The organism is Sphingobacterium paramultivorum (assembly GCF_014109745.1).
In the GTDB taxonomy this organism is placed as follows: Bacteria; Bacteroidota; Bacteroidia; order Sphingobacteriales; family Sphingobacteriaceae; genus Sphingobacterium; species Sphingobacterium paramultivorum.
Genome location: NZ_CP058555.1, coordinates 5,189,293 through 5,246,963 on the forward strand (window position 1 = coordinate 5,189,293; position 57,671 = coordinate 5,246,963).

General features: G+C 39.8%; 49 protein-coding genes (2 of these 49 only partly in view). 26 read left to right on the forward strand and 23 right to left on the reverse strand.

Features of this window, described 5'->3' with window-relative positions; translation table 11 throughout:
- Window positions 1–371: the 3' portion of a LutC/YkgG family protein gene (locus HS960_RS21670; RefSeq protein ID WP_120335174.1), read on the forward strand. Its footprint begins 277 nt before the window's first position; 371 of the gene's 648 nt are visible here — the last part of the coding sequence; its start codon lies beyond the left edge, outside the window; its stop codon occupies window positions 369–371.
- A gap of 8 nt (window positions 372–379) precedes the next feature.
- Window positions 380–1,003 carry a rhomboid family intramembrane serine protease gene (locus tag HS960_RS21675; RefSeq protein ID WP_145328760.1) on the forward strand — a complete coding sequence of 208 codons (624 nt, stop codon included), beginning with the start codon at window positions 380–382 and terminating at the stop codon, window positions 1,001–1,003.
- Here HS960_RS21675 and HS960_RS21680 read toward each other — a convergent pair.
- The gene (locus HS960_RS21680; RefSeq protein ID WP_182330618.1) at window positions 1,000–2,544 is read right to left on the reverse strand and encodes a YifB family Mg chelatase-like AAA ATPase; all 1,545 of its coding nucleotides are present in this window, start codon (window positions 2,542–2,544) and stop codon (window positions 1,000–1,002) included. The genes HS960_RS21675 and HS960_RS21680 overlap by 4 nt on opposite strands.
- A 235-nt stretch (window positions 2,545–2,779) precedes the next feature.
- Here HS960_RS21680 and HS960_RS21685 point away from each other — a divergent pair, with 235 nt between their 5' ends.
- The 3 genes from HS960_RS21685 to HS960_RS21695 all read left to right on the forward strand — a co-directional run bounded on the left by HS960_RS21685 (window position 2,780) and on the right by HS960_RS21695 (window position 4,140).
- The gene (locus HS960_RS21685) at window positions 2,780–3,049 is read left to right on the forward strand and encodes a YtxH domain-containing protein (RefSeq protein ID WP_075990249.1); all 270 of its coding nucleotides are present in this window, start codon (window positions 2,780–2,782) and stop codon (window positions 3,047–3,049) included.
- A 181-nt stretch (window positions 3,050–3,230) separates the two neighbouring features.
- Window positions 3,231–3,650, forward strand: coding sequence for a hypothetical protein (locus HS960_RS21690; RefSeq protein WP_153844447.1), 420 nt, complete (start codon window positions 3,231–3,233; stop codon window positions 3,648–3,650).
- Window positions 3,640–4,140, forward strand: a complete 501-nt coding sequence (locus HS960_RS21695; RefSeq protein WP_075990247.1) for a hypothetical protein — start codon at window positions 3,640–3,642, stop codon at window positions 4,138–4,140. The genes HS960_RS21690 and HS960_RS21695 overlap by 11 nt, the downstream gene beginning before the upstream one ends.
- Before the next feature lie 16 nt (window positions 4,141–4,156).
- On the opposite strand, the gene fcl is transcribed toward HS960_RS21695, so the two are convergent.
- The gene (gene fcl / locus HS960_RS21700; RefSeq protein WP_153844446.1) at window positions 4,157–5,098 is read right to left on the reverse strand and encodes a GDP-L-fucose synthase; all 942 of its coding nucleotides are present in this window, start codon (window positions 5,096–5,098) and stop codon (window positions 4,157–4,159) included.
- 201 nt (window positions 5,099–5,299) lie between these two features.
- Here fcl and trmB point away from each other — a divergent pair, with 201 nt between their 5' ends.
- From trmB to HS960_RS21725, 5 genes are all read left to right on the forward strand, one after another.
- Window positions 5,300–5,956, forward strand: coding sequence for a tRNA (guanosine(46)-N7)-methyltransferase TrmB (gene trmB, locus HS960_RS21705; protein WP_153844445.1), 657 nt, complete (start codon window positions 5,300–5,302; stop codon window positions 5,954–5,956).
- Between the two features lie 634 nt (window positions 5,957–6,590).
- Entirely contained in the window at window positions 6,591–9,842 is a 3,252-nt protein-coding gene (locus HS960_RS21710) for a SusC/RagA family TonB-linked outer membrane protein (RefSeq protein WP_182330619.1), read from the forward strand.
- Window positions 9,843–9,854: 12 nt separating this feature from the next.
- Window positions 9,855–11,324 carry a SusD/RagB family nutrient-binding outer membrane lipoprotein gene (locus tag HS960_RS21715; RefSeq protein WP_153844443.1) on the forward strand — a complete coding sequence of 490 codons (1,470 nt, stop codon included), beginning with the start codon at window positions 9,855–9,857 and terminating at the stop codon, window positions 11,322–11,324.
- Window positions 11,325–11,327: 3 nt separating this feature from the next.
- A complete protein-coding gene (locus HS960_RS21720) occupies window positions 11,328–12,590 on the forward strand; it encodes a DUF5689 domain-containing protein (RefSeq protein ID WP_153844442.1) in 1,263 nt (420 codons plus the stop codon).
- Between the two features lie 128 nt (window positions 12,591–12,718).
- On the forward strand, window positions 12,719–13,414 hold the full coding sequence (locus HS960_RS21725; RefSeq protein WP_153844441.1) for a DUF937 domain-containing protein: 696 nt from the start codon (window positions 12,719–12,721) through the stop codon (window positions 13,412–13,414).
- Window positions 13,415–13,542: 128 nt separating this feature from the next.
- Here the strand turns inward: HS960_RS21725 and trhO are convergent, their stop codons facing one another.
- The 10 genes from trhO to HS960_RS21775 all read right to left on the reverse strand — a co-directional run bounded on the left by trhO (window position 13,543) and on the right by HS960_RS21775 (window position 22,794).
- Window positions 13,543–14,529, reverse strand: a complete 987-nt coding sequence (gene trhO / locus HS960_RS21730) for an oxygen-dependent tRNA uridine(34) hydroxylase TrhO (RefSeq protein ID WP_182330620.1) — start codon at window positions 14,527–14,529, stop codon at window positions 13,543–13,545.
- A gap of 95 nt (window positions 14,530–14,624) precedes the next feature.
- Entirely contained in the window at window positions 14,625–14,840 is a 216-nt protein-coding gene (locus HS960_RS21735; protein WP_046673143.1) for a DUF3820 family protein, read from the reverse strand.
- A complete protein-coding gene (locus tag HS960_RS21740) occupies window positions 14,840–15,595 on the reverse strand; it encodes a glycosyltransferase family 2 protein (protein ID WP_153844439.1) in 756 nt (251 codons plus the stop codon). The genes HS960_RS21735 and HS960_RS21740 overlap by 1 nt, the downstream gene beginning before the upstream one ends.
- 5 nt (window positions 15,596–15,600) lie before the next feature.
- The gene (locus tag HS960_RS21745; protein ID WP_153844438.1) at window positions 15,601–16,515 is read right to left on the reverse strand and encodes a glycosyltransferase family protein; all 915 of its coding nucleotides are present in this window, start codon (window positions 16,513–16,515) and stop codon (window positions 15,601–15,603) included.
- 3 nt (window positions 16,516–16,518) lie between these two features.
- On the reverse strand, window positions 16,519–17,391 hold the full coding sequence (locus HS960_RS21750) for a glycosyltransferase family 2 protein (protein WP_159727502.1): 873 nt from the start codon (window positions 17,389–17,391) through the stop codon (window positions 16,519–16,521).
- The gene (locus HS960_RS21755) at window positions 17,392–18,852 is read right to left on the reverse strand and encodes a lipopolysaccharide biosynthesis protein (RefSeq protein ID WP_153844436.1); all 1,461 of its coding nucleotides are present in this window, start codon (window positions 18,850–18,852) and stop codon (window positions 17,392–17,394) included. It lies immediately after the preceding gene.
- Between the two features lie 23 nt (window positions 18,853–18,875).
- On the reverse strand, window positions 18,876–19,619 hold the full coding sequence (locus tag HS960_RS21760) for a DeoR/GlpR family DNA-binding transcription regulator (RefSeq protein ID WP_046673148.1): 744 nt from the start codon (window positions 19,617–19,619) through the stop codon (window positions 18,876–18,878).
- Window positions 19,620–19,683: 64 nt separating this feature from the next.
- The gene (locus HS960_RS21765; protein ID WP_182330621.1) at window positions 19,684–20,997 is read right to left on the reverse strand and encodes a hypothetical protein; all 1,314 of its coding nucleotides are present in this window, start codon (window positions 20,995–20,997) and stop codon (window positions 19,684–19,686) included.
- Between the two features lie 121 nt (window positions 20,998–21,118).
- Entirely contained in the window at window positions 21,119–21,844 is a 726-nt protein-coding gene (locus tag HS960_RS21770; protein WP_046671585.1) for a YebC/PmpR family DNA-binding transcriptional regulator, read from the reverse strand.
- A 2-nt stretch (window positions 21,845–21,846) separates the two neighbouring features.
- Window positions 21,847–22,794 (reverse strand): NAD-dependent epimerase/dehydratase family protein, encoded by a 948-nt coding sequence (locus tag HS960_RS21775; RefSeq protein ID WP_046671586.1) that lies wholly within the window; start codon window positions 22,792–22,794, stop codon window positions 21,847–21,849.
- A 576-nt stretch (window positions 22,795–23,370) separates the two neighbouring features.
- Here HS960_RS21775 and HS960_RS21780 point away from each other — a divergent pair.
- Window positions 23,371–24,360 carry an aspartate-semialdehyde dehydrogenase gene (locus tag HS960_RS21780; protein WP_088163260.1) on the forward strand — a complete coding sequence of 330 codons (990 nt, stop codon included), beginning with the start codon at window positions 23,371–23,373 and terminating at the stop codon, window positions 24,358–24,360.
- Window positions 24,361–24,482: 122 nt separating this feature from the next.
- Here the strand turns inward: HS960_RS21780 and def are convergent, their stop codons facing one another.
- Complete coding sequence (gene def, locus HS960_RS21785) at window positions 24,483–25,709, reverse strand: peptide deformylase (protein ID WP_182330622.1); 1,227 nt, start codon at window positions 25,707–25,709, stop codon at window positions 24,483–24,485.
- A gap of 322 nt (window positions 25,710–26,031) precedes the next feature.
- Between def and ruvX the strand changes: the two genes are divergently transcribed.
- Together ruvX and ybeY are read left to right on the forward strand one after the other, a co-directional pair.
- On the forward strand, window positions 26,032–26,445 hold the full coding sequence (gene ruvX / locus HS960_RS21790) for a Holliday junction resolvase RuvX (protein WP_070561409.1): 414 nt from the start codon (window positions 26,032–26,034) through the stop codon (window positions 26,443–26,445).
- Between the two features lie 48 nt (window positions 26,446–26,493).
- Complete coding sequence (gene ybeY / locus HS960_RS21795; RefSeq protein ID WP_046671590.1) at window positions 26,494–26,922, forward strand: rRNA maturation RNase YbeY; 429 nt, start codon at window positions 26,494–26,496, stop codon at window positions 26,920–26,922.
- Between the two features lie 139 nt (window positions 26,923–27,061).
- On the opposite strand, the gene HS960_RS21800 is transcribed toward ybeY, so the two are convergent.
- Window positions 27,062–27,481, reverse strand: a complete 420-nt coding sequence (locus tag HS960_RS21800; RefSeq protein ID WP_046672716.1) for a nucleoside-diphosphate kinase — start codon at window positions 27,479–27,481, stop codon at window positions 27,062–27,064.
- A 284-nt stretch (window positions 27,482–27,765) separates the two neighbouring features.
- Here HS960_RS21800 and HS960_RS21805 point away from each other — a divergent pair, with 284 nt between their 5' ends.
- From HS960_RS21805 to galK, 5 genes are all read left to right on the forward strand, one after another.
- A complete protein-coding gene (locus HS960_RS21805; RefSeq protein WP_182330623.1) occupies window positions 27,766–28,614 on the forward strand; it encodes a 4-hydroxy-3-methylbut-2-enyl diphosphate reductase in 849 nt (282 codons plus the stop codon).
- Window positions 28,615–28,695: 81 nt separating this feature from the next.
- Complete coding sequence (gene hemH / locus HS960_RS21810; protein WP_088163255.1) at window positions 28,696–29,730, forward strand: ferrochelatase; 1,035 nt, start codon at window positions 28,696–28,698, stop codon at window positions 29,728–29,730.
- 12 nt (window positions 29,731–29,742) lie between these two features.
- Window positions 29,743–31,017: a metallophosphoesterase gene (locus tag HS960_RS21815; RefSeq protein ID WP_159727492.1), complete on the forward strand. Its 1,275-nt coding sequence runs from the start codon at window positions 29,743–29,745 to the stop codon at window positions 31,015–31,017.
- Between the two features lie 68 nt (window positions 31,018–31,085).
- Window positions 31,086–32,135 carry a UDP-glucose--hexose-1-phosphate uridylyltransferase gene (locus HS960_RS21820; protein WP_153844430.1) on the forward strand — a complete coding sequence of 350 codons (1,050 nt, stop codon included), beginning with the start codon at window positions 31,086–31,088 and terminating at the stop codon, window positions 32,133–32,135.
- Between the two features lies 1 nt (window position 32,136).
- Complete coding sequence (gene galK / locus HS960_RS21825; RefSeq protein WP_182330624.1) at window positions 32,137–33,291, forward strand: galactokinase; 1,155 nt, start codon at window positions 32,137–32,139, stop codon at window positions 33,289–33,291.
- Window positions 33,292–33,376: 85 nt separating this feature from the next.
- Here the strand turns inward: galK and HS960_RS21830 are convergent, their stop codons facing one another.
- From HS960_RS21830 to HS960_RS21850, 5 genes are all read right to left on the reverse strand, one after another.
- The gene (locus tag HS960_RS21830) at window positions 33,377–34,567 is read right to left on the reverse strand and encodes a trans-sulfuration enzyme family protein (RefSeq protein WP_153844428.1); all 1,191 of its coding nucleotides are present in this window, start codon (window positions 34,565–34,567) and stop codon (window positions 33,377–33,379) included.
- Between the two features lie 201 nt (window positions 34,568–34,768).
- The gene (mfd, locus tag HS960_RS21835; RefSeq protein ID WP_182330625.1) at window positions 34,769–38,104 is read right to left on the reverse strand and encodes a transcription-repair coupling factor; all 3,336 of its coding nucleotides are present in this window, start codon (window positions 38,102–38,104) and stop codon (window positions 34,769–34,771) included.
- A gap of 293 nt (window positions 38,105–38,397) precedes the next feature.
- Window positions 38,398–39,066, reverse strand: coding sequence for a hypothetical protein (locus tag HS960_RS21840; protein ID WP_227550069.1), 669 nt, complete (start codon window positions 39,064–39,066; stop codon window positions 38,398–38,400).
- Between the two features lie 53 nt (window positions 39,067–39,119).
- Window positions 39,120–40,412: an HAD-IB family phosphatase gene (locus HS960_RS21845; protein ID WP_182330626.1), complete on the reverse strand. Its 1,293-nt coding sequence runs from the start codon at window positions 40,410–40,412 to the stop codon at window positions 39,120–39,122.
- A 109-nt stretch (window positions 40,413–40,521) separates the two neighbouring features.
- Window positions 40,522–41,493 carry an NAD-dependent epimerase/dehydratase family protein gene (locus tag HS960_RS21850; RefSeq protein ID WP_182330627.1) on the reverse strand — a complete coding sequence of 324 codons (972 nt, stop codon included), beginning with the start codon at window positions 41,491–41,493 and terminating at the stop codon, window positions 40,522–40,524.
- 191 nt (window positions 41,494–41,684) lie between these two features.
- On the opposite strand from HS960_RS21850, the gene HS960_RS21855 reads away from it, so the two are divergent.
- Together HS960_RS21855 and rmuC are read left to right on the forward strand one after the other, a co-directional pair.
- Complete coding sequence (locus HS960_RS21855; protein WP_159727490.1) at window positions 41,685–42,872, forward strand: formimidoylglutamase; 1,188 nt, start codon at window positions 41,685–41,687, stop codon at window positions 42,870–42,872.
- 204 nt (window positions 42,873–43,076) lie between these two features.
- Window positions 43,077–44,399 (forward strand): DNA recombination protein RmuC, encoded by a 1,323-nt coding sequence (gene rmuC / locus HS960_RS21860; protein WP_182330628.1) that lies wholly within the window; start codon window positions 43,077–43,079, stop codon window positions 44,397–44,399.
- A gap of 90 nt (window positions 44,400–44,489) precedes the next feature.
- Here the strand turns inward: rmuC and HS960_RS21865 are convergent, their stop codons facing one another.
- On the reverse strand, window positions 44,490–45,566 hold the full coding sequence (locus HS960_RS21865) for a DUF4407 domain-containing protein (protein WP_120335147.1): 1,077 nt from the start codon (window positions 45,564–45,566) through the stop codon (window positions 44,490–44,492).
- A gap of 171 nt (window positions 45,567–45,737) precedes the next feature.
- Here HS960_RS21865 and HS960_RS21870 point away from each other — a divergent pair, with 171 nt between their 5' ends.
- Together HS960_RS21870 and HS960_RS26950 are read left to right on the forward strand one after the other, a co-directional pair.
- Window positions 45,738–47,849, forward strand: coding sequence for a M3 family metallopeptidase (locus tag HS960_RS21870; RefSeq protein WP_153844423.1), 2,112 nt, complete (start codon window positions 45,738–45,740; stop codon window positions 47,847–47,849).
- A 256-nt stretch (window positions 47,850–48,105) separates the two neighbouring features.
- Entirely contained in the window at window positions 48,106–48,297 is a 192-nt protein-coding gene (locus HS960_RS26950) for a hypothetical protein (RefSeq protein ID WP_228280105.1), read from the forward strand.
- Window positions 48,298–48,436: 139 nt separating this feature from the next.
- On the opposite strand, the gene HS960_RS21880 is transcribed toward HS960_RS26950, so the two are convergent.
- Entirely contained in the window at window positions 48,437–49,822 is a 1,386-nt protein-coding gene (locus tag HS960_RS21880) for a nucleotide sugar dehydrogenase (protein ID WP_153844422.1), read from the reverse strand.
- 226 nt (window positions 49,823–50,048) lie between these two features.
- On the opposite strand from HS960_RS21880, the gene dnaG reads away from it, so the two are divergent.
- The 3 genes from dnaG to HS960_RS21895 are packed head-to-tail and all read left to right on the forward strand — an operon-like array spanning window position 50,049 to window position 53,476.
- A complete protein-coding gene (gene dnaG, locus HS960_RS21885; RefSeq protein ID WP_153844421.1) occupies window positions 50,049–52,052 on the forward strand; it encodes a DNA primase in 2,004 nt (667 codons plus the stop codon).
- 8 nt (window positions 52,053–52,060) lie between these two features.
- Complete coding sequence (locus HS960_RS21890) at window positions 52,061–52,417, forward strand: YraN family protein (RefSeq protein WP_145330336.1); 357 nt, start codon at window positions 52,061–52,063, stop codon at window positions 52,415–52,417.
- A 30-nt stretch (window positions 52,418–52,447) separates the two neighbouring features.
- Window positions 52,448–53,476, forward strand: a complete 1,029-nt coding sequence (locus HS960_RS21895) for a glutaminyl-peptide cyclotransferase (RefSeq protein ID WP_182330629.1) — start codon at window positions 52,448–52,450, stop codon at window positions 53,474–53,476.
- 478 nt (window positions 53,477–53,954) lie between these two features.
- Here HS960_RS21895 and HS960_RS21900 read toward each other — a convergent pair whose 3' ends face one another.
- Window positions 53,955–54,977: a Kelch repeat-containing protein gene (locus tag HS960_RS21900; RefSeq protein ID WP_153844419.1), complete on the reverse strand. Its 1,023-nt coding sequence runs from the start codon at window positions 54,975–54,977 to the stop codon at window positions 53,955–53,957.
- 3 nt (window positions 54,978–54,980) lie between these two features.
- Window positions 54,981–56,348: a DUF4270 family protein gene (locus HS960_RS21905; RefSeq protein WP_153844418.1), complete on the reverse strand. Its 1,368-nt coding sequence runs from the start codon at window positions 56,346–56,348 to the stop codon at window positions 54,981–54,983.
- A 119-nt stretch (window positions 56,349–56,467) separates the two neighbouring features.
- Here HS960_RS21905 and HS960_RS21910 point away from each other — a divergent pair, with 119 nt between their 5' ends.
- Window positions 56,468–57,671, forward strand: partial view of a sensor histidine kinase gene (locus HS960_RS21910; protein WP_182330630.1) — the 5' portion only. Its footprint extends 233 nt past the window's final position; only the first 1,204 of its 1,437 coding nucleotides appear in the window; it begins with the start codon at window positions 56,468–56,470; its stop codon lies beyond the right edge, outside the window.

Below are 57,671 nucleotides of genomic sequence, written 5' to 3' on the forward strand. Positions count from 1 at the left end.
ATTTACTCAGTCCATATGGTTTTCCTTTTTTAAAAACAGCGGAAGATTTTGAATTAGCAAATGCAAGTATTACATCATGTGAAGCATTAGTTGCACGCAATGGCAGTGTCATGGTGAGTAATGCAAATGCTTCAGGACGCAGGTTGAGTATATATCCCCCAATTCACATTGTTATTGCCAAAGCTTCGCAATTGGTTTGGGATCTAAAGGATGCTTTAGCCTATATGCAGAAGCGTTACGGTCAGGAAATCCCGACAATGATTTCGACAATTACCGGCCCCTCCAGAACCGCTGATATAGAGAAAAGATTGGTTTTGGGAGCACATGGACCAAAAGAGCTTTACGTTTTACTTTTAGAGGATCGATTCTAAGAATTACTATGCTATTATTTTATCTAACAGAAATGCCTGTTGCGAGTATTATTTTCATTTTTACACTCGCTACCAGTATCTATACATTTTCACATGAACAACTTTACGGTAAACTGATGTTACACCCGTATAGTATCGCACGTAATCGAAAAGTATATACGATTCTTACCAGTGGTTTTGTACATAAAGATTGGGGGCATTTGCTGTTTAATATGCTTACCTTCTACTATTTTGCTTTTGGTTTAGAGCGTATACTTGCAGAAGCAAGTCCATACGGACATATTTTATTTGCGGTGATCTATATAGGTAGTTTAATCCTGAGTGATATTCCAACGATCATTCAGCAGAAAAATAATCCGGGTTATTATAGTTTAGGTGCTTCAGGCGCAATTTGTGCGGTCCTGTTCAGCTACATTCTTTTCGATCCGAAGAGTACCATTGGTGTGATGATGATTATACCGATGCCGGCTTACCTGTTTGCGTTTTTGTTTTTAGGTTACTGCGTGTGGGCGTCAAAAAAAGCACAAGATGGTATAAATCATGATGCTCATTTCTTTGGTGCATTGTCAGGTGTGATCTTGACGATTATCTGTTTCCCTTGGGTTATTAAGCATTGTTTGGCTCAGTTCTAAAATTTTCCGCCCCAGGTTTCCCGGTCTAAATTTCTGTACTGGATTGCTTCGGCGAGATGATGGTTTTCGATCATTTTGCTCCGCTCCATATCAGCGATTGTGCGAGCAACTTTGAGTATTCTATCGTATGCTCTCGCTGATAAGCTGAGGCGTTCAATAGCTGTTTTAAGTAACTTCCTTCCGGCCTCATCAACCTGACATATTTCTCGGGTCAATTGTGTACTCATTTGCGCATTACAATGAACGTTTGGAAAAGAATCAAACCGTTCTTTCTGAATTTCTCGTGTCTGAATGACCCGATTTCGCACAGTACGGCTGTCTTCGGCTTTACGTGTCGTACTCAGCTGGTCAAATAATACAGGCGTCACCTCAATATGCAGATCGATGCGGTCTAAAAGAGGTCCCGATATTTTACTTAAATACCGTTGTACGGTGTTGCTGCCACATATACATTCCTTTTCGGGATGATTGAAATAGCCACAGGGACAAGGGTTCATGGCCGCTACCAGCATGAAACTCGCCGGATAATCCACCGTAAGTTTTGCCCTTGATATGGTAATCTGTCGCGATTCGAGAGGCTGCCGCATGACCTCGAGTACACTGCGTTTGAATTCCGGTAATTCATCCAAAAACAGTACGCCATGATGTGCTAGTGAGATTTCACCAGGCAGCGGATTGGAGCCCCCACCTACCATGGCGACGTCGGATATGGTATGATGCGGAGAGCGAAATGGCCGTGTAGTCAAGAGAGACTCCTTGGTCTTCAGGTTTCCAGATACAGAGTGTATTTTGGTGCTTTCTAATGATTCAGTCATATTGAGGGGTGGGAGGATCGTCGGCAATCTTTTTGCCAACATAGTTTTTCCTGAGCCAGGGGGACCTATTAAAATAAGATTATGACCACCTGCTGCGGCAATTTCCAGGGCCCTTTTAATATTCTCCTGTCCTTGAACATCCGAGAAATCGACATCGTAATTCGCTGTATTGGTATGAAAGAAATTTTGAATATCAACTTTTGTTGGTTCAATTTTTATCCTGTGATTTAGGAAATCAACAACTTGGCTAAGATTCTCTACTCCGATAACATCGACACCTCTGACAATAGCGGCCTCTTTTGCGTTCTCTTGTGGTAAAATAAGCCCTTTAAAGCCTTCTTTCAGGGCTTGTAAGGTGATGGGTAAAATACCGCGGATGGGCTTAATGCTTCCGTCTAATGATAGTTCTCCTAAAATGAGATAATCTGCCAGAAGCTCATTTGTCATTTGCCCGGAGGATGCCAATATGCCGATTGCGATTGATAAGTCGTAACTGGAGCCTTCTTTACGGAGGTCTGCAGGTGCCAAGTTGACAACAATCTTCTGGCGTGGCATGTGAAGTTGACAGGAAGTAATGGCACTTTCGACACGTCTTAAGCTTTCTTTTACAGCATTGTCAGGCAACCCTACAATATAATAATGCAGGCCTGTAGATACGATTACCTCAACGGTAATTGTGCAGGCATTGATTCCATAGACGGCACTGCAATAGGTTTTATTTAGCATAATTTTTATAATGGGTTGATTTAAAGATACTAAAAAACTGAACGGGTTAATAATTGTTTGGTGAATTATTGAAAGTCAATCGAAGTTTATCAAAAAATGATTATATTGGAAGATATAGTTTCTTGTAAATAATGGATTAAATGCCGCGTTTGGCAAACGATTTGCTCTGTTAATTGTATTATTAGCGAGGACTAGATTCATCGTAATAGAATTAGAACTTTAAAACGAAAAAGAAATGAATGACACAAGTAAAGTAGCTTTGGCGTTGTTAGCGGGTCTTGCTGCAGGTGCAGCTTTGGGAGTTTTATTTGCTCCAGATAAGGGGTCGGATACGAGAGATAAAATCAATGATTCATTAAGCGATTTGAGTGATGCTATTCGTGAGAGAGCGGAAGAACAATTCGATCAATTGAATGATTTTAAAGAGAAAATTGTTTCTACATTGAAAGGAAAATTAAATCAAACCGAAGAAGTGCTAGATGATGATATCATCGAACATGCATAGTTCGCAGATTATTCGTATGAATAATTGGTGTAGAATACATATCATCAGGCTATTTCTAGGATAGATTTTTACGATAACACTTTTCTTTTTAGGATAGAGGATTGAAGTTGCTAGCGTTGAGCCGAAACAGGATTCGTTTTATAAACTAGACACTGAAATAGCCTGAATAATTTTAAGATGCATGGAAGAAGAAAAATTTTCACTTAGTGGTACTTTTCAAAAAACCAAAGAGTACATTGACTCCCAGTTTAAGCTTGTCAAATTAAAGACAATTGAGCGTTCTTCTCGATTGATCGCTAGCCTTGTGGTTGATGCGACAAAGCTGATATTCACGTTATTTGTCCTGTTTTTTTTATGCTTGGCACTGGGTTTTTGGCTCGGAGAATTACTGGGGAGTTATTCCTTGGGCTTTTTGGCGACAGCGGGTATTTTTTTAGTGATTATTGTCTTAATACGGGTTTTTGAGCCGATGTTAGAGTCCAAATTTATGGATCTTTCTATCCGCCGTTTTTTGGCTAAATGGAACGATGAGATTGAGGAGGAGGAAGAAGATCTACATAAGGAAAAACTTGATAGAGAAAGGGCTACAAATGAACAATAAACATACTAAAATACGTAACCTACAAGAGCTTAAGGCTGAGATTTCCCGTTTGAAAGCCCTTAAGAATGAGCAAGAAGTCTATCTTAAGACTCAATTTACCTTGCTCAACAATAAAATAGAGGCCCCAATTCGCTTTTTCAATACATTAAAAGATAATATACCGGGGGTAAATATTGTCCAGCAGCTGTTCTCTAAAAGTAGCAATCCAGATTCCGATTGGCTAACGAAGACCTTACGTATCGGCGTGCCTTTTGTTATGAATAGGTTGTTCCTAAAAAATACCGGTGTTTTTAAGAAAGCGTTGATGTTGCTATTGTCAGAGCGTGCTGTCGGCCAGATCAATCAAGATAAAATCAGTGGTCTCCTCAGCAAGTTAACACAGTTTATTCGTCCCAAAAAGAAGAAAAATAAAGCTGCCCAAGCTGAAAATGCGGTTATCAAGGATGAGGTTAACGAGTACGGAATTCCTTCCTATAGCGAAACCTACTAATGCGATCGCGTTGGATTTATTCGGAAGCGTTTGCTTCTTTTTCCAAAAAATCCGCATAAGCTAGTTGAATGCCTTCCCGGAGGTTAACTTGATGTTTCCAACCCAGTGCGTGCAGTTTTGAGACATCCATGAGTTTTCGTGGTGTTCCGTCTGGTTTGGAACTGTCGAAGGAAATAGTTCCCGTGTAACCAATAACGTCTTTAATCAATTCGGCAAGGTCTTTAATGCTTAGATCTTCGCCAATGCCAATGTTGACAAATTGTTTCTCGTCATAATTATTCATTAAAAAGACGCAGGCATCTGCCAGGTCATCGGAAAAGAGAAATTCCCGTAAGGGGGTTCCTGTTCCCCAGATAATAACTTCAGGGAGCTGATTGATCTTAGCTTCATGAAATCTTCTGATCAAGGCCGGTAAGACATGTGAGTTTTGCGGATGGTAATTGTCGTTAATGCCGTAAAGATTCGTTGGCATAACGGAGATATAATTGCATCCATACTGATCCCGAAAAGCTTCTGTCATTTTTATTCCCGCGATTTTAGCAATTGCGTAGGGTTCGTTTGTAGGTTCCAGTGTGCCCGTAAGTAGCATATCTTCGTTCAAAGGCTGTGGTGCCATTTTTGGATAGATACAGCTTGAACCTAAGAACATTAATTTTTTAACCTTATTATCGTAGGAAGATTTGATGACGTTATTCTGTATAGCCATATTCTCGTAGATAAAATCTGCGCGATAGGTGTTGTTCGCCATGATCCCTCCAACTTTGGCTGCTGCTAAGAAAACATAGTCAGGTTTTTCCTGATCGAAAAAATCAGCGACCGCTTGCTGGTTGCGCAAATCTAATTCGGAAGATGTGCGTGTGACTATATTGTTGTACCCAAGTTCCGATAATTTGCGATGAATTGCCGATCCGACCATTCCACGATGGCCTGCTATATAAATTTTAGCGTCTTTCTCCACGATAAGTTATTGATTCCTGCAAACTTAGATAAATTGCTTTTTATATGCAATATAATTCGCCGCTATGAGGGCGATTTATTCATTCATGTGTGTGCTATCGGACTTCAGATTGTTCCGCAATTGGCGGTATTGGTGCTGTCCCTCAGATTTATTTTTTTTAGCGGGAATATAAGGTTATTTTTGCTGGATATTTATTAAAAAATGGGAAAGGACAAACTACGTAAATTTGCTGAAGTTGCTACTTTTGAAAATGTAATCCAACTCGACGCAGGCAAAGAATATAAAGGAAAATGGGCTGAGAAGCAATTTGGTAACAATAATCCAGTTGTTTTGGAGCTTGCTTGTGGTAAAGGTGAGTATACTGTTAATCTAGCGAGATTGTTTCCGGAGAAAAATTTCATCGGTATCGATTTTAAAGGCAATCGTATTTGGCGTGGAGCCAAGACAGCTTTGGAAGATGGAATTCGGAATGTTGCTTTTCTTCGGATACAAATTGAGACTATCCTTGAACATTTTGCTGAAAATGAAATTGATGAAATCTGGATTACCTTTCCGGATCCGCAACCGCAAGATAGTCGTGAAAAGAAACGATTGACGGGGCCAAAGTTTTTAGATCGTTATAAAATCATTATGAAACCTGAGGGGATGATGAATTTGAAAACAGATAACGATGGTTTCTATGCTTACACACTGGAGCAGATCGATTTACAGCATTTGAAAAAATATAAAGAAACGACGGATCTTTACCATTCAGACTTGGTGGATAACGTATTATCCATTAAAACATACTACGAGCGGAAGTATTTAGCTGATGACAAGAACATTAATTATGTGAAATGGAGTTTCGAGAAGGCCTAAGTGTCTACGTTTCTATTGTAATAAAGAGCCCAAACGAAAGTTTGGGCTCTTTTGTTTTCTTCTGGGGGCGTTGGTGCTAAATATTTGATCGCTAGATTTTTAGCCCAGTTGGCAGCTGTAGCTATTGGAATCTATTCTTGTCGTAGTTATAAAGGAAAGGTGCCGTATGCTTTCCGTATTGTTGCGGTATTGTTATCGTAGTTATGTGAAGTACTAAATAGCTGCTTAATGGAGCTGGGAAATTTGCTTAAAACTTCTTGGAATCGTCAGTGTACTGCCTTTCTAGCTATTTTATGTGTCCTTTAAGATCAATTGAGTCTTATTTTTTTATTTTATTATAGTGTTTTAAATAATTTCGATTTATTTCGTTTTTTAAATATTATTAATTATTTTCGATTTGAAAATAATTTATAACCAAAGAGCGATCGCTTTAGATCGAGCCTAATGTGTGATATTCCTGCCGATGCAGACTTCAATACATTTTTTAAATATTTGAAACAATGGTAATGTCATTAAAAAAGAAATGATATTCGAAACAATTGTTAACAAAAAGAAAACATTAAGTTAAAGTATACTTTTTGTTAAGAATATATTTTTGTGCCAAATTGAAAATTAACAATTTACACCAATAACTATGTTTAGTATTAACCCTATCCAAATTAATCTGCGGCACTCCTCCTCGAAAGTGCTATTTGTGGCACTAGTAATTGCCTGCACTAAAGATTTTACGGCGATAGCAGCTCCACTGGGAGCTGATCACGCTGTGCATGCAATTAAGCAGACCAAGATTAAAGTAAAAGGTCAAGTTGTCGATAATCAGACGAAAGAACCTTTGGCATCCGTATCAATCCTTGCAGCAGGTGTAGTTAAAGGAGCGACTGACCGGAATGGTAATTTCGATATTGAAGTTGAATCAGGAACAGCGATCCGTTTTCAGTTGATAGGTTACGAAGCGGAGACGAGGACGTTTTCATCCAGCCAATTGGATACCAAAATTTCTTTAAGTGCGAGATCGGAGGCGCTTAATGAAGTCGTTGTAACAGCACTGGGTATACAGCGGGAAGAAAAGGCGCTAGGTTATTCCATTAGCACAGTAAAAGGCGAGGAATTGACGAATGCAATTTCAAACAACTGGACGGATGCCCTAACAGGAAAAGTTGCTGGTTTGAATTTGGTAAAGTCAGGGGCAGGACCATTGGGATCCAATCAGATTATTTTAAGAGGGGAAACATCTTTTACGGGTGACAATTCCGCATTGATTGTTGTTGATGGTGTTGTGATGGGAGGGGGGACGCGAATGACCGGTAATGGTAGTTCAAATTACTTGGACAGTGATTCTCCAACAGACTTTGGAACATCGCTCTCGGATATTAATCCAGATGATATCGAATCTGTATCTGTTTTAAAAGGACCAGGCGCCTCTGCGCTTTATGGTTCCCGTGGCGCACATGGCGCGGTGATTATTACCACAAAAAAGGGAAATGGAGCTAAAAATAAAATTGGTGTATCCGTTAATTCAAATACGGCAATTGGGACAGTTAATAGATGGCCTGACTATCAATATGAATATGGGCAAGGTGCTGTCGATCAGGATCTTTATTATTCCTATGGGCAGTCAGAGGATGGTGCAAGTACTTTAAGTACGTCTTCTGCATGGGGACCTAAATTTGATGGACAGTATTATTACCAGTACGATCCTAATTTCTACCGTTTGACACCTCCGGAGCGGACATTGTGGAGACCTTATGAAAATAATCGAAAGGATCTTTTCCAAACGGAACTCACATCCACTAATTCGATCAGTATTTCTGGTGCCACGGAGAAGACCAGTTCTAGGTTTTCGTATACGAATGTGACGAACAAATGGATTATTCCTAACATGGGTTATAATAGGAATACCGTTGCCATGCAGTTCAGTAACAAGGTGACGGATAAGCTGAGTCTTTCAACAAAGATTAATTTTAATAATAGAGGATCAGATAATTTGCCAAACAGTGGGTATAACAACCAAAGTTACATGTATTTTGTACGGGGTATTGTGCCGAATGTGAATGCAGCTTGGCTGGACCAGAATTGGATCCCAGGAAAAGAAGGAATTGAACAGATGACTCCGTTTTCAAACCTGTTGGATAATCCAAGAACCATATCTTACGATATGATCAATGCGCAGGATAAAAACAACATTATTGGAAATTTGCAGGCAGATTATAAATTCAACAAGGAATTGAATTTGATGGTGCGGACGGGAATCGATTGGAGCTATGATAAGCGCAAACAATCGCGACCATTTGATACCTATAAATATGCTTATGGCTATTACCGTGAGCAGTCAATCAATAACCAAGAAATTACCTCTGACTTTTTATTGCAATATAACAATCAGCGCAACACCAAACATAAATTTGGCGCATCTGTTGGTGGTTCATTGATGCACAATAAGTATATTAAAGATGATGCTTACGCTAACAGTCTAATTTATCCGAACCAGTATAATTTTGCAAATGCTAGGGAAAAAGTCGTTTACTTACCTTATCGCGAGGAATATGCGACCAATAGTTTATATGCCTTAATAAACTATAGTTATAAGGATATGATTTTTGTCGATGCAACAAATCGTATTGACTGGGCGAGTACATTGGCCTCGCCAAAACGGAATGAAGTTATGCCATTTATATACCCTTCGCTTAATACAAGTTTTGTTATGTCCCAATTGCTAAATCTTCCAAAAGCGATTAATTTTTGGAAAGTTAGGGCATCTATTGCTCAAGTCGGAGGTGGGGGGAAACGTGCTTATCTAAACTCTTATGGTTACCGTAGTGTTGAGGGGACTACTGGGGGGCTTACAAATCCAACCACCGTCCCGGATGAAAACCTGACATTCGAAAGTACGCGGTCCTATGAAATAGGGACAGATTTTAGAATGTTCAGAGATCGACTAAAATTAGATCTTACTTTGTACTCGAACTCGACATTTGATCAGATTATTGAGTCTCCGTTGGATCCTTCAAGCGGTTTTAGAAATCAAATTACGAATGCTGGAGAGGTACGTAATAAGGGGATAGAGATTGCGCTTTCTGGCGATATTATCAAGAAGAAAGATGGGTTAAATTGGAATATGTATGGAAATTTTACGAGCTATGATTCGAAAGTCACTTCTATACCTGCAGATCTGCAAGGAGAATTAGTGCTTTCTACGTTGTTTGGCAGCAGAGGATCAATTGTGGCTATACCCGGTAAACGATTTGGTGATATTTATGGACTCGGTTATGAGCGGAATCAGGATGGCCAAATTGTTTATGAAAATGGACTTCCTGTATTGTCCCAACAGAACATTTATATCGGTAATCCGAATGCAACGACCAAATTTGGTTGGGGCAATGAGTTTAAATACAAAGGATTTAGATTTAATTTCTTGTTTGATGGCCAGTTTGGGGGGGTAGGCTATTCTTTAACGCATGCCGTATTGATGGAAGAGGGAAAATTGAAAAAAACAATTCCCGGACGATATAATGGTATTATCGGCGATGGTGTTGTGAAGAATAGTGATGGAAGCTACAGCAAGAATACGGTTGTTGCGTCTGCTGGAGACTATTATGCTAAACATTTTAACCGGGATAATATAGAATCAAATACGTTTTCCACCGACTTTATAAAGCTTCGTGAGGTCAGATTTGATTATACATTACCAAAGTCGTTTGTTGAACGTTTGAAAATTGAGCGCGCATCAATCGGGGTGTACGGAAGAGATCTGTTTGTCATGACCAAATGGCCTTCATTTGACCCAGAGTTTGGATCGCTAAATTCAAGTGGTATTGAGAAAGGCGCAGAGATTGCCCAGTTCCCTTCAACCCGCACAATGGGTGTCAATTTATCATTCTCATTTTAATTCCAGAGCATTATGAAAAAGAATATAAGAAAAGGTTTTATTTTGTTGGCAGCCTGCGGGATGTTACAGAGCTGCACTAAAGACTTTGTTGCGATAAATACAAATCCAAATGCAATTTCTGCGGCTGCACCACAAAGCCTCATAGCACCAGCCTTACTCAATGTGTTAAACACAAATTTGTCCCGTAATATGCGCATCAATAATGAGCTTATGCAAGTGACGGTAACGGTAAATGATGCATTGGAGATTCAACGGTATGAAATCAGGCCATCAGAAGCGGAATCTACCTGGTCCGGTTGGTATGTGCAGTTGACCAATATACGCGATATTTATCAGAAGGCGGCCGAAGGGCAGCAGAAGGGTTATCAGACCTATCAGGGCATTTCGCTCATATTGGATGCGTGGGTGAGCTCGTTAATAACCGACATGTATGGCGATGTACCTTATACGGACAGCAACAAAGGGTATAGTGATAATAATTTAACGCCTGTATTTGATAAACAGGCTGATATTTATGCGGATATCTTCAGAAAATTGGAAGAGGCCAATACGCTTTTAAAAGGTAAGGTTGCCGTTGAATCTACCAATTTGGCGATGGATCCCATATTTAATTCTGATCCGGCAAAATGGCAGAAATTCGGCAACTCTTTATATCTCCGATTATTGCTGCGGATAGCACATAAGCCAGAAACCAATGCCGTTGCAAAGATCAAAGAAATATTAGAAACAAATGCCACTGAATATCCGGTGATGCAGAGCAATGCAGAGACAGCTGCTTTATATTACACCAATGTACAGCCTTACATGAATCCTTATTTTAATAGCCGTGATATAGATTTTAATGGGAGTAAAGGCTATTCAGAGTTTTTTATTAATAATCTGTTGGACCTTTCAGACCCACGATTAAAAATTTGGGCGACTGAGGCCACATTAGGAGTGTATGGTGGTATGCAATCCGGATACAAACGAGGTAATGTTCCGGAACAACAATCAACGCTTTTAACAAGCTTAAAAGCGGACTCACATATGGGAAATATCATGAATTATGCAGAGTTGCAATTTATTATTGCTGAATGTGGTCTGAGAGGGTATGTTCAGGTCGATGTGTCTGGAGCCTATTTAAAAGGAGTGAATGCAGCCATGGAATATTGGGGATTAACAGCGCCAACAACTTACCTAACTAGTGACAAGGTTCAATTGCTGGCTACAGACAGTGATAATGCGAAATTGAAAAAGGTGCATTTGCAAAAATACTATGCGATGTTATTTACGGATTTCCAACAGTGGTACGAGTACCGCAGGACCCAAATGTTGGATTTATACAAAGGTCCGGGCTTGTTGAATCAGGGGAAAATGCCTGTACGTTTAAATTACCCAACAATTGTACAATCTTTAAACAAAGTAAATTATCAGGATGCTGTGAGTCGTATGGGGGGAGATGGGATAAATGAAAAAATGTGGTGGCAACCTTCAATCAACTAATCAATGGAAAAGTTAAAATCAATACTATGCAGTATGCTGGCAATGTCAGCATTGCTGTCCGGTTGTATCAAAGACAACGTCAATGAATCGATAGGGACACTAAATCCTGAAATATCATTGTATACGCTACGCAGTCTGCATAAAAATGCCGATTTACAGCTTAATGAGTCTTCGTTGCAAGGAGCACAATATATCAAAGCAGTGGTCGTTTCGCGCGTGGAAAATAAGAACCTACCGGAAAATACACTTGCTGTACAGAATATTTGGCGAAATCAACGCCGCGGAATATTAGTAGAGCTACCGAATGCGTCTGAATTTAAATTTGGAGATTCGGTTCAGATCAATATTAGCGGTTCAAAGCTGATTAAAAAAGATGGCTTATTAGTTCTTTCAGTCGATAATAATCAGCAGCTTAAGGTCTACTCATCTGGTAATAACATTGCCCCATTGCCTGTTGCGGTTTCCAGTCTAAAGTCGAAGTTTGATGAGTTTGAATCAACGTATATCGATATTACAGCCGATGTTGAACCTGAACCCGCTGCCGGAACAGCGTTGAAAGGAGATAAAATCTTGATGGACGGTGATAAAAATGAGATTACATTACATACACAAGATAATGCGACATTTGCTGGACAATCTATTGCTCCAAGTGCTTCTTTCAGAGGGATTGCATTTAAGGAGGGCGAAAAGCTACAAGTTAGAATGCAGAGTTATGCTGATATGGCTTATGCAAGTGGTAAGTTGTATACAGGTTGGCCCGAAACTTTTGATGCTGTAGATGCAAGTGTGAAAGGTAGCTATGATATGAAGGATAAAAACGCTGTCTCTTTTCCGACAGGACAATGGTATCTGTATCAAGCTATCTTAGGAAATACAGCTGGGCGGGACCGTATTGTTTCTGGAAAAAATGCTATCCGAATGCAGCAGAATTTAAATGTGGACGGTTATGTACAAATGAATTTCGATGTGCCAAATGGCGCGTCAAAAGTCACTATTTGGTATGGCTCTTACTGGACAGATCGCTCGAGTACATTTAAGTTGGAATATTCGACGGACAATGGGAAAACTTGGACACAAACAGGTGATTCTATTTCAGATGCCCATACAACGACAGAGAGTATGAATTCAAAACAGGCCGTATTCTTAATGAATATCCAGGGGGCAGTACGCTTTAGAGTTACCAAGCTTGGATTAGGAACAAGTAACAATGTGATTAATAACGGAAGGTTGGGATTGGATGATATCGCTATTTATAAAAGTTATTAATTTAAAAAATTGATTATAAGAAAGTCCCGTTGGATTACACAATCCAATGGGGCTTTCTTATAATCAGGTATTATCTCAACTCGTCAAAAAAAATCGTTATCTTCATATATAACTATAAACGAAGACTTATGAACTTAACAGATTTAGTTACAGGTGGAGTAGGCTCTAAAGCGATAGAGACTATTTCAAAAATTACTGGTGTCAGTGAATCTAAAGCAAAATGGATTGTAGCAGCGGCAGTTCCTTTGATGATTGCAGCATTGAATTACAATGCGAAAAACAAGGGTCAGGCAGAAAATATTGACAATGCTATTGATCAGCATAGCAATAGTGGCATACTTGATAAAATTGGAGATTTCTTTGGGCAAGGAGGAGCGGAGCAGAGTGGATCTGAAGATGGCAATAAAATTGTCAACCATATGTTTGGCCAAAATACTGAAGTCGTGACACAGAATATTGCGGATAAAGCGGGCTTGAGCTCTTCTCAAGTGACAGGGGTACTGGCCACACTTGCTCCTATCGTAATGGGGTATCTAGGACAACAAAAGCAGGCTTCGAGTGGCGGGGGGATTGGTGATCTGATCGGTTCTGTGTTAGGTGGTGGAACATCACAAAATGCAGGGGGTGGTATGTTAGGTGGTATTTTAGGCTCTTTTTTAGGCGGCAGCCAAGAAGAACAAACGCAAGGAACTGAGCCGCCAGCAGCGGGAGGTAGCATTACGGACATGCTGGGTGGATTGGCAGGCAGTTTTTTTGATAAAAATAACGATGGACAGGCGAAGGGAAATATTCTTGATTCGATCGCTGGTATGTTTGGGAAGTAAGTTGTGTTAAGCTATTATTTGTCCTGATAAAAAGCTCGTATGGGATTAAGCTAAGATGACGCAGATCCTAAAAGTGATGAGGTCGGAAGTTACATACTTCCGACCTCATCACTTTTGTCCAATTCGTATTAATCTTCGACCGATACTTTCGGCGGGAAATTTTTATGTTTTCTTTTGCTGATTTTGTCAATATTGACGGGTTGAGGTACCTTGACATAATATCCTGTTCCGTCATATTCACGTTTATTGGGGTTTTCTTTACATGCTGGCGAACAGCATCCGTCCATCTCCCAGCCGCATTCGTCACATTGTGTGAAATGTTCATTACAAGTTGGGTTGGCACAATTGATCATTTTAGTGGTTTGCTTGCCACAGTTAAAACAAGTCGATACCACAGATGGGTTGACAGAATTTACATCGACAGTAACACGATTGTCGAAGACGTAGCATTGGCCTTCGAAATCTTCGCCACCAGCTTCCTTTCCGTATTTGATAATTCCGCCATGTAATTGATAAACATCCTCGAAGCCTTCTTTTAACAAAAGAGCAGATGCCTTCTCACATTTGATGCCCCCTGTGCAGTATGTTAATATTTTTTTTCCTCTATATTGTTCGAGCTCTTTTATTTTCTCTGGGAACTCGCGGAAATTGTCAATATCTAGGGTGACAGCATTTTTAAAATGACCAACATTGTGCTCGTAATTTGAGCGTACATCCAATACAACCACATCTTCTTGGTCCTTCATGGCTAAGAAATCTTTCGGTTCAAGGTGCACACCGGTTTGACGGTTGGGGTCAATTTCTTTTGGATCTCTCAAGCCAGAGTGAACGATTTCGGCTTTGTAGCGACAATGCATTTTAATGAATGACGGTTCATCTACAGCGTCAATTTTGAACTCTGTTTTGTTGAAACGACCATCGGCATAGATGGCATCCATATAGCTTTTACAGGCCTCAACAGTGCCTGAAACAGTCCCATTAAGACCTTCATCAGCTACGATGATACGACCGACTAGATCCAGTGATTTACAAAATTCTAAGTGATCTGATGCAAATTTTTCGCCATCCTCGATAGGGCTGTAACAATAGTACAGCAAAGTTTGATATTGTGTCATGATATTCATTGATACCGCTGCAAACGGCGTTTAATGCTAAAAATAAATTTAGTGCAAAGCTACAAAAAATAATAAGTGGAATAAAATGACCGTCGTCACCTTTTCTTTAAAGGTTCGAGCAGGTATTCCAAGCCGTTAAGCTTTATTTCATAGAGTGTCGCTAACTGCTGGCCTAGCTTTCCCTTTGGAAAGCCTTTTTGGTTATACCATACAAGGTAGGGCTCAGGAAGATTACACAATGTGTATCCCTGGTATTTGCCAAATGGCATCTTGACTGTAACAAGCTCGGTTAAAATTTCAGGATTCAACATTAGTCTTGAGGTTTTCCATAATTGAGACGGTACCAAATAGCTTTTAGTGCGATGATGCCATGATTGAATAGATTGGGAATAGTCCCATAATAGTGTTTGAAAATAGCAAAGCGCTCTTTCAAGGATTCCTTATGTCTTTGTTTTGACATCCCGCCCACAAGATACCGGGCTACATATTGCTGTGCATTGACTGATTTTTTAGCCTTTTTGGCACAACGAATAACCCAGTCAATATCAGCACATAATTTATAATTGAGATCGTATGGCTCGGCAATGTCCCGCTTGATATAGATGGCCTGATGGCATATATTCATGCCATAGCGAAAGCTTTTCCAGTCGAAATGAGCCGGAACTTTATGCCTCCGTTCACCAATAATATTCCGATTGTCATCTACGAGGATAGTTTCGCCGTAAAGAATATCCGCATCATCGCTCAGTTTGGCAAGATTCTCAATGCTGTTGAGATCATAGATCTCATCTCCGGAATTTAGAAAAAGAACATAATCACCTGTTGCTAATGCTAATCCCTTATTCATTGCATCATAGATCCCCTTATCCTTTTCGGAAAGGAGAACGGTGATTTTATCCCTGTATTTTTGGATGATCTCCAATGTCCCATCAGTTGATTGTCCATCAATGACAATATATTCTATATGGTCATAGCTCTGATTGACAACAGATTTCAGGGTGTGTTCTATGTCACGCACATTGTTGTAAACGACAGTTATAATCGAAAATTTAGGATGAGCAGACATGTTTTTTATGTATTGAATTTATTCATTTTCTTCTTCAGGAATCGGAGGCCACGGTTGAATAAAGATCCTTTCCGATGTGCATAGAAATACTTGATGGCCTCATAAGCTTGCTTGTTTTCTGAAATCTCCGTCGGAAAATACCGTACAGGGCTTTCTGCTAGTGTAACCTGATAAGTAGCTTCCGCAGCTGTATGTGTACCCGAACCATCGTTGCCAATATTTTGCGTCATCGAATTCCTTGGATACAAAACTAACCCATTTTTTTTGAATATAGAAGCATACCAGCGTATCGCCCAAGAGTTGATCTTTCCGGCCTTAAATTCCTGCACTTGTTTCCAGAAGTTTTCTTTACCCTCGATACTGAATTGGTGTATCTGCTCGGCCGTAAAATCCGATACAAGTTCATCAATATTCGGATTGAAATGTTGCCAGGCCCGGTCCCAGGTTGCCCAGCCCCAACTATTGGCGACCCGAAAAAAGAAAGTCTCCGGCAGTTTATTTAAATCTTTTAGCGGATAACCATAACCGCTGATCTCCATGACCTGATCTTGATCTTTATAGCGCTCCAGTGCCTGATTGAAATAATCTAGTGCAAACACCGCAGTTTCCAGATCGTCTTCCAAAACAATAATCTTTCCATGTGCATTGACCACTTTTGTAACACCATCGATCACATTGGCTGCTAAACCCCAATTTTCTGTCCGTTCTACAACAATAACCTCTTTAAAGTTCCAGTGCTTATTGATAATCTTTCGCACTTCAGTAACTGCCTGAAGAGATTTTTCGTTTTTTGCAGCATCCGAATAGATGTAAAGTGTAGTCTGGTCTGCAAGCTTGTTCTGTTCTAAAGCTGAGAGTGTTCTTATTGTATGATCAGGACGATTGTACACAAAAAGTATGACTGGAGCAATACTGTTCATTTATCAATAGATTTTGTTGTATGCTTTTTTGTTGCTTAGACGAGTACGATAAACAGCTCCCGATTTGCCTAGCAATCTAAAAGCAATGTTTAAGTAGCTTTTTGCTTCAAAAATATGACCTTTAAAAATTGAAGCTCCCATTTTCTTCAGACTCGCCAATATGGCCATCGAAAAAGATCTTACAAAGGTATAATTGATATTGCAATACTCTGTCAAATGATAGACAAATTCGCTTTTCAGAAAGGCTTTTCGGTCTGTTTTACGCTGTTGTCTATCGTGATAGGCCTTTGCTCTGTCGGCGAGAATGATGTTTAATCCGTAGTATTTGATACGGTTGGCATAATCCTTATCTTCTCCATAATGGAAAAAGATCGGCGCGAAACCACCGACTTTTCTGATCACCGGGTTGGGGATAAACCAAAATGCAGCATTGACGAAAGAGCAAATTCGATAAGAATTTTCGTTAGTAGCATTTTTTGTATATACGGCAAAACCATGGTCTAGTGTTGTTTCGGTTCCATCGTAGTGAATAGGCGAGATAATTCCGATATTGTCTGCGTTTATTTTCACTAAGTTGGCAATACAGTCCTGATCCAGCCAGGCGTCCTGATTGACCAAAAATGCATAATCATATTCTTCCTTCAAAACAATGTCAAGTCCGATGTTGTTGGCCTTTCCAAAGCCCAGATTTTCGGAACTTTCTATTAGCCTTATTGTCGGGTACGTTTCTTTTATGATCTGTGTTGTGTTGTCTCCCGAATTGTTGTCGACAACTAAAATATCTGTTGGATGGCTCGAATCCAATAGGCTGGGTAAGCACTTGTGGATCCAAGGCTCAAAATTATAAGAGACGATTATGGTGAGAATCCTGGCCATCTATTTTTTTCGGATAACTGTTAGGAAATAGTGGAATAATTCCAACAAAATGCTGGGTTTAAAGATTCTGTTGACAATGATATATGCACATACAGCCACTCCAATTGTACTTGCAAACCGAAGATAGAGGTTGGCGATAGCTGCGGTGGCATAGTGAGCTGTAATACAACTGACAGCTGCCAATAATGCATAAGCAAAAATATCTGCCAGAAGATAACGAAATGAATAATTCATATAAGGTTTAGCGGAAGCATACCAAACGAATATCCAGAGGGCATTTAATGCTGAGGTTAATCCAATGAGTAGTTCAAGACCTAATGATTTGCCGAAGAATAGAATAGCGATTTGGAGTATACCAAACACGATGATATTCCGCATATAAACTTCAGGTTTTCCCTTGCTAATGATGAGGTTGGAAAAGACATTGCTTACAGAATCAAATGCCGCGCCAATACAAAATATTTGAAGAAATATGGCACTTTGTGCCCATTTATCGGTGATCGAAATAGTAATGAAATCTTGTGCTACAGTTGTTAAACCAAATAACATTGGAAAGGCTAAAAAGGCCGTAAAGGAAATTAGTTTGCGAAAAACCCGAACTTGTCTATCCTTATCATCTTCTATTTCCTTTAAAATAGGCTGTGTCACATTATTAACCATATTGGTCAATATATTCTGGGCCATGATGCTCCAACGATTTGGATTCACGGTATATCCCAGTTCTTCAGCGGTATAATGCCGGCCTAAGATCGCAGCATATATATTTTTGTTGATGTTGATGAAAATATTGGTGACTAGTATTTTACTGCTAAATCCTAAGATGTCACGAATAGGTTTAAAATCGAACTGGAAAGTAGGTCTGAATTTGGAAAAATACCAGAATCCGAGCATATTGAAACCACTATAGGAGACAATTTGGATCGCGTATGCCCAATAGGCATAGTCCTTATAGGCTAAATAAACTCCGACTATATTTGATGCAATAAGCGCAAAGGTGCCTGTGATGACTCTTTCTTTGATTTTTAAATTCCGGAAGAGGTAAGCATTGTGCGCAATACCAAAGCTACCTAGCCAAAAGGATAAAAAGGTAAATCTACTAAGTTCTACAAGTACTGGTTGATTATAGTATAAGGCGATAAGAGGAGCCGCAAAAAATAAAACGATATAAATAAATGTTCCAATTCCTACACTTGTCCAAAATACCGCGTTATAATCTTTATGTTCGACTTCTTTTTTATTGACAATTCCATACACAAATCCACTTTCTTGAAAAGCAGAGGCGAGAACAGAAAAGATGGTGATCATAGCTACTAAGCCATAATCTTCTGCTGTTAGCTTACGGTTTAGTAGGATGCCGAAGCCGAAGCCTAAAAACTGCTGGATGATACTTGCCATACCACCCCACAGCAGTCCTTTTGTTGTTTTTGATTTTAAAGAGTCATTTTTCGTTTGCGATGACATGCTAAATTAAATGAGCGGCAATATTAAAGTATTGCAATTGTATTCGCAAATTCTTTTAGGGAAACATCAGTTGGATTGACATCGGTAATCAAATAAGAAATATCACGTAACGGCACAACTTTCATTTTTTGAACTGAATTTAGTTTCTCAGCAATACTTAAAATAGCCACTTTTTTCGAGCATTTAATCATCGCACGTTTGATTTGTACCACCTCCCAGTCTGAATCGGTCACCCCATCTTCTACTGAAAGAGAATTTGTTCCCAACAAACAAAGATCGACTTTAAGATCTGCCAATTCATTAGCGACTTGGGCTCCGGAAACAATGTTTGTATTGCGTGAAAGTTTTCCGCCAACTAAAATGACTTCAAGATTTGGCTTTTCGGCCAATTCTAGTGCAACTAATGGACTTATAGTGAAAAATGTACACTGCAAATGATCGGGTATTGTTCTCGCTAATTCAATTAAGGTTGTCCCGCCTCCGACTAAAACAGTCATTCCATTGGAGATTAATGTGCTTGCTTTCTTGGCAATTTCTTTTTTTGCCTCCTTGGCATATACGTTTCCATCCTGAAAAGGGAATTGAAAAGATTTTGATAATGCCCCACCATAGACTTTTAGAACTTTTCCATTCTCGGCGAGTTCGTTTAAGTCACGTCTAATTGTATCTTCAGATACATTCAGTTGAACACTTAGATCTGATGATAAAACTTTATTATGTAGGTTAATCTGATGTATAATGAATGCTTGTCTTTCTTCCTTTAACATTGGTCTTTGGTTTTTAATCGGAATTTAAAAATAATTAAAAAAATCAGTCTAAATGTAGTGAAAATTATTCTTCCTTTTTGTCAATTTTTGTTATGCCAGCTTTGAATCTCGGTTTGAAGCCCGTTGGTTTACTGGCAGCGGGTTCCTGTGTTTCTGTGCTGCTGTTTTCAGGTTCAGCGTTTACGTTGGTATCTAACTTAATTTCGTCTTTCGTATCGGGCAGCTGTGCCTGTTCAGAAGATTCCGTTTTGGTGACTCCAGCTTTGAATCTCGGTTTGAAGCCCGTTGGTTTACTGGCAGCGGGTTCCTGTGTTTCTGTGCTGTTGTTTTCAGGTTCAGCCTTTACGTTGGTATCTAACTTAATTTCGTCTTTCGTATCAGGTAGCTGTGCCTGTTCAGAAGTTTCCGTTTTGGTGATTCCAGCTTTGAACCTTGGTTTGAAGCCCGTAGGTTTACTGGCAGCGGGTTCCTGTGTTTCTGTGCTGTTGTTTTCAGGTTCAGCCTTTACGTTGGTATCTAACTTAATTTCGTCTTTCGTATCGGGCAGCTGTGCTTGTTCAGAAGTTTCCGTTTTGGTGACTCCGGCTTTGAATCTCGGTTTGAAGCCCGTTGGTTTACTGGCAGCTGGTTCCTGTGTTTCTGTGCTGCTGTTTTCAGGTTCAGCCTTTACGTTGGTATCTAATTTAATTTCGTCTTTCGTATCGGGCAGCTGTGCCTGTTCAGAAGTTTCCGTTTTGGTGATTCCAGCTTTGAACCTTGGTTTGAAGCCTGTCGGTTTTGGAGCCGATGCCGCAGTTTCGTCAGTCGTTTCTGCTGTATCAGGTGTATTCGCTGTTGTATCAGGTGTTTTCGTTACTCCAGCTTTGAACCTCGGTTTGAAACCTGTCGGTTTTGGAGCCGATGTCGCTGCTTCGTCGGTCGTTTCTTCGGATGTAGGAATGCTTGCCGCTTCGTCAGGAGCTTTGGTTACTCCGGCTTTGAACCTCGGTTTGAAACCTGTTGGAGCAGAATCAGTCCCAGTTTTAGCCGAATCAGGTGCTTCCTCTTTAGATGTGGTTTTAGCCTCATCCACTGTAGGTGTAATTGCAGTCTTGAAGCGTGGTTTAAAGCCTGCAGGTTTTGTTGTCTCAGCATTGGAAGTATCGGACAGAGTATTAGTGGCAGCCTGTTTTACTGCAGGTTTTGCAACTTGAGTTTCTTCCTCAATCAGGTGGAAACTTTTTCGAAGCTTGTTGAACCAAAACTTTTTGCTGTGGTCAAAACTCTTTTCTCCCATAGCAGAATAATGTGCTTTGAACTCTTCAAATAAAGGTCCATCTGCAGCTTTTAAAGCTTTTAAATCAATTTTCTTTTTTATGAAAAATTCTTCAAAAGTCATTCTGGTACGAGTTTGATTTAGTCTATTACAAATGTAGTAATTTTTCTGACGGAGCCGGGCGGCGTTTTTAATAAAAAAGAGCGACTAGCGCTCTTTTTTATAGTTTTATAGGTTCAATAGCTTAAGCCATGTTATGGTAAACTGCTTGAACATCGTCATCTTCTTCGATTTTATCGATCATCTTCAATACATCAGCAGCTTGTTCTTCCGTAATATCTGAATGCGATAATGCGATACGTTCCAATTTTGCAGATGTTACTTCAATTCCCTTTTCTTCCAGTAATTTTTGCATATTACCAAAGTCTTCAAAGGAAGTTTGAACGACAGCAATATCATTGCCTTCTTCATCAGATTCTACGTACAATTCTTCTAAGCCTCCATCGATCAGTTCTAATTCAAGCTCTTCTAGGTCCAGTTCATCTGTTGCAGCAAAACGGAAAATGGATTTACGATTGAAAATAAAATCCAATGATCCTGTTTTCCCCAATGAACCACCTGCTTTTGTGAAATAGCTACGAATGTTTCCTACGGTGCGGTTGGTGTTATCTGTTGCAGTTTCAATTAATACAGGTACGCCATGAGGGCCGTAGCCTTCGTATACATATTCTTCGTAACCTTTTGAATCTTTTTCCGAAGCACGTTTGATTGCGGCTTCGATACGATCCTTTGGCATATTTACTGCCTTAGCATTGTGTATTGCTGTACGAAGTCTCGAGTTAGTTTCAGGGTGAGGGCCGCTTTCTTTAACCGCCATAGCGATTTCTTTACCTAAACGTGTAAATTGAACGGCCATTTTGGCCCAGCGTTTGAATTTCCGCTCTTTTCTGAATTCGAAAGCTCTTCCCATTGTTATATTTTGTTTTTAAGATTTTCAATCATGTCGACTGTCATCTTCTGGATGTCAAATTCCGGCGTCCAGTTCCAGTCCTTTCTTGCATAAGAATCGTCTAGACTAGCAGGCCATGAATCGGCAATCTGTTGTCTAGGATCGTTCTCGATGTAAGAGATTGCAAAATTAGGAAGAATTTTTTTAATTTCTTGTGCAAGTTCTTTTGGAGTAAATGTAATGCCACCGAGGTTATAGCTGTGGCGAATGCTTAAGCTTTCTTTGGGTGCATCCATTAATTCGAGTGTACCACGGATGGCGTCCTCCATATATAACATGGGTAATGCCGTGTTTTCAGATAAGAAACATGCATAAGTCCCGGTTTTCAATGCTTCATAAAAAATATCGACTGCATAATCCGTTGTGCCACCTCCTGGTTCTGTTTTCCAAGAAATGATGCCTGGATAACGGACACTGCGGATATCCAGACCACGATGTTCCTGATACCATTCAATAAGACGCTCACCTGCAAGTTTGCTGATGCCATAAATTGTGTTCGGATCCATTACGCAATATTGTTCGGTATTTGTTTTCGGAGAATGCGGTCCAAAAACAGCAATCGAACTTGGCCAAAATATCTTTGAAACTTTATAGCTCACAGCTAGATCAAGCACATTCAACAGACCATTCATGTTCAATTCCCAGGCCTTCTCAGGGTATTTTTCACCTGTAGCTGAAAGCATGGCAGCTAATAGATATACTTGAGTAGGCTTATATTGTTGAAATAATGTCTCGAGTCCATTTTTGTCAAGGACATTAGCGATTTCGAAATTCTCGTCAGGGCTTTTAATCTGTGGTTCTCTAATGTCAGTGGTTACAACATTCTCTGCACCAAATTTTTTGCGCAAGGCGATAGCTAATTCTGTGCCGATCTGGCCATTTGCACCAATGATAATAATGCTTTCTTTCATTTGTAAGTTTTATTTTATGAAGCTCCTGCTTTCACTATAATGAGTGTTTATGCTCAAAAATATAAATGAATCGCTTCGCTCGTTTCTTCCTATCGATATGATAGGATCTAGCCTGACATAATTTACGTTTCATCATGTAATGAAAAATGAAATTTCAACCATGGCGGTTTATGATGCAAATATAAAGGCTTTTCAGTATCTATCAACTTTGCGGTCTTTTGGGAAGTAGGGAAAAAATGTTAATTTTTAGACTCTTGGGACTGTTTTTATGAGATTTTAAACTGTTTCAATCGTTTGTTCTTTTTTTTTGAATAAGCAGCGAAAATTTTTATTTTTTTTGAATTGGTTTAATTCTAATTTTATAGCGTGAATCAAAGGACTTAACGATTCCATTTTAGCAATTTAGGCGGGGAAATGCTAAATGTTGTGACATTTTTAGCTAAGGGCTCAATATTTTGTTATTTTAATAGTGGAATTGGGGAATATTTTTTAAATTTGAAGAATTCATTCTTCAAGAATCAACTAAAAACAAAATCAAATAACAATTTTATATACACAATTTAAACACAGACAAAAATGAAAGTGGCAGTAGTCGGCGCAACAGGCCTTGTAGGTACTGAGATGCTAACCGTGTTGGCGGCGCGAAATTTCCCAGTAACAGAATTAATTCCAGTAGCGTCAGAGCGTAGTAAGGGTAAGGAAATTGAATTCAAGGGAAAGAAGTATAAGGTGGTTACACCATCTGAGGCTATTGCTTTGAAACCTGATGTTGCGCTATTTTCTGCTGGTGGTGATACCTCGAAAGAATTTGCCCCTAAATTTGCAGAAGCTGGAATTACAGTGATCGACAATTCTTCGGCATGGCGTATGGATCCAACGAAAAAGTTGGTTGTTCCAGAAGTAAATGGTGATGTGTTATCTGCTGAAGATAAAATTATTGCTAACCCGAATTGTTCAACTATACAAATGGTGGTGGCTTTAAAGCCATTACATGATAAATATAAAATCAAACGTGTTGTTGTTTCTACCTACCAATCTGTAACAGGCACTGGTGTTAAGGCCGTTAACCAATTGATGGACGAGCGTGCCGGAAAAGATGGGGAAAAAGCTTATCCTTATCAGATTGATTTGAACGTTATTCCGCATATTGATGTTTTCCAAGAAAATGGATACACCAAGGAAGAGATGAAGATGATTTTGGAAACAAATAAAATCATGCGTGATGATTCTATTAAAGTAACTGCAACGACAGTGCGTATTCCTGTCATGGGAGGACACTCTGAATCATTGAATATCGAATTTGAAAATGACTTTGATTTGAATGATGTACGTGCAGCGCTAGCAGCGCAAAGCGGTTGTATTGTTGTCGATGATCCTGCTTCGTTACAATATCCAATGCCGAAAGATGCACATGGCAGAGATGAGGTTTTTGTAGGACGTATCCGTCGCGATGAATCTCAGCCAAATACCCTTAATATGTGGGTTGTAGCAGATAACTTACGTAAAGGTGCTGCAACGAATGCAGTTCAAGTAGCTGAGTTATTAGCTGAAAAAGGATTGATCTAACTCAAGTAGATTCCATAATAATTATTGAGCCCCCATGAATTCGTTCATGGGGGCTCTTTTTGTCCTATCATTAATCACAATTTTTATACTTATGATTTGGTCCTTGATGCCGGGGCTAGAAATTATGGCGTCAATGTTTTGGGTTGGATCGAAAATTCAATCTTGTCATTCAACGGAGCATAGGTTTCTTTGCTTTGCTCTTCCAGTCGATCTGGAAATAGAATGCCGAAGAGATGATCTGTTTCGTGCTGAAAAATAACAGCAGTAAAACCCTCTATATTTTCTTCAATAACCTTACCTTCTTTATTGATGTATTGCAGGCGGATCGCATAACTCCGTAATACATCCTCTTTACGGTTAGGGATAGAAAGGCAGCCTTCGGCCCCTTTGCGTTTCAGTTTGGAGCGCCATAGGATTTTAGGATTTACATAGAATTCAAATGGTTGATCCGGTTTGTCAAACCGCTGCACCCAGATTAGATTTTTATTGATACCGATTTGTGGCGCTGCGATGCCTACACCAGGGTGATTCGGGTCACGTACAGTCGCGAACATTCTTTTGGAAAGAGACTCAATCAATGGGTCGTTGTATTTGACATCACTGCTTGTCGCTTTTAAAACCTTCAGATCTTTATCGTCTGTTGTTTGCAATACGCGAAGAATTGTATTTTCATCTCCTGATAAAATGATTTTCTTGTCGGCAGCACTGAACTCCTGTCCTGCGTTAAGATTGACTGGTCTTTCATTCTTTGACTTATGAAATGCTTTTTCTCCGGCCATAATTTTTGTTTCTAAATTGTTCTCAACTGGGGGTACTGGGCAACGGTAGCCGTTGCTATAAGCGCAGTATGGGTTGTAGGCTTTGTTAAAGTCTATCTCAACATCATTTCCTTTAATGTCGTCTGTGGATAAATCAATATACCGGCCCCCACTATAGCTTTCCTGACCATTTGTTAAATCTAAAAATGGTAAAAATAAATGTTTTTTGTATGCAGGATTTTGAAATAATGCGACACTTTGGTAGACATTCAACGTATCTTCTTTTCCATGAAGATTAAATGTTATAACGGCGTAACGTTTGTATTCGTTGCTTGTGCCGTCGTAGGTCGGCATCCGAAATACCGGTTCATTAAAGAGGACTTCAATTTTGGCGTTGACTTTATAGCTGGCGTCTACAGGAAAGTAATCCAAAAACGCTACCTGATCTGATTTCAATGGGCCATATTGTTCTTTCGCCAATTCAGTGGCTTTTTCTTCACGAAGAGCGGTAATGTGTTGCTCGTATTTACTTTGAGCATGCGTATTCAAGCATAGGGCCAAAAGGAAAATGGCAATTAGTGTTTTTTTCATTTGTTTAAATATTTATTTACCCGATTTCACACAGCCAAATGCCCTGTTGCTATTGCTGTTATTTTGATCCGTGTCCCTATAGAGGAACTCGGTAAGCCCGCTATGATCGCATTGAATTCGGTGATCTATTGCCCCAAAAAGCAAGTTAGTTTGCTGTTGTTAAATAGTCTATCAAAGTTATAGTTTTTTTTGATTAAAAAGTCAGAATTAAAAGATCAAAAATGAAAACGGCATGTATTGAAAAGAAGCGTCCAATTGAAATATTACATCTTCCTGTGTAATACTCAGGACTACTTTGTATTTTTGTAAAAAATATATATCCATGAGATTGATGGCCTTTGATTACGGTACAAAACGAATAGGGGTTGCGGTGACCGATCCAATGCAAATTATTGCTACAGCATTGACGACGGTACACCCGCAGGATATCTGGACATACTTAGCCGATTATTTACAGACAGAACAGGTGGAAACTTTTGTTGTAGGCAAGCCACGGCAACTGGATGGGACCGACTCTGAATCGGCACAGCATGTTGTCGGTTTTATTCGAAAATTGAAAAAGACTTATCCCACAATTGCTGTAGCTGAAATAGACGAGCGTTTTACTTCTAAAATGGCTTCTGCAGCGATCGCACAAAGTGGAAAAAAAAAGAAGGACCGTCAACAAAAAGGGCTGATTGATACGGTGTCTGCAACGATCATTTTGCAAAGCTACATGGATAGCCGTAATTTCTAGATACATAGCGACTAATACGTCAAACAAAAATGAACAAAAAATAGAAGGATGAAGAGCATATTATTTTTTACCGAGGATACGGATTTCAAATTAAAAGAAAAGGGAAAGATTCGCCAATGGATTGCTGATGCCATCAAAGGCGAAGGATTTAAGCGTGTGGGCGAATTGAGCTTTATCCTTTGCTCGGATGCTTACTTGCTTGAAATCAATAAGCAATATTTAAATCACGACACCTATACTGATATCGTTACTTTTGATTCTTCCGAATATGACGACACCATCGCCGGCGATATTTTTATCAGTGTGGAACGTATTCAGGAGAATGCCGAAAAATTTAAGGTTGATGTGCGAGACGAGCTTCATCGGGTTATCATTCATGGTGTAATGCATCTGTGCGGTTATCCGGACAAAAAGCCGGCAGATAAAGCCAAGATGACCGCCAAGGAGGATGAGTATCTCGGTAAAAGAAACTTTTAATATACTTCTTCGTGCTCTTATGAGGGCCGATAGTTCGGTGAACCGACTGAAGGTTCTATTTTACTCGAGAGAAGGAAGCAATACATAAAAAAAGCGCTTTACAATTTGTAAAGCGCTTTTTTTATGTTGTTTCTAACGACTAGAATCTTTCAAATTGAGAGAAGAAGAAGTTTCCTTCGATAGCGGCATTCTCATCTGAATCCGATCCATGTATAGCGTTTGCGTCAATAGATTTAGCATATTTGTTACGGATTGTACCTTCAGCTGCATCAGCAGGATTAGTCGCGCCGATCAATGTACGGAAATCTTCAACAGCATTATCTTTTTCCAGGATTGCAGCAACGATAGGACCTGAAGTCATAAAGTTTACCAACTCACCATAGAAAGGGCGCTCTTTGTGTACTGCATAGAATGCACCTGCTGTCTCTTGAGAAAGTTGGATGTATTTCATTGCAATGATTTTAAAACCACCAGCAATGATATCGTTTAAGATTGCACCGATGTGACCGTTCGCTACTGCGTCAGGTTTGATCATCGTAAAAGTTCTGTTAGTTGCCATTATTTTATTTTTTTGCAAAATTAGATAAATTGCTTTTCATATGCAATATCATTACGCTGCCTTAAGAAACAATTATTGATAAGGCAACTAGCTGATGTCACCCTTATCGTTAAATTATAGCTTTTTATTCCTAAATATATACCTATACTGAAATAGATGTTTCCGTAGGTTTCTAATTCAATGTTTATTCGCGTTGTGTAACAAAGCTTTGTGTTCGGCCGTTTATAGAAAAGTAAAAAAACAATTGATCTAAGTTCAATGCGAATATGTAACTTTGTGTTATTATGGCATTAAATCTAACAGTAGACATCGATAAAGATTCAGGCTTTTGCTTTGGAGTGGTATACGCTATTGATATGGCAGAGGAGATTTTGGAGGAAGAGGGGTATCTTTATTGTTTGGGAGATATTGTTCATAATGATGAGGAAGTTGCTCGATTGAAAGCAAAAGGCTTACGGATTATCGACCATGCTGCTCTGCCAACGTTGAGCAATGAAAAGGTATTGATCCGTGCCCACGGTGAAGCGCCCGAAACCTATCGCATTGCTTTGGAAAATAACATTACCTTGATAGATGCCTCTTGTCCAGTGGTGCTTAAATTGCAGAACCGTATAAAAACCTCGTTCGATCAAAAGGACAAAATTTTAATCTTCGGGAAGCATGGGCATGCTGAAGTGATCGGTTTGCAGGGGCAGACAAATAATGAAGCCTTGGTTTTTCAGGATATTTCCGAATTGGATCAGGTCGAATTGCCGGCCTCATTTACCCTATATAGCCAAACAACAAAAAGTGTAGATAAATTTTATGCTATCAAAGACGAACTAATCAAGCGCGGGTATGAAGTGAAGGCCAATGATACCATCTGTCGACAGGTTTCCAATCGATACGAAGATCTTGGTGCTTTCGCCAGACAATACGATAAAATCGTCTTTGTATCGGGTAAGAAATCCTCCAATGGAAAGGTATTGTTTGAAGTTTGTCAAAACGCCAATCCCGCTAGTTATTTTATTTCTGATCCAGCTGAGTTAGATGCATCGGTCTTTGCCGAAAATGACCGCATTGGTATCTGTGGTGCTACTTCAACGCCAATGTGGTTGATGAAAGACGTAAAAGCAAGTTTAGAAGCATTATAAGCACAATTACCCGTCACAGATATTTCATAATTCCGCGGTTTAGATTCCGAGTGCATTCTTTTTTGCGTAGCTTTGTAAGCTATGAGCAATAAAGGCAAAAAAGGTATTCTTTTAGTACAATTGGGTACACCTGATAGTCCCACTACTCCAGATGTAAAAAAGTATTTAACGGAGTTCTTAATGGATCCACGCGTCATTGATATTCCTTATTTTCAACGAACCTTATTGGTAAAGGGAATCATTGCACGTACACGTGCTCCCAAATCTGCAAAAGTTTACGAAACGATCTGGGATAAAGAAACGGGATCACCTTTGATGCATTACAGTATTTTGCAACGTGATCTGCTTCAAGAGGCATTGGGTGAAGAATATCATGTCGAATTAGCGATGCGTTACCAAAACCCATCGATTGAGGCTGCATTGAAAAATATGGAAGGCCTATTTTTGGAGTCCATTCGCGTAATCCCTTTATTTCCACAGTACGCTTCGGCAACATCGGGCTCGGTCATAGATCGCGTCATGGAGCTAATCCGCAAATGGAATTATCTACCGGAAATCAGTTTCGTAAGCAATTTCTGTACAGACGATTTGATGGCAGAAACTTATGCAGATCATGCCCGCAGGCACGATTTGGAAAGTTTTGACCATTTTGTCTTTAGCTATCATGGCCTTCCTGTGCGACAGCTTGGCAAAGTGGATCCGACAGGTCAACTTAAATGTCCCGAAGCAGGCTGTGATTCCTGTAAAACGACAGCCAATTCATATTGCTATCTCTCGCAATGTTATGCAACAACACGGACGATAGCTGCAAAGCTTGGTTTAAAAAAAGAACAATATTCGCTTTGCTTTCAATCCCGGCTAGGTAAAGAGCCCTGGATACAGCCGTATACCTCGGATTTGTTGCACGACCTTGCCGCGAAAGGTTATAAGAAGTTATTAATTTTCAGTCCTGCTTTTGTGGCGGATTGTATCGAGACCATTGATGAAATTGGCGTGGAATATGCTAATGAATTTAAGCACTTAGGTGGAGAAGAGGTTTGTTTGGTAGAAAGTCTTAACGATGATCCCAAATGGATCGAGTCTTTAAAACAATTGGCACTCAATGCCAAAAACTAAAATAGGTAAAAGATGTTGTTCGTAAACGCGTGTGTATTACTCATATTGGATTTTTATATTTTCTTTGCGCTCCGTGCAACGAAGATCAAATTTCCCAAAACAAAATTATTTTCCATCCTCTGGTGGTCTTATTCTGTTTTACTACTATTAGGGGTTTTTATCTCAGCACAATATAGTATTCCTTTAATCGTACGGTCGGTTATTTTAGTCGCCTTTTTTCTGACTGCCGCATCAAAGATATTTTTCTTTTTGATTTTGTTAATTGATGATATCCGACGCGGTGGTGTATGGTTAAAACGTCTATTTACAAAAAAGAGATCTATTGAAGACCTAGTTGAAGATGCCGGAGACCCTTTACCGGAAAATCCGGTGAAAGGGATTAGCCGATCCGAGTTTTTGACCAAAGCTGGTATTCTAGTCGGTGCCTCACCCTTGATACCATTGAGCTGGGGTATTATTTCAGGAGCCTACGACTATCGTGTAAGGAGAGTACCGTTGTATTTGCCAAATTTGCCCAAAGCATTTCATGGAATGACCATCGCGCAGATTTCAGATGTGCACTCGGGATCTTTCTACAATAAAAAGGCTGTCAACGGTGGTATTGATATGCTTTTAAAGGAAAAGGCTGATGTGACATTTTTTACCGGTGATATTGTGAATGCCCAAGCTTCTGAAATGCGCGGTTATCAAGATATTTTTGCTCGTGTGAAATCTGATTTAGGTGTGTTTTCTACATTAGGTAACCACGACTATGGTGATTATTATTATGGTAAAGAAGATTCTCCTGCAAAACGCAAGAACCTCAAGGATGTGATCGATGTTCATAAAATCATGGGCTGGGATCTGTTAATGGATGAAAATCGTAAGATTAAGGTCGACGGTGAAGAGCTTTGTATTGTCGGGGTTCAGAATTGGGGGACAGGCCGTTTTCCGAAACATGGTGATATCAAGAAAGCTCTAATGGGTACCGAAGAGCAGCCTGTCAAGTTGCTGTTATCTCACGACCCGTCGCATTGGCGGGCTCAGGTATTGGATACCGACGTGGATGTGATGTTTGCCGGACATACACACGGTATGCAATTTGGCGTAAGATCCGAGATGTTGCAATGGAGTCCAGTACAATATATCTATAAGGAATGGGCAGGGCTATATCGTGAACAACAGAACAAACGATTATATGTGAATGTCGGCTATGGTTTTTTGGGTTATCCGGGACGCGTTGGAATTCTGCCTGAAATTACCATATTCGAATTGCTAAAAGCGCAAGACCCAAAGTTTAAAGCCTAAAAAATCCCCTTTGACTTTTGAGTTAATATAGCTATAATTGTGTATTCTGTACACCAGTTATACATAACATGCAATCAACTTTAAACTTTGGGGACTCTCCCCACACACGTGTTAATATTCTTACCGGGGAAAAAGTACTTGTGTCTCCGCATCGTAGTAAAAGACCATGGCAAGGGCAAGTGGAGGATCTTCCCGGGGATAATAGACCGGAATATGATCCACAATGCTATTTGTGTCCGACAAATAAACGAGCAGACGGTGATATCAATCCAGATTATAAAGAAAGTTTTGTCTTCGTGAACGATTTCTCGGCTTTATTAAAAGATACAAGCCAGCAAGAATTTAATGAGGATGAATTATTTGTCGCAGAGACCGAAAGAGGGATCTGTAAGGTAATTGCATTCACTCCACGCCACGATCTTACACTACCCGAAATGGATCAGGCCGCAATCAAATCAGTGATTGATCTTTGGCAGAAGGAATTTGTTGAACTGTCCAAGGTTGACTGGATCAAATACATTCAAATTTTCGAAAATAAAGGTGCGATCATGGGCTGTAGTAATCCACATCCCCACGGACAGATCTGGTCACAAAATCATTTGCCTGTAGAAATCCAAAAAGAATGCGTTCAGCAACAGCAATATTTCAATAAATATCAACGTACAATCCTATCAGATTATGTTAAAGCAGAGTTGAGAAAAGAGGAGCGCATTATTGACGAAAATGATTCTTTTGTTTCTCTAGTCCCTTTTTGGGCTGCCTGGCCTTACGAAACGATGATTGTCAGCAAACGATCTATCCAAAACATTGCAGGGTTTGACGAGAAGGAAAAGACGGATTTTGCCGCTATCCTCAAGTTACTGACAACGCGTTATGACAATCTCTTCAAAACATCCTTCCCCTATTCTGCAGGAATGCATCAAGCGCCGGTAAATGATGGTGACCACCCGGAGTGGCACTGGCATATGCACTTTTATCCGCCACTGTTACGTTCTGCTACTGTTAAAAAGTTTATGGTAGGTTATGAGATGCTAGCAAATCCACAACGTGATATCACACCGGAAGTTGCCGCAGAACAGTTGCGAAATTGTTCGACAGTACATTATAAAGCTAAATAAGATGATAACAAAAGATACAATTGTAAATAAATTTAAAGAACTCTACCAGGAGGAACCTCTTGTCGTTACTTCCCCCGGACGGATTAATATTATTGGAGAACATACGGATTATAACGATGGATTTGTATTGCCTGCCGCAATTGACAAAGCAATATACGTTGCTGTAAGTAAGCGATCGGATGATAACATTGTGCTTTATGCGGAAGATTATAAAGAGCGTCATGAGGTAAAACTAGCAGATATTGCAATCTCAGAAAAACATTGGCCAAACTATATTCTCGGGGTAGTTGATCAGTATCAGAAACGTGGGGCAACGCTAGGTGGATTCAACCTGTATATCGATGGCGATGTGCCATTGGGAGCCGGATTATCGTCTTCAGCAGCCGTTGAATGTGCCGTTACCTTAGCACTCAGCGAATTGTTCGATTTGCAGGTCGAACGACTTGAGATTCCACAGATTGCACAAAAGGCCGAACATACCTATGCTGGTGTGATGTGTGGTATCATGGATCAGTTTGCTTCAGCCTTTGGTAAAGAGAAAAATGTCATCAAACTGGATTGCCGTACTTTGGGTTTCGAGTATGTTCCACTTGATCTTAAGGGTTATGAAGTTGTGTTATTGAATACAAACGTAAAACACTCATTAGCTTCTACAGCTTACAATACACGTCGTGAACAATGCGAACAGGCGTCTGCATGGGTACAGGAAAAATACCCGGAAGTCAAGAACCTGCGTGATGTAACCATAGCGATGCTTGATGAATTGGTGAAAGATAAAGATGCCGATATTTATGCGAAAGCTAGCTTTGTGGTCCGTGAGAATGAACGCGTAGAGAAATCGTGTGATGCACTACGTTCAGGAGATGTTGTTCAGCTTGGACAGTATATTTTTCAGAGCCATGAGGGATTAAGTAAAGTGTATGAAGTCAGTTGCCCGGAACTGGATTATTTAGTGGATTACGTCAAGCAATTTCCTGAGGTGATCGGTGCCCGAATGATGGGGGGCGGTTTCGGTGGCTGTACAATCAATATCATCAAAGAAGGTGTATTACCTTCAATTTTGCCAACACTCGAAAAAGAATACAAACAGAAATTTGATAAAGAACTTTCGGTTATTCAGGTCAGGATTGCCGATGGTACCCGCGTACTTTCATAAGACATAGGTACAGTAAGGGGAATAACATGAACATGTTATTCCCCTTATTTTTTGTCTTTTTTGATAACGACTTACCACACAAGTCCTAGTTAAGCTGGTCTAATGCCTGTTTTAAGTCGGCGATTAGATCATCGGCATGCTCAATTCCAACAGAGATGCGCAACATGCCTAGCGTGATTCCGGAAGCTTCTTTCTGTTCCTTCGTATGATGACCGCCCCACATACTCGCGGGGTGTACAATAAGCGATTCGACCCCTCCCAAACTGGCTGCATTGATAAATATATGCAGCCCATTGATGAGTTTCTGCGCATTTAAAAATGCCTCTTCTTCATCTTTACCATTGACATCGATGCAAAGCATACCCGAGAAACCGTTCATTTGTTGGGCTGCGAGCTCATGTTGTGGATGATTGGGTAATCCAGGATAACTGACTTTTTTGATTTTTGGATGTTGATCCAGAAATTCGGCCAGCTTCAGCGCATTTATATTGATCTGTTTGACGCGTAGACTTAATGTTTTCAATCCCCGTAATAGTAACCAAGAATCAAGCGGTGCGAGTGATGCTCCCAAAGCGACGGATCGTTTCCATACGCTGGCGATATAGTTCCGCGTACCGCAGACGATACCTGCAGTGAGGTCGCTGTGTCCGCCCAAATATTTCGTGGCGCTGTGAACAACGACGTCTATTCCAAAATCTGTGGGGGTTTGGTTGATAGGGGACGCAAATGTATTATCAACCATGCTCTGGATTCCATGCTGTTTGGCAAGCTCTCCGAGTGCTTTTAAATCGCTAATGTTGAGATTTGGATTCGATGGAGTCTCTATATAAATCAGCTTGGTATTTGCCTGAATAGCTTTTTCAAACGCTGAAACATCTGTTTGATCCACAGCCGTAACCGTGATGCCATAATCCGTTAGGAACTCTTTAAAGAAAATAGCTGTTCCGGAATAATGTGCATGTTGGGCGACAATATGATCGCCCGATTTAACGATGGCCAATATGGCTGTACTGATCGCTGCCATACCTGTTGCAAATACAAGTGCATCCTCCGTTTTTTCCAATTTTGCTAGGATGGACGCTACTTGGCTATTCGTCGGGTTGCCATGACGATGATAAAAATAAGGGTGTTTCGGTTCGGTAGCAGCCTTGATGTATTCCGTTGGGTCAGGATCTGCAATGTATGTGGATGTCTGATAGATTGGAGTAGTTACTGCAGATGTCTGGTTGAATTGCTGTCCTTCATGGACGAGTATCGTTTCGGTATTGGTAGCCATACTAATAATATTGATTGATGCTTGTATTGCCTTAAGTATCCATAACTCGATCTTGTCGAATCTTTGATCGTAAGGAAGCCTTAGCTCGTTTGAAAGCACTGTTGGTGCTAACAGCTCGAAGAAGGTTTGTCTTGTATATCAAATATAAATAAAATCTACTCAATATGTAGATTTTATTTATATCGGATGCATCAATATGTCTTACAGCATTTCTTTCAGAAGGCTCAACGCATAACCAATGGTATTCACATTGTTTAACGCTAAACGAAGCTGGCCTTTGACTTCTTTGAGGTTGCTGATCTCCGGATGGCTTTGTACAAAGGACAGTACTCGGCCGAATTGATCAGATTCAAAGTAGCTCGACTTGGGGTTATTGACAAAATAACCTTTCAGTGTATGCTTTTTATACGCTATTTTTTCGAATCCGATCGTTTTGCCAAACCACTGTAAACGGAGTGTATTGAATAATTCAAATACTTCTCGTGGGATAGGGCCAAAGCGATCTTCAAGTTCTTTTTCAAACGCTGCCAATTGCTGCTCGTTTTCCAATTTGGATAGTTCAGTATACAAATTATACCGTTCCGTAATATTGGTTACATATTCATCAGGGATCAATACCTCAAGGTCGGTGTCAATTTGCGTAAAGGACACATATTTTCGTTCTTTCTCATCAGCGAATACTGCTGAGAACTCATCCTCTTTCAGTTCCTGAATAGCTTCGTCCAAGATTTTATGATACATCTCGAAACCGATCTCTGCAATAAATCCCGACTGTTCGCCACCTAATAGGTTTCCCGAACCACGTATATCCAAATCGCGCATGGCAACATTAAATCCAGAGCCCAGTTCAGAAAATTCTTCTATCGCAGAAAGTCGTTTATAGGCCTCCGGTGTTAAAGTCGATAATGGCGGACTCAGTAAATAACAGAAAGCCTTTTTATTGGAGCGACCGACCCGGCCCCGCATTTGGTGCAGGTCACTTAGTCCGAACATATGTGCATGATTAATAATAATCGTATTCGCGTTTGGAATATCAAGACCTGCTTCAATAATCGTTGTTGCGATTAAGACATCGAAATCGTGATTGATAAACTTAAGCATCACATCCTCGAGCTCATCACCTTCAAGTTGGCCATGTGCAACACCGACGCGGGCTCCTGGAACCAGCTTACGGATCAAATTGCCCAGCTGCGGAAGATCTGCAACACGATTATGGATAAAGAATACCTGTCCACCACGATCAAGTTCGTAACTGACGGCCTCCCCGATCAGTGTTTCATTGAAAACGTGGAGTTCGGTCTGTACAGGCTGACGGTTGGGTGGGGGAGTCGAGATGATACTCAGATCGCGGGCCCCCATTAATGAAAAGTGCAATGTTCTTGGAATTGGCGTTGCTGTCAATGTCAGCGAGTCTACATTCGCACGCATGACTTTCAATTTTTCCTTTACGGTAACGCCAAACTTTTGTTCCTCATCAATGATCATTAGGCCAAGATCTTTGAATTTGACATCTTTGCTAACAAGGCGGTGGGTGCCAATGATAATGTCTATTTTCCCTTCGGCAAGCCTTGCTAACGTATCTTTAATCTGCTTAGGTGTCTTGAAACGGTTGATATAGTCGATCGTGCATGGGAGCCCCTTTAGTCGTTCCGAAAAAGTCCGATAATGCTGTAGCGCAAGAATTGTCGTCGGTACAAGCACGGCAACCTGTTTACTGTCTGCTACGGCTTTGAAAGCCGCACGGATAGCGATCTCCGTTTTTCCGAAACCAACATCCCCACAGACCAATCGATCCATTGGATGTGGAGACTCCATATCTTTTTTTACATCGGCAGTAGCTTTTTCCTGATCGGGGGTATCTTCGTAGATAAAGGAAGCCTCCAGTTCATTCTGTAGGTAACTATCCGGTGAGAAAGCATTTCCATGCTGGGCCTTTCGTTTGGCATAAAGCATGATCAGGTCGCGCGCAATATCCTTGACTTTTTTCTTGGTCGTCTTCTTGAGTTTGTCCCAGGCGTCGGTACCCAATTTATTCATTTTGGGAACAGTACCCTCTTTGCCGGAATATTTGGAAATGCGGTTTAAGGAGTTGATGTTCACATACAAAAGGTCATTGTCCGCATAGATCAAGCGGATCATTTCCTGGGACTTACCGTTGACGTCCACTTTTTCCAAACCACCGTAGCGGCCGACACCATGGTCAATGTGGGTAATGAAATCGCCCGGTTTAAGATCCCGTAGATCTTTGAGTGTAATTGCCTGTGAGCGCTCGTAAGCCTTCTTACGTTTATATTTATAATAGCGGTCAAATATTTGGTGATCCGTGTAACAGGCCAACTTTAAACTGTCGTCTCTAAAACCTTCCCGTAAAGCTTTATGAATCGGAATGAAGGTCGCCGATTTATCAAGATCTTCTAGAATCGTATAGATACGTTCTACCTGTTTGGTTGAATCTGAAAAGATCAAATTTTGGATCCGCTGGCTCTCATTCTCTTTGAAATTATGGATTAAGAGATTAAAATCCTTATTGAACGAAGGTTGCGGGTGGATATCGAACTTGAGTGTTACCTCAGCTTTATAAAAGAACTGTTTACCGAATTCGATGATTGGGAACTCAAAGAATAAGGCATTGAGATTCTTCTCATCTGTAAACTCATAGGCTGGGTTATGCCATTCGGGATTGTCTTTTTTCTGCTTATCTGTTAGTCCCGCCCATAATTTTTCCGCCTTCTTTAACCCATCTTTTACAATATCTAATGCAAATTGAGCGTCTTTGATCCAGATCGTAGCGTCCTGATCTACATATTCCAATAAGGAAATGTGTTGAGATGTTAGGAATTTCGCTTGGACATTTGGTACAATGGTTACTTTATGGATTTTTTTGACAGACAGCTGGGACTCAATGTCAAATGTACGTATGCTTTCGATGTCATCGCCAAAGAATTCAATACGGTATGGGAGGTCATTCGAAAAAGAAAAGATATCTACAATGCCACCGCGTATCGCAAATTGCCCAGGTTCATACACAAAGTCGACACGTTCGAAATCATATTCGATCAAAAATTCGTTGATGAAATCAATACTTAGAGCGGTGTTTTCTGTTATTTCCAACGTATTTTTATCCAGGTCGTTGCGGTTGATCACTTTCTCAGCAATAGCCTCCGGATAAGTCACAACCATTTTCGGTAATTCCGAAGTATGGTTGAGTGAACTTAAAGTCTCCGCGCGTTGCAATACATTGGCAGAGTCAGTTTGTGTAAAATCAAAAGCTTTGCGATAAGACGAAGGGAAAAAAAGAACCTGCTTATCCAACAGGCTTTCCAGATCACTTAAGAAATAAGAAGCGTCCTCATGAGTCGGTAAGATAAAGACCATTGGACGTTCCTGTAAGTTGTAAGAAGATACGGCTATGAACGCATCCGAAGATCCAATAAGCCCTTTCAGCTGAATCTTTGGGTTTTTGGATTGTATAGCCTTGGTAAGCGACTGGACAGATTCACTTTGGCTGTATTTTTCTAATATTTCTTGAATTCCCACGAGCAAAAATTTCGAATAATTGCGAATTTAACGAAATAGTATCAAGTATTGGGTATGAAGTACTAAATTTTTTGGTAAAAAAATGGCTGAATCCCTCGTTAAGAAGGGCATGACTTTGGGGAGCTCAAAAAGCTATAACAGATTGATCTGTGCAGGATTTTATTTCGCGAGGTAAAAGGTGTAGGCAAAAGCGAGCAACACCAACAATGTGGCCAAGTAAATTAATTTATATTGCTCGTAAGCTGTAACATGAAAGGATCCAATTTTAACGCGGTTTTTGCTATTTCTCATGACTAATTTAGGTCGAGGTCAATCTTCTGTTCACTAATATAGCTTTTAAGTGTTGTATTACCAAAAGCATCCAGTGTATTTTGAAAATCTTCCCTGTAGTCAAACTGAAAGTCCTCATGAAGTTTACTGTATTTACCCACCGCATGTTTTATACGCCCTGTTATATATTTATGCAATTTGTGGGCGGCAGACTGATAAGAGGAGTCGAAAAGCCTGTCGTAATCAGCAATGGTTCTCTTCAGGATATAGCATCTAAATTCTACTTCACTGATTTTGTCCTTGGTGACTTTTTCGTGTTCATTCACTAAGCCGCTTGCCTGTTTTACCAGTTTGCTAAGTCCAATAAAATGAATGTGTTGTGGCGTATTGCCAATTTGACTTAAACCAATATCGAACAATTGTGCCAGTTGCTTTCTTAGTTTTTCAATACGTTCCTCTAAATCATCCGCATTCTCCAGTAATTGGAAATGCAATTGCTTGATCAGCATTTTGTCCTTGCTTATCAGGCGTACAAGGAGTTTGTCTTTTTCCTTCTGCGGTAGGTCAAGGACAGCTTTCTTTAATTCGGCATCTTGATGTAAGGACATAATCTGTGTTTTTAGTGTAAAAAGAGTTGTTGAGCGAAAAGTCAGGCACACTGAAAGTGTGCCTGAATAAATTTCTCGTTTCATAAGCCGGAATTTAAGCAGCAATAGCTGCCGCCCATATTTACCGGCGCTTGCTATTAATACAATATTCTGAACTTAATTGTATTGTCGATCTGTTTGAGTTGTTTCAATAGATCTTTATCATATTCACCTTGTATATCGGTTACCGCATAGCCAATGTCACTTTTGGTCATTAGAAATTGGGCAACAATATTGATGTTATTTTGGGCATAGACCTTATTGATCTGCGCCATAATTCCGGGAACGTTTTGGTGGATATGCAGTAATCTCGTTACCTGTTTTACTTTTGGTAAAATCAGATTTGGGAAGTTGCGACTTAAATAAGTATCACCATTGTTGATAAAATCGGCCATCCGCCGAGGTATAAACTCGGAATTTTTCTTTTTCTTTTTCTTATCATCGAAAACGACAATACCTTTAGCATTGCAGATATCCTTATTGATATGCCCTCTGATATCACCCAAATATCCGATCGTTTTTAATTTGTCAGCATGTTGGAGTTGCTCATCACTGATATCGATATTGTCCCCCAATAGAAGCATCCCTACATCTTTCACATACTTTTCTTCGAAGGTATCTTTTGTACGGATAGAAAAACCGTCTCTTTTTAAGATATGAGCCGCTATTTCTGGTACGTCGCCCACAATCAAACAAAGGATACGGTTTTTAGGATAGGATATTGCACGGGGCAGATCATTTACATATAAGAACTCATCAAAACTAGGTGTGATGAAGTCTGCTTTCTCAGTGACACTTTTACGTTGGATATTCTCTGTAAATGCAAAGAATTTTTCAATTAATCCCGATTCTTTCAGTTGAAAATCTGAATAACCGTCACCAATGCCAAATAGTCTTCCTTCAATATTTAATTGTTTTAATAATTGCACTTTTCCACCTTCATTTGATAATGGATTCTCTTCATCAAAACCGATGATATTACCTTCTTCATCAAATCTGAATGTATTGGCATAGATATTTTCAGTCTTGATATGATAGGGTGTAACAACAGGAGTAATAAACTCCTTAAAACCTCCTGAAACAATCCATGCTGTGTCGGCGTGTTTCTTGAAAAATTCACGATTTCGGGAAAAAGAGGTTGAAACCTTTTTCTTAAGATGTGAAACAAGTTTATCCAGATGAGATTTATTAGCATTTAAGAGTTTTACGCGACCAGCCAAAGCTTCACGGAAAGATAGTTTGCCCTCCATGGCAAGATTGGTGTACCGCTCAATTTCGTGATAAATAGATTCGCGATCCGGATGGTTCTCAAGGGATATCCGTGCAAGTTCATCAAGTGCCTCTACTTGTGTAAATGTACTATCAAAATCAATGATGTAATAGTTTTTCATCTTGTTATTTTTTTATGAAACGATCGTGAGCAATAGCGCTGATTGCTGATCTACGATATCGGTAGGTTTCCGATGGTTTCAAGGTTCGGTTGTTTGTTATGTTATAGTTTTACTGTTTGTTATATAAATCTGCAATTTCCTTTAGCGTTTGTTCCAAAGGCCGATAACTGTGGTTTAGGAGTTCTTGAATTTTAGCGTTGGAATACTGCAATTTGGCACTTGAAGCCGCAGCTGTTTCTTTTGTCAATGTCGTATCCGATTTTTTAAATACGGAAAGCATACTGGAAACAGTAGAGGCAATTTGGAGTAAGGTCTCGGAAACTTCGATTGTCGGTTCAGGCCTGTTCATTAATACACTTGCCACGCTCAACAAATCCTTGTTGCTTATATTGAGATGATTGATGATATAGCGCTCAGCACTAATATCATCTCTTTCCATCAATTGAATCATGATCGCAGCAACATCCTCTACGTCAACAACGCCGACACTTCCTTTCGGGTAAAATCGTAGACCTTTATTGATCATCGAAAAAATAGCTCCAGAGCCTTTCCCGTTTGCCGAAGCACCTAAAATTACTGAGGGGTTAACAATAACTGCACTTAAACCTTCGGTAATGCCACGCCACACCTCCATCTCCGCCTGATATTTTGATAACGAATAGTTGGATGTCAGTGAATTGTGTTCCCAATGGTCTTTTTCGGATACCGGCAGGTTGTCTCTATTTGTCCCTAAAGCTGCGATCGAGCTGACATGGAGCAGGCGAATGCCCTTTTCAAGGCAAAGATTGACCACATTTGTCGTTCCTTCCACATTCACTTTAAAGAGCGCTTTAGTGTCTTTCTTTTGGTAGGAAACCAATGCTGCACAATGGAACACTTTAGTAACCCCTTCAAGAGCATCTTCTAATTCAAAATAATTGTTGATATCAGCATCGATCCATTGAACCAACGAAGAAGATAACAACGAGGTCGGAATAGTCGATTGAGCTCTTTTGATGGCAATGACGTCAATTCCTTGGTCTATCAACTGTCTGATTAGTGTAGACCCTAAAAAACCTGTTCCTCCAGTTATTAATATCACTTGATAAAGATACTGTTAAAAATAATGTTTTCAAAAGTTAGTTAATAAATGGATATTTGTGTGAATTGCATCCTGAAAAAACCTTCATGCTTTCGCAGGTCTCAAACGCCATGAAAGCCGAGGTAGCTTCTTTCAGTCCAATTAAAACAGTCGTTTTCAGAACAAATAGGAGATTTTACAAATTATAGCTTATGTCATCACTGTCCGTATTCTTTAGCCCGATTTCAATTACAGGTTTTGCTCCTGAGCATGGGTTCTTGAGTTCTCAACTAGGAAACGTTATTCAAGCCTATGAAACAGATTTTCCGAGCTGGGAAGCGGATAAACAGCCTCAATTGGCTATTGTCGGTGTGGAGGAAGATCGCGCATCCATGAATAATAATGGAACGGATAAGGCGCCGGATGCTGTACGAAAACATCTCTATGCGCTATATCAGGGCGATTATAAGATGAATATCGTTGACTTGGGAAATATCAAAGCCGGTAATACAATTCAAGATACCTATATCGCTTTAAAATCTGTCGTAGAGGAACTGGTCAAAGAAAATATTCTTCCGATTATCATTGGTGGTGGACAGGATCTCACTTATGCACAATATTTGGGGTATCAAAACTTAGAGCGAAAGATAGAGCTGGCGATTATAGATGCCCGTTTTGACCTTGATGAGGAAAATGCCGAAAATGTAAGCCTGAATTCCCGATCTTATGTGAACCATATTATTTTGCACCAGCCAGACTATTTATTCAATTTAAATGCCATAGCCTATCAAACCTACCTCGTAAGTAAAGAGTCTATCAACATGTATGATAAACTATTTTTTAATGCGACACGAGTCGGTATGATTGCCGGTAAAATGGACCAATCAGAGCCTTTGATCCGAGCAGCAGATTTAATTAGTTTTGATATTGGAGCCATTCGCGCCTCTGAAGCACCTGGAAATGCCAATGCAATGCCCAATGGCTTATTTGGCGATGAAGCTTGTCAACTCGCCCGCTATGCCGGGATGTCGGATAAATGTTCTTCCATCGGTTTTTATGAATTCAATCCAACTTTTGATCCAATGGAGCAGACGGCTATGTTGGTTTCCCAAATGATCTGGTGCTTTATTGATGGTTACTATAACCGTAAACAAGATACGCCACTGTACCCCAAATCATCTTATATCATTTATCGCACGACACTGGAAAATGAAGAACATGAATTGGTCTTTGTGAAAAGTAAAAAATCAGACCGCTGGTGGATTCAAGTGCCTTATTTTGGATCTAAATCAGTCAATGAACGCTATTACCTCGTGCCTTGCCGTTATGAAGACTACCAATTGGCTGTTTCAGGTGAAATGCCTGATCTATGGTGGAAAACACACCAAAAGTTACAATAATGTACCACTAAGTGGGACATTGGTATTACACCATACCATAGAGAAGTGTGTAATACATCGTGCAAACTGATTACAGATTGGAGTTATCTGTTTTTTAGTCCTGTCGATCCATTAAGTTTGAGACGTTATAGGTTTAATTAAATGCAGTGATGGCAAAATGGACCTGCTCAGGTAAGCATACACCATCTTCAGAAAATACAAATCATGGAAATATTTTTCTTTGCGGGAATCGTGTTGTTATTGGTCATTTTGATCGTATTGGTACTAAAAAAGAATACCGATACTAGTGCTGGTCCTGCGTACAATAAAGAGGTTGAAACACTAAAAATTGAGCTTGCTAGATCGCAACAGCGGGAACAAAGTTTGCTGGAAGAACGTCTTATGCTAAAAAATGAATTGGATAAGGAACGGGAGAATCTTCTGGTCGCTGAGCGGTCTTTAGAGAGTACACGTTCTTTTTATGAGGCGCAGCTCGATAAATTTCAGGAACAGAAGAATGAAATCGCCGAGATTAAACGACAATTCAACAATGAGTTTCAGGTTATTGCCAATAAAATATTGGAAGAGAAGACACAAAAGTTTACAGAGACCAATCATCGTTCCCTGGGCTTGATCTTGGATCCATTGAAGGAAAAAATCAAATTGTTTGAAGAGAAAGTCGATAAAAATTACAATCAAGAGGCCGCGGAAAGAAATTCTTTAAAGGGAGTTGTCCTTCAGCTGGTCGAACAGAGTCTTAAAATTAAAGACGAAGCTAATAGCTTAACCAAGGCATTAAAAGGGGATACCAAAAAGCAGGGCAATTGGGGCGAGGTAATTTTAGAGCGGGTTTTGGAGCGTTCGGGACTTATGCGCGATCGCGAATTTAGATTACAGGTCTCTCTTATGGATGCCGAAGGAAGAAGAATGCAGCCCGATGCTATTATCGACCTCCCTGAAGATAAACATCTAATTGTGGATTCAAAAGTTTCGCTGATAGCCTACGAACGTTGGGTCAATGCTGAGACGGACGAGGACCGCGCAATATTCGCAAAACAACACGTACAGTCTGTGGAAAATCACGTGAAAGAACTCTCCGCAAAAAACTATCATGAGTTATATGGTATCGAATCCCCGGAGTTTGTCCTGCTGTTTATGCCGATTGAATCTGCATTGAGTATGTCCGTCGCTGAAAAACCAGATCTATTCAGCGATGCCTGGGATCGTAAGGTTGTAATCGTTAGCCCTTCGACATTGCTGGCGACATTGCGTACCATCGCCAGTATATGGAAACAAGAGCGCCAGACACGCAATGTGATTGAAATCGCCAAGGAAGCAGGGAGTTTGTACGATAAATTTGTGAGCTTTCTGAACGATATGGAACAGGTGCAAAATCAGTTGGAGCGCGCATTAAAAAGCCATGAAGATGCAACTAAAAAACTCTCTACAGGCGCTGGGAACGTTATTGGAAAAGTGGAGAAATTAAAACGTTTAGGAGCCAAAGCAAATAAACAGATCGATTCCAAATTTTTAGATGAGGAAGATTAACAAAAACGGGCTTGCCGAAAGGTAAGCCCGTTTATAATTTTTAACCGTGCAAAGCAAAGCCTGCTCTGCTAACTTATGCTAGAGGTTCTACTAAAGCTCTTTCATCCGTTTATTGATCGAAACATCCACATACGTATCCTTTAAACGATCTACAGCTTCTTTTTGAACAGTGACATTGGTGTCTGATTCGTAATCATGAATAGTCCTTTGGTTTTGGACTTCGTTGTCATAAGGATCCTTTCCTGCCAAGAGCTTGACGATTACCGGAAGACATTCGAGGAAGACAAAAAGCAGCGCAATAAAAAACACAGCATTTGCATTGGATTCGTTGACCTTTCCATTGGCATCGTACCTTAGATTGCCCAGCGCAGAATTACGGTCTGCAAAACCAGCGACATTGACGGCGCTGTCCAAAGAAGCGTTGGATAAGACTTTTTGGTCCAATATCCCTTCAAATTTCTGTTTCTGACGTATTGCGTTTTGTTGGGTCGTTATCTTGTTCCGTAAAGTGTCCAAATAACCCTCTTTTTTCTTCAGCTCTTCTTCTTTCATTTTGGCATAAGGGCCATATCCCATGACACCAGATGTTTCAGTTGTTTTGTTCCCGAATATCTCGTAATTCAATTTTGTACGATCATTTTTAATACTGGCTTCCAATGAATCACGTTCGACCGTAATCGCTTTTAAAAGCGAAACCTCATTGGCATATTTCTTATTGAAAGTACTGTTGAGCGTGTCGATTTTAGCGCGTTGATCTGCGAGAAAACGTACACGGAGGTTTTCTCGAATCTCTTTATCGAAGATTTTTAACTCCAATGGCCTAGAGATAACCAAACCAATCAAAATTGCCAATAAAATTCGTGGAAGAGCCTGCAGAAGCTGCATAAGGCCACTTTTTGATTTATTTATACTAAGTACAATATAGCGATCCATATTGAATATCGCTAAACCCCAAATGATGCCAAATACAATGGCCAAAAGCCAGTCAAATGCCCCACCACTAAATACGAAATACATGGCATAGCCACCCGAAAGGCTGGCAAACAATCCCGTAAAAAAAATAGTAGCACCTATGGCTGTGTACTTACTATGCTCTTCCGGATATTTTTCAAGAGTTTCTTGATGTACCCCCGCACATCTCCAAAAGAAACGGTTAATATCGCTCATTAAAATATTTTTATCCAAATTGACAGATTATTTTTAACAAGGTTTATGAATAAGTTTTTGTTTTACAATACGATGACTGTTTTCAGGTTCCTTTGCACACCTCCTTAACGAGGCCTACCATTTGCCTAATTTTATTATCTTTGAAAAAAAAATCAGGAATAATCAGATAATATGAAGAAAAGACAACTTTTGCCATTCTTTGCGATAGTGGCAACTGCATTTGTTGGTTGTGAGGAAAAAAAAGTGATGACAGATAATCCTCTTTTATTGGCTTACGAAACCCCATTTAATGTACCTCCTTTTGACAAGATCAAAACAGAGCATTTTAGGCCAGCTTTTGATGAAGCGATAAAAGTACACAATTTGGAAATTGACACGATAGTCAACAATTCGGATAAAGCAACATTTCAAAATACGATAGTCGCCCTAGAAAATGCAGGTGGATTATTGAGTAATGTATCTACTGTATTTTATAATCTAAATAGTGCCAATACAAATGACAGTATTCAGGCGATAGCAAAAGATTTGGCCCCCATCTTATCGAGTCATTCTGATGAAATTTCGATGAATACCAAACTATTTGACCGTATCAAAACAGTTTGGAGCAGCCGAAATACACTTGGATTAGACGAACAGGACAATAAACTGTTGGAAGAAACCTATAAAAGTTTTGTACGTTCCGGAGCGAATTTAAAGGATGCTGATAAGGAAAAAATGAAAAAAATTAATGCTGAGCTTTCAACATTAACAACGCAATTCGGACAAAATTTGCTTGCTGAAACCAATGCTTATACACTGGTCGTTGATTCTGCTAGCCAATTGGAAGGCTTGCCAGAATCGTTGAAAACAGCAGCAGCTGAAGAAGCCGTAGCAAAAGGAAAGAAGGATAAGTGGGTGTTTACCTTACAGAATCCTTCCATTATGCCCTTTCTTCAATATGCAAAAAATCGTGAATTGAGAAAGCAACTTTGGGAGGCATATCAGCTACGCGGTAATCAAGATAACACCAACGATAATAAGGCGATCATTCAAAAAATTGTTAATCTCCGTCTTCAAAAAGCAAAATTATTGGGTTATTCTTCACATGCGGCCTATGTACTAGAGGAATCAATGGCGAAGAATCCGACCAATGTCTATGCACTATTAAATAAACTTTGGACTCCAGCACTCGCTAAAGCAAAAGGTGAAGAAGCAGATATAGCAAAGGAAATTAAGGCTGAAGGAGGTAATTTTGCTGTGGCCCCTTACGATTGGAGATATTATACAGAGATTATTCGCAAAAAACGCTTCGCATTGAATGAGGACGAAATTAAACCTTATTTGAGCCTCCCTGCAGTTCGTGAAGGAGCATTTGCTGTAGCCAATAAATTATATGGTTTGACATTTGTAGCCTTAAACAATGTCCCAACTTACCATAAAGATGTGGAAGTGTATGAAGTTAAAGACAAAGACGGTTCACATTTAGGTCTGCTATATGCCGATTTCTTCCCGCGTGAGTCAAAACGAGGGGGTGCCTGGATGACTTCTTACCGTAACCAGTCAACAAAAGATGGCAAACGTGTTGCTCCAGTAATTTCCATCGTATGCAATTTCACAAAACCAGTGGGGAAAAATCCTGCCTTGTTGACATTTGATGAAGCGACTACCTTGTTCCATGAGTTTGGACATGCTTTGCATGGTCTTCTTTCCAATGTAAGATACCGTTCAATGGCGGGAACTTCTGTACCACGTGACTTTGTTGAACTACCTTCACAAGTGATGGAAAATTGGGCAGCGGATCCAGAGGTGTTAAGAACATATGCTAAGCATTATAAGACCAAAGAAGCAATGCCAGATTCATTGATTCAGAAAATGGAAAAGGCCGGTACCTTTGATCAAGGATTTGCAACCGTTGAATACCTTTCTGCCGCGTTGTTAGACATGGATTATCATGCTACCACAAAAGAAATTTCAAAAGACATTAATGGCTTTGAAAAAACAGCAATGAAAAAAATAGGTATTATTGACGCTATTATTCCGCGCTATAGAAGTACATATTTTCAACATATCTTCGCTGGAGGGTATTCTGCAGGTTATTATGCCTATATCTGGTCTGAAGTATTGGATTCAGATGCCTTCGCAGCTTTCAAGGAAAAATCATTGTACGATCAAGTGACAGCGGATTCTTTCCGTAAAAATATCCTTGAAAAGGGAGGTACTGATGATCCCGCTAAAATGTACCGTACATTTAGAGGTGCAGATCCAGATCCAAAATATCTATTGAAAAAGAGAGGTTTGAACTAATGCTCTCTAATCAAAAAAAGGCGATATAGAAATATATCGCCTTTTTTTTGTTCAGGTACTTGTTATTCTAAAAACTATTCTTACATTTGAATATTATTTATAATGAGTCTAAATAAATGTAGGTAGTATGTGTGACACAAAAATTCTAAGCCAACGAGGAGATACCCATATTAGTGTTTGCCATAAGTGTCAAACATATTATATCTGGCAACAAAGTTTTGTACTGACATTTACGAGGAATAAATTCTTCGATTTCTTGAATATTACGAAAAGTAATGGTGATGAGCTCTTTTTTAGCACATTTCCAGATGGTGAATTTCGGTTGATTATGAAAACACCTTATCCAGATATCGTATTTTCATTTGATGAAGAACAATGGCAGAATTTCAGGGATGCACTCCAAGAATCTTATTACATGAATGAGTTTTATGGAATGCTGAATAATTAAGATAAAAAGTCCTGTTGCATCGCTTGTGTTTCATCTCTCTTTCCTTACGCGTTGACAACAGGCACAAACAAAACCCTCAGTTATAGTTGCATACACTTATGCGACTATATGCTGAGGGTTCTTTTTATCTATATATTGATTACTCGCCTATCGCGTAATATTTAAAATCAAGGTCTTCAAGTTCCTTACGGTTCAATAGTTTACGGCCATCGAACACAAATGCAGGCTTTTTCATGTGCTCCTTAATTTTGGCCCAGTCATAACGTTTAAATTCATCCCATTCAGTCAATACTGCAATTGCATGTGCATCATTGCAAGCCTCATAGGCGGTATTGACAACCTTTACCAAAGCTCGGTTTTCTTCCGAAGAGCGCGTATTCAGATAATCGAGGTCGGCATAGATACGTTCAGCAGACACTTTGGGGTCATAGACCGTGATTTCAGCTTGTTCACTCAATAGATAATCTGCAACATAGATCGCTGCAGATTCACGTGTATCATTGGTGTCTTTTTTGAATGCCCAGCCTAAGAATGCAATCTTTTTGCCCGATACAGTATTATACAATGTTTGGATAATGTTGTCCGCAAATCGCTGTTTTTGATAATCATTCATCAAAATCACTTGATCCCAATACTCGGCAACTTCTGTGAGACCGTAACTTCGTGCGATATAAACCAGATTGAGGATATCTTTTTGAAAACAAGAGCCACCAAAACCTACAGAAGCTTTCAGAAATTTGGATCCAATCCTGGAATCCATACCAATCGCCTTGGAAACTTCATCTACGTTTGCACCTGTTTTCTCGCATAGTGCCGAGATGGAGTTAATGGAGGAGACACGTTGTGCTAAAAAGGCATTTGCGGTTAGTTTTGAAAGTTCAGATGACCAAAGGTTCGTTGTGAGAATCTTGTCGCGACTTACCCAATGTGCATAGATGTCGACCAATGCGGCGATAGCTTCATCATTCTCTCCGCCTATAAGCACACGGTCTGGATTGATTAAATCCTGTATTGCTGTGCCTTCAGCCAAAAATTCAGGGTTGGAAAGAATATGGAAATTAACACCATTACCCGTGTTATCAAGGATACTTTTTAAAGCTGCCGCAGTGCGGACGGGTAAAGTCGATTTTTCAACAACAATTTTATCGTTTTTGGCAACCGCTGCGATCTGCCGTGCACAAAGTTCAATATACTTTAAGTCTGCAGCCATTCCCTTGCCTTTTCCGTAATTCTTAGTCGGTGTATTGACCGAAATAAAAATCATGTCGGCCTCGTCGATAGCTTTTTCGATATCGGTTGAGAAAAACAAATTACGATTACGCGCTTCTGCAACAATCTCTTGTAAGCCAGGTTCGTATACAGGAAGGTTGTCTAGATTCTCATCATTCCAAGCCGCGATACGGGCGGCATTGACGTCGACGATCGTAATCTCAATATGTGGACATTGCTTTGCAACAACTGACATGGTAGGTCCACCGACATAACCAGCACCGATACAGCATATTTTCTTGATTGTTTTGCTCATTTTGATTATCTTAATCAGCTATAAATTGAAGAACAAACTTAGATAAATTGCTTTTGATATGCAATACAAAGCACAGCATATCAAAACAATTTATTTAGACGAACTGGCTCATCCATTGTTTTTCCTTCTATTTGTTTCATTGCCCTTCTGCAATGCCATTAAAGAAGCCATTTCGTAGTGGAGATGCAAAAGATTTATTCTAATTTTACATTAAAAAAGAAACGGTTTGATAAAGCAGGAAGTTATTGATAAGGTACTGGAAACAGCACGGATAGAAGAGGTGGTGGGAGACTTCGTTGATTTAAAGAAACGGGGAACTTCTCTGATTGGAAATTGTCCTTTTCACCATGAAAAGACGCCTTCCTTCCACGTTTCTGTGTCAAAGGGTATCTATAAGTGTTTTGGTTGTGGTGTTGGTGGAGATTCCCTTAAATTCGTCATGGAACTGGAAAAGTTCTCTTATCCGGAAGCCATCCGTTATTTAGCCGATAAATATTCGATTCAAATTGAAGAAATCGAGCGTTCTCCAGCCCAGCTTGCTGCGCAGGATAAACGGGAAAGTCTATATGTCCTAAGTGCTTGGGCCAGTAAATTCTTTGCTGAACAACTCTGGAAAACTGAAATGGGCCAGGTCATCGGACTCAACTATTTCAAGGAGCGTGGCTACCGGGAGGATATCATCAAAAAATTTGAATTGGGTTATTCGCCGGAGGAATGGACTGCATTGGTCGATAAAGCACAGGTAGCGGGTTTTCACCCAGATTATTTGGCCGCGAGTGGTTTGGCTATTGAACGTGATGATAAATCTTTATATGATCGTTTCCGTGGCCGGGTCATGTTTCCGATTCATAACCTGACAGGGCGTGTTATTGGCTTTGGTGGTCGGACACTAAAGACGGATAAAAAGGTCGCCAAATATGTAAACTCTCCCGAGAGCGAAATCTACCATAAATCCGATGTGCTGTATGGATTGAATTTTGCCAAAAAGGCAATTATGGAAGAGGATAATTGCTACTTGGTAGAGGGCTATGCCGATGTTCTTTCGGTACATCAAGCTGGAGTCGAAAATGTTGTTTCCTCCTCGGGAACGTCTTTGACAACAGGTCAGATCAAGCTTATTTCCCGATTCACAAAGAATGTGACCATACTTTATGATGGGGATGAAGCAGGGATCAAAGCCTCCCTACGCGGTACAGATATGCTGCTCGAAGAAGGCTTAAACGTTAAAGTGCTGCTTTTTCCCGACGGTAATGACCCCGACTCTTACGTGCAAAAGTTTGGTGCCACAGCTTTTAAAGATTATGTCAAATCCAATCAGCAGGACTTTATTTTCTACAAAACGAATATCCTGCTTCGCGATGCCAATAACGATCCAATAAAAAGGGCTTCGGTAATCCGTGATGTCGTCGAAAGTATTGCATTGATTCCCGATGAAATTAAGGTTTCTGTTTTTATCCGGGAATGTAGCAGCCTTTTGGATATCGAAGAGCGCATTTTATTGGCTGAACTCAACAAGATTAGGCTCAATAGAGCAAAGAAGGCAGATAAGGATGCTGCTCGTAAACCACAGAGCCCTCCTCCAAATGCAGGGATGCCACCTTTTGGGATGGACGGTCCACCTCCGGATTTCTTCATGACAGACGATGAAAGAGGGGGAGTAGCTCCTATGGAGAATGTCGAACAACCGGTACAACTGACTTCGGAAATTCTTCAGGAACGGGAGATTGTCCGTATTTTAATCAACTATGGGGATTATCTGGCAACCTGGGAAGGTGACGGGGATATTCCCGTTGCAGGACTGCTACTAGGGAATATCGGCGACATCGAATTTAAGGATAAAGCTGCGGCTTATATTTTAAAAGTCTATAGAGATGCTGCAGAAAATTACGAAATTCCAGATGCTAAGCAGTTTTATTCGAATTCGGATACAACAATATCTGATTTGGCGATTAATAGTGTTGCCAGTAAATATTCGCTCAGCGAAAATTGGAATGACGATAAGCGTAAAATTTATGTAACGCAGGAATACGAGCATTTAAAACAACTTGTTGTTACAGCAATTTATCGGATTAAGAAACGTAAGATTGAGGCAGAAATGCATCATATTCGTGAAGAAATGAAACATGAACAAGATGTGGCAAACCTAGAAGTCCTTATTTTTAAATATCAGAAACTTAAAGAAGCTGAACGGCTCTTGGGAGGCTTTCTGGGAAATACGATTGTTAAGTAATACTTGATATGGCCAAGCATCTTGAAACGGGCGAATGGGGTGAGCAAATGGCCATGGAATACCTCGTGGAGCAAGGCTATAAAATAGTGTTAAGAAATTGGCGATTTAAGAATTTAGAAGTAGATTTGATTGTCGTGGACAGGGATACCTTGGTATTCGTTGAAGTAAAAACACGGTCGGGAACGGATTTCGGTGAACCCTACGAATTTGTAGATCGCAAAAAACAGCGATTACTGATTCGTGCAGCACAGGCTTATATTCTTAAAACAGGTTATGTCGGTGAAGTCAGATTTGATGTTGTCGCAATAACAAGATCTCCCAAAACAGTACTCAACCATATCAAAGATGCGTTTTGGGATAGTTAAGGATACGTACTTATAAATAATTATACATAGATGAGAAAAATCACTTATTTTATGGCAATTGCAGCGCTAGCTTTTGCTTCTTGTAAGTCAAAAAAATCAAGTTTGGAATTTGCATCTCCTGGAGCAAATCAAGCTGTTTTAAAAGGAGCTCAAGTCCAGTTGAAATTGAAATTTGAATCAGTATCAATGGACTCTGTGGCTTATTTTGTTGATGATAAACATGTGGGGTCCTCAACTGACACTACGGCAATTACAATCGATACCAAAGATATGGCCTACGGTACACGTAATATTTCCGCCTTGGTATACAATGCTGGAAAACCCGATTCTGTTTCAAGTACATTTTATGTTGTACCTGAAAATGCGAAGAACTATGGTTTTGAGGTTGTCAACAAATACCCGCACGATACGACTGCTTTTACACAAGGGCTACAGTTTGCTGATGGCATTCTCTACGAATCTAATGGCCGTTATGGTGAGTCAAACTTGAGAAAGGTCGACCTAAAAACAGGTAAAGTACTCAAGGAAATCAAATTTGATGAAAAGACTTTTGCCGAAGGAATGACATTGGTAGGTAATAAGTTATTTATGTTAACGTGGCAACAGGGAGAAGGATATGTCTTTGATAAAAACTCGTTTGTAAAGGAAAGTTCCTTTAAATATGAAAATAGCAAAGAGGGGTGGGGCTTGACCTACGACGGGCAGCATTTGATAAAGTCTGATGGATCCAATAAATTGTTCTTTTTAGATGCAACGACCGGTAAGGAGCTAAACGCTATCGGAGTTTACGATGAAGCTGGGCCAGTGGATGAACTTAATGAACTGGAATATATAGGCGGCAAAGTCTACGCAAATGTCTATCAAAAAGATGTTATTGTTATAATCAACCCGGAAACAGGAGCGGTAGAAGGACGGATTAATCTTGTAGGTATCTATGAGCATACTTCCGCATATGACAATGAATTGAATGGAATTGCTTACGACCAAGCTGGAAAGCGTCTCTTTGTAACAGGGAAGTTATGGAATACATTATTTGAAATCAAGACAGTTGAAAAATAAATGAACTTCAGATCTTAACCTTTCTTCGTGAGGTCGACAGTATTGCAAGTTCGCATAAAATGGAAACCTTGTCAGATAATTCTGACAAGGTTTTTTTATTGCCCCCATTCTTCTTTGAAGTATGGATGTTATCGTGTGAGGCTTTCAATTCCATCTTTTTATAATGACGCCCCGGGGCTGAGACAGATCGCTTTTAAAACTGTATCGGAAGCTTTTAAAACAGCATGGAAAGAATGAAATATTATGACGAGCAGATCTCTCGTCAGGTGCACCTCAATTAATGAAGAACAAGAGAGTTGCCCTATATTAGTAAATAGCAGCTGGATGTATGCTATATTGATGACTGATTTCGCTATAGCGGACAGCCATAAAAGAGACCTAGAAATCCTTTTTAACCAATAGAAACAAAATATTTGAAGCAAAAAAAAGGGATGAAGTTTCAAACTTCATCCCTTTTTTTATATTGATTTTATTTCGATTAATAAATCGGAGTAAACATCCAAGTATCGTCAAAACGAGATGAACCATTAAGTCCAGTAGTGATGTAACCGTTGTTTCCTACAGCGAAACCAACAGCATCTTGGCGTGCTGAACCAGCGAAAGCGCCGTTATCATTCGTCCAGTAGTCACCAGAAATATTATATTTCCATGTGCTGTTGATAACTGCATTTTTGTAACCACCAACAACGAATGGAGTACCATTGATTGCGAAAGCAGAAGCATTTGAACGAGTCAAATCATAAGTATATGAATCATCTGCTCTGTTTAGATCGTTCAATTTAGTCCATTTGCTACCATCAAATTTATAGAAATCTTTTGGGTAAGAACCGTTAGAGATACCACCACCTACATAGGCTACATTATTGACAACAAAAGAGAAAGCTGCTTTTCTTTTCGCTGAAAAAGGAGCATCACTAATTGCTTGCCAAGTATTAGCAGCTGGATCATATTTGTAGAACTCATTTGTATTTGTTGTTCCACCGCTAACGACAGTTTCACCTGTTCCAACATAAGCAGCGCCATTTAAAGTAAAAGCTACCGCATTTGATAAAGCAATAGGAAGTGGAGCAATGCTTGACCAAGCACCTTTTCCGCTGTTAGCCGTAGGGTCAAATTTGTAGAAATCTGTTAGGTTGTTTGTTCCGTCATTTCCACCACCAACATAACCGATATTACCAATGGAAAAACCGATGGCACCGTTTCTCTCAACACCTGTGAAAGGCGCTTTTTCAGCCCAAGTATCTGATGCTGCATCATACGCATACGTATCTTTCACACGGAAAGGCTTACCACCAGCATTACTTGCTAGACCAGTAGTGACATATGCAACATTATTTATCAAAAAGCTAGCAGCAGATGAAGTTTGTGGGCCTTTAAAAGCAGCTTTTGCAAACCATTCGTCTGATTTGGTTGAGCTGTCGTCACTTTTTTTACAAGAAGAGAAAGTTGTAACTGTAAATACAAAAGCTAATAAAACGAGTAGCCAATTTTTCTTGTTCATAAATTATTGAAATTTAGTATAAAGGATGTTTAATTTAATTTTCGGATCATTCTCATTATCTTTTGCCAATATTAATCTATTTCCAGTTGAAAACAAACCCGATGTCGGTAAAGATAGATATAATGAAGTATTATTGTATGCTGTTGTTTTAATTTTTGTTAAATATTCAATAAGATTGAATGTATATGTTCCATTCGAACCAAAATCATTTCCACGCACTAATGTTGCTTGTTGTGTTGTTGTCGAATAAGGTGAAGTTACCAAACTAATCGGATTTCCATTATTACTTGCCACCATTAAGACTAAACTTTGCGGCTGATCAAAAATACTGGAAGCTCCGTTAGGGACTTCAATGACAAGTTCAGCCTTATTAATTGCAATTGATGGATTATTCACCAATTCTAATAACGTTGGAAACTCAATTTTTGCTACAACACCCGTTGAACCCTCTAAAAACACATTTCCATCAGTTTGTTGACTCGAAATTTGAGGATTTTTTAAGCTCATCGGCGCAAACTTTGTTGCAGAGCGATCTGCTTCAATTTGATTGTACTGGTAAGCCTTGTTGTCAATGGAAAAATATTGTTTGCCAACAGATTTCGTCCCTTCATTATTCAGGAATGAATAGTGCACTTGTAAAAATACAGTGTCCTTGAATCCGATAACTGCAGTATTGCTATTGTCAGGAACAAGTGCCAATCCTTTGAAATACTCTTGGAAGCTTGTGCTGTTCTGAATCCGGTTATCATTATTTTTGATCATCGTAAATAGCTCATTGCTAATGGTACTGTTGAACCTAAAGAATAATGAATCTGCTGATTGTATACGTGGTTTAAAGGAAAGTTCTGCCAATGGCGTATTTTCATAGGCAAACTTTTGTTTACTGAAGATTGCTGCAGAAGTGACAAAAACAGGACGTTCATCAACCGGTTTGGTTAAATCAATCTGCGTTTGCGTGATTTCTTCCGTAACACGGTGTACCGATATCTTTTGTACTTTCGTTGTATCACCGTAAGAGTATTTATTTGGCGTTAATACCAAGGTCACAGAATCCAGTACCGCATCATCAGGTATAGAAGCATTGCTTATCGTTCCTACTCCGAGGCGCATATAAGCCGTAGACTTCATACTACCCGTAACAGCATTGCTATTCTTTCCGACAAGCATTGTTCCAGTAGAGGAAGTCGGAATATCGTCCAATTGATAAGTCGAAACTTTGGCGGAAACCGTATCAATTGGTACTAAACCGATTGTTTCATCTCTTGAACTATCCAATGAGAGCGAAATGTCTTTATTACAACCAACGAAAGCGGCCAATGTAAAAAGTGGAAGTAAAAGTTGAATACTACGTCTCTTAAAGTCTTTAATCATATTAATTTTTGAATAGTGCAAAAGTAATCAATGCCAACTGTTAATCAGTGTTATATTTTGTTAAATATGGTTAATTACCACAGCGATTGCAAATCTAGTAATTTAAATTTGTTTTAGTTATGGGTAGAAGATTTAAATTACTGATCAGTTTGATCGTTTTAATAGGGGCAGGAATTACTGTAGTACTGGGAATTTGGCTTTATGGAAGTTATACAAATCGTCGCGACCTGTTTCTTTCTACCGCTGAGCGTTCGCTCTTTAATGCTGTTCAAGAGGCATACCAAACGCGCAATGGTGATCGGCAGTTAGATGGCCCGGAGGCTGATCGGAATCGACTCCTCCAAGATGTAAAAAGAGAGCTTTCGGTCTTAGTGCCCGCTGCTGAATTGGATAGGGCTTTACAACGTGTAAATGTCGAACGGCCTAAAAATGAGCGTTTTGATCGTAATAGCCACGATAGACGAGAGAAAATGTTTCCCAAAGACCGCGAAGGGCAAGGCGCAATTATCCCGCCCTTTCTGTTCCGGGACTTTGAGATGAACAAAGCTAATCTGGATTTAATCGAAAGAAAGTTTAAAGAATCCCTGAACAATAAGAGCATATCAGTGCCATTTGAAATGGCTATTGTCACCATTCCGCACGATCAAATCAAAGATGTGCGACGCAAGTACCGCGAAGCAAATCTTGCTTGGACGAGACCCATGATGGTCAACCCATTAAAAAATGAATTTCTTGTGATCAAGTTTCAGGAGGATTGGAAGTATCTGCTGTATAGCTTAAGCTGGCAGCTGTTAATCTCACTGCTCTTGATTGGACTGCTGCTCGGGACATTCTTCTATTTGATGAAAACCATTCTCAACCAAAATAAGATGGCCGAGCTGCGTAAGAACTTCGTCGATAACATGACACATGAACTCAAAACGCCGGTATCTACTGTCATGGCAGCCATAGAAGCTATACAGTTGTATGGTGTACAGGATGACAGGGAAAAGATGAATCGCTATCTGAATATCTCCAAAAAGGAACTGGAGCATCTGTCCAATATGATTGAAAAAGTGCTTCAAATGGATATCGATGCATCAAGGGGCATTGTTTTGCAACGTACTGACTTTGATCTTGTCGCCATGGTGAAGGGAGCCATTGAAGTTGCTCAGCTGAATAAAACTAAGCAAGTGGACTTTAAGCTTATTGCTGTTCCAAGTGAGATAAGGATCAATGGCGACGAAGCCCATTTAAAAAATGTGATCAATAATTTGCTGGAAAATGCAATAAAATACGCTGGACAGCAGGTTTATATTGAGGTGGAAGTGAAGGAAACCAAGG

Bases quoted from the DNA above. Each gene is read 5' to 3' on its own strand.
- HS960_RS21675 (WP_145328760.1), top strand. From the start codon at position 380: ATGCTATTATTTTATCTAACAGAAATGCCTGTTGCGAGTATTATTTTC.
- HS960_RS21680 (WP_182330618.1), bottom strand. From the start codon at position 2,544: ATGCTAAATAAAACCTATTGCAGTGCCGTCTATGGAATCAATGCCTGC.
- HS960_RS21685 (WP_075990249.1), top strand. From the start codon at position 2,780: ATGAATGACACAAGTAAAGTAGCTTTGGCGTTGTTAGCGGGTCTTGCT.
- HS960_RS21690 (WP_153844447.1), top strand. From the start codon at position 3,231: ATGGAAGAAGAAAAATTTTCACTTAGTGGTACTTTTCAAAAAACCAAA.
- HS960_RS21695 (WP_075990247.1), top strand. From the start codon at position 3,640: ATGAACAATAAACATACTAAAATACGTAACCTACAAGAGCTTAAGGCT.
- trmB (WP_153844445.1), top strand. From the start codon at position 5,300: ATGGGAAAGGACAAACTACGTAAATTTGCTGAAGTTGCTACTTTTGAA.
- HS960_RS21710 (WP_182330619.1), top strand. From the start codon at position 6,591: ATGTTTAGTATTAACCCTATCCAAATTAATCTGCGGCACTCCTCCTCG.
- HS960_RS21715 (WP_153844443.1), top strand. From the start codon at position 9,855: ATGAAAAAGAATATAAGAAAAGGTTTTATTTTGTTGGCAGCCTGCGGG.
- HS960_RS21720 (WP_153844442.1), top strand. From the start codon at position 11,328: ATGGAAAAGTTAAAATCAATACTATGCAGTATGCTGGCAATGTCAGCA.
- HS960_RS21725 (WP_153844441.1), top strand. From the start codon at position 12,719: ATGAACTTAACAGATTTAGTTACAGGTGGAGTAGGCTCTAAAGCGATA.
- trhO (WP_182330620.1), bottom strand. From the start codon at position 14,529: ATGACACAATATCAAACTTTGCTGTACTATTGTTACAGCCCTATCGAG.
- HS960_RS21735 (WP_046673143.1), bottom strand. From the start codon at position 14,840: ATGTTGAATCCTGAAATTTTAACCGAGCTTGTTACAGTCAAGATGCCA.
- HS960_RS21740 (WP_153844439.1), bottom strand. From the start codon at position 15,595: ATGTCTGCTCATCCTAAATTTTCGATTATAACTGTCGTTTACAACAAT.
- HS960_RS21745 (WP_153844438.1), bottom strand. From the start codon at position 16,515: ATGAACAGTATTGCTCCAGTCATACTTTTTGTGTACAATCGTCCTGAT.
- HS960_RS21750 (WP_159727502.1), bottom strand. From the start codon at position 17,391: ATGGCCAGGATTCTCACCATAATCGTCTCTTATAATTTTGAGCCTTGG.
- HS960_RS21755 (WP_153844436.1), bottom strand. From the start codon at position 18,852: ATGTCATCGCAAACGAAAAATGACTCTTTAAAATCAAAAACAACAAAA.
- HS960_RS21760 (WP_046673148.1), bottom strand. From the start codon at position 19,619: ATGTTAAAGGAAGAAAGACAAGCATTCATTATACATCAGATTAACCTA.
- HS960_RS21765 (WP_182330621.1), bottom strand. From the start codon at position 20,997: ATGACTTTTGAAGAATTTTTCATAAAAAAGAAAATTGATTTAAAAGCT.
- HS960_RS21770 (WP_046671585.1), bottom strand. From the start codon at position 21,844: ATGGGAAGAGCTTTCGAATTCAGAAAAGAGCGGAAATTCAAACGCTGG.
- HS960_RS21775 (WP_046671586.1), bottom strand. From the start codon at position 22,794: ATGAAAGAAAGCATTATTATCATTGGTGCAAATGGCCAGATCGGCACA.
- HS960_RS21780 (WP_088163260.1), top strand. From the start codon at position 23,371: ATGAAAGTGGCAGTAGTCGGCGCAACAGGCCTTGTAGGTACTGAGATG.
- def (WP_182330622.1), bottom strand. From the start codon at position 25,709: ATGAAAAAAACACTAATTGCCATTTTCCTTTTGGCCCTATGCTTGAAT.
- ruvX (WP_070561409.1), top strand. From the start codon at position 26,032: ATGAGATTGATGGCCTTTGATTACGGTACAAAACGAATAGGGGTTGCG.
- ybeY (WP_046671590.1), top strand. From the start codon at position 26,494: ATGAAGAGCATATTATTTTTTACCGAGGATACGGATTTCAAATTAAAA.
- HS960_RS21800 (WP_046672716.1), bottom strand. From the start codon at position 27,481: ATGGCAACTAACAGAACTTTTACGATGATCAAACCTGACGCAGTAGCG.
- HS960_RS21805 (WP_182330623.1), top strand. From the start codon at position 27,766: ATGGCATTAAATCTAACAGTAGACATCGATAAAGATTCAGGCTTTTGC.
- hemH (WP_088163255.1), top strand. From the start codon at position 28,696: ATGAGCAATAAAGGCAAAAAAGGTATTCTTTTAGTACAATTGGGTACA.
- HS960_RS21815 (WP_159727492.1), top strand. From the start codon at position 29,743: ATGTTGTTCGTAAACGCGTGTGTATTACTCATATTGGATTTTTATATT.
- HS960_RS21820 (WP_153844430.1), top strand. From the start codon at position 31,086: ATGCAATCAACTTTAAACTTTGGGGACTCTCCCCACACACGTGTTAAT.
- galK (WP_182330624.1), top strand. From the start codon at position 32,137: ATGATAACAAAAGATACAATTGTAAATAAATTTAAAGAACTCTACCAG.
- HS960_RS21830 (WP_153844428.1), bottom strand. From the start codon at position 34,567: ATGGCTACCAATACCGAAACGATACTCGTCCATGAAGGACAGCAATTC.
- HS960_RS21840 (WP_227550069.1), bottom strand. From the start codon at position 39,066: ATGAAACGAGAAATTTATTCAGGCACACTTTCAGTGTGCCTGACTTTT.
- HS960_RS21845 (WP_182330626.1), bottom strand. From the start codon at position 40,412: ATGAAAAACTATTACATCATTGATTTTGATAGTACATTTACACAAGTA.
- HS960_RS21855 (WP_159727490.1), top strand. From the start codon at position 41,685: ATGTCATCACTGTCCGTATTCTTTAGCCCGATTTCAATTACAGGTTTT.
- rmuC (WP_182330628.1), top strand. From the start codon at position 43,077: ATGGAAATATTTTTCTTTGCGGGAATCGTGTTGTTATTGGTCATTTTG.
- HS960_RS21865 (WP_120335147.1), bottom strand. From the start codon at position 45,566: ATGAGCGATATTAACCGTTTCTTTTGGAGATGTGCGGGGGTACATCAA.
- HS960_RS21870 (WP_153844423.1), top strand. From the start codon at position 45,738: ATGAAGAAAAGACAACTTTTGCCATTCTTTGCGATAGTGGCAACTGCA.
- HS960_RS21880 (WP_153844422.1), bottom strand. From the start codon at position 49,822: ATGAGCAAAACAATCAAGAAAATATGCTGTATCGGTGCTGGTTATGTC.
- HS960_RS21890 (WP_145330336.1), top strand. From the start codon at position 52,061: ATGGCCAAGCATCTTGAAACGGGCGAATGGGGTGAGCAAATGGCCATG.
- HS960_RS21895 (WP_182330629.1), top strand. From the start codon at position 52,448: ATGAGAAAAATCACTTATTTTATGGCAATTGCAGCGCTAGCTTTTGCT.
- HS960_RS21900 (WP_153844419.1), bottom strand. From the start codon at position 54,977: ATGAACAAGAAAAATTGGCTACTCGTTTTATTAGCTTTTGTATTTACA.
- HS960_RS21905 (WP_153844418.1), bottom strand. From the start codon at position 56,348: ATGATTAAAGACTTTAAGAGACGTAGTATTCAACTTTTACTTCCACTT.